Origin of the sequence: Kitasatospora sp. CB02891 (assembly GCF_002803145.1) — a bacterium.
GTDB classification, from domain to species: Bacteria; Actinomycetota; Actinomycetes; order Streptomycetales; family Streptomycetaceae; genus Kitasatospora; species Kitasatospora griseola.
The window spans coordinates 170,314-227,984 of sequence record NZ_NNBO01000013.1 but is presented as its reverse complement, the minus strand read 5'-3'; the positions used below and the strand labels follow the sequence as shown (position 1 = coordinate 227,984).

Below are 57,671 nucleotides of genomic sequence, written 5' to 3'. Positions count from 1 at the left end.
AGATCTGTGAGAGCTGGTTGACCGGGGCGAAGAACAGGTCGATGTACAGCAGGTACGCGACCAGGGCGCCGATGGTCAGGGTGCCGTGGTCGACCCGGGAGGCGCCGACGATCAGGACGAGGGTGGCGGCGACGCTGGACAGGAACTGCACGAACGGGAAGTACAGCGAGATGTACAGCTGGGCCTTGACCCGGGCGTGCCGGTAGGCGAGGCCGCGCTCGACGAACCGGTCGATGTTGGCGTCCTGGCGGCGGAAGGCCTGGACGATCCGCATGCCCGCGACGTTCTCCTGCAGATCGGCGTTGACGGTGCTGATCAGGTCGCGGGAGATCTGGTACTGCTGGGCGGACTTCTTGCGGAACACCAGGGTGGCGACGATCAGCGGCGGCAGCACCGCGAGGACCACCAGGGCGAGACCCGGGTCGATCACGACGAGGGCCACGAAGATCCCGACGAAGGTGAACAGGCTGACGACGGCGGTGACCACGCCGGTCTGCAGGAACGAAGATATGGAGTCCACATCGGTCGTCATGCGGGTCATGATCCGGCCGGCCAGCTCGCGCTCGTAGTAGTCGAGGCCGAGCCGGTTGAGGTGGGCGAAGATCTTCAGCCGCAGGGTGTAGAGGACGCGTTCGCCGGTGCGCCCGGAGACCTTGCTCTCGGTGGCCTGCACCAGCCAGTCGAGCAGGACCACGACGAGTGCCAGCAGGGCAGCAATCGCAACGCCCCCGATGGCGGCCTTGCTGACGCCGTCGTCGATGCCGTGCCGGATCAGCACCGGCAAGGTCAGACCGGCGGCGGTGTCCAGCGCGACCAGCAGCAGTGCGAGCAGCAGCGAGCGGCGGAACGGGGCGAGCAGTCGGGCCAGGTTGAACTTGGCGTCGGCGGTCTCGGCCAGCTCCACGGGGACGTCGGGGGTGTCGTTCGCCGGCGGCAGGGCGGCGACCTGGGCCAGCAACTCGGTGTCGGCGGCGGGCTTCTCCGCGACCGGTGCGGCCTTCTCGGTCTCCGCGGGTTCCTCGTCCTGCTGGGGCTCGGCGGCGGGAGCAGCCAGGGCGTCCGGGTCGGTGATCAGCGACCGGTAGCGCGGACATCGGGCGGTGAGTTCCTCGTGGGTGCCGATGTCGATCAGCCGACCGGCGTCGAGGACTGCGATGCGGTCGGCGAGCTGCAGGGTGGAACGGCGGTGTGCGATCAGCAGGGTGGTACGCCCGGCCATCACGCTGTGCAACGCGTCGTGGATCTCGGCCTCGACCTGCGGGTCGACCGCGGAGGTGGCGTCGTCGAGCAACAGGATGCGCGGGTCGGTGAGGACCGCACGGGCCAGGGCGATGCGCTGGCGCTGGCCGCCGGAGAGGGTGAGGCCCTGCTCGCCGACCTTGGTGTCGTAGCCGCCGGGGAGCTCGCGGATGAAACCGTCGGCCTGGGCGATCCGGGCGGCGGCGAGGATCTGCTCCTCGGTGGCCTCGGGGTGGCCGTAGGAGATATTGGTGCGGACCGTGTCGGAGAACAGGAAGCTCTCCTCCGGCACGATGCCGATGGCGGCGCGCACCGAATCGACAGTGGCTTCGCGGAGGTCCTGTCCGAACAGTCGGACGGCGCCGGAGGTGGGGTCGTAGAAGCGAGGCACCAGCTGGGCGACGGTCGACTTGCCGGAGCCGGAGGCACCGACCAGGGCCAGGGTCTCCCCCGGCGCGATCCGCAGGCTGAGACCGTCGAGCACCGGGACGCCGTCGGGAACGCTGCCCGGCTCGGGGTGCTCCTCGGCCCGGTAGTGGAAGGCGACCCGGTCGAGCTCCAGCGCGGGCGTGCCGGCCGGGGCCGCATCCGGGTTGAGGGGCCGGGCGTCCGGGGTCTCGGCGACCAGCGGGCGCTGGTCGATCAGCTGCATGACGCGTTCCACGCCGGCGCGGGTCTGCTGGGCGACGGTGACCACCACGGCGAGCATCCGGACCGGGCCCGTCATCTGCGCGAGGTAAGTGGAGAAGGCGACGAAGGTGCCGAGGGTGACATCGCCCCGGACGGCCAGCCAGCCGCCGAGGGCGAGCACTGCGACCTGCCCGAGCGCGGGAACGGCCTGCATCGCGGGGGTGTAGCGGGCATTCAATCGGATCGAACGGAGCCGAGCGGCGAACAGCCCTCGCGAGACCCGCTCCAGCTTGCCGCGTTCCTGGGCCTCCTGACCGAAGCCCTTGACCACCCGGACGCCACCGACTGCAGCGTCCACCACACCGGCGACCTCCGCGGCCTGCTGCTGGGCTGCCCAGGTCGCCGGGAAGAGGCGCTTGCGGCTGAGGGTGGAAATCCACCACAGGGCCGGGGCCATCACCAGCGCGATCAGGGTGAGCGGCAGCGACAGCCAGAACATGACCACCAACGACATGCCGAACATCAGGGCATAGCCCGTCATCATCGGCAGCATCGAGAGCAACCCGTTGACCAGTTGCAGGTCCGAGGTGGCGCGCCCGACCACCTGACCGACGTCCAACCGGTCCTGGCGGTGCCCGTCGAGCCTGGTCAGCGAGCGGAACAGGTCGGCGCGCATGTCGTGCTGGACGTCGAGCGCGAGCTGCCCGCCGTAGTAGCGGCGGATCTGTGTGCACAGGAACACCGCGGCGGCCGCGACCAGCAGCAGCACTGCCCAGGGGGTGAGCGGGCGGCGATGCGTGGTGATCACGTCATCGATGATCAGCTTGGTGATGAGCGGGACGATCGCGGTGATCGCCATGCCGACCAGCGACGACCCGAAGGACAGCGACAGGTTGCGACGGTAGCGCCAGCAGTAGCCACCGAGCCGGCGGAGCCAGCCTTGCTCTGGGAAACCATGAGTCTCGGGCATATTTAGTGATGCTAACCATTCGGCCGATAGGGCGTCCATCGGGTTCGACGGGCGCATAGGAGGCTGAACGACCCGAGGTCGAGCTTCCTTCCCGTCTACAGCCTGCCCGCGGCACGCGGGGGTGCGCCTCCAACGGTCGGCTACACCTGGATCAGCCGATCGTCCTAGGCGGGGGTGCAGCAGACTTCAGGGCGGAGCCTGAGCCTGCCTGGAAACCTGCAGGTCAGGCAGCCGGGCTCGGCTCCACGACCGCAGCGGCCGCCGCCACGAACGCGCCCTGGGCCAACGCGCGCAGCAGGGCTGCCATCGCTTCGCGGCTCAGGCCGGCCCGCTCAGCGGCGAGCTCCGCCGGGGCGGCCTGCGGCGCAGCGCTGTGCGGGGTGGAGTTGAGCAGGCCGAAGACCGCGTGCACGGCGGCGCGGGCGACCGGTTCGGCTTCGGCGGCAGCCAGTGCGGTGAAGGCCTCGCGTACCACCGCGACCCACAGTTCGACGTAACCGCGCTGCAGTCGACGGACCCGGTGGCGGTCCTCCTCCTTGAGGTGGAGCAGCTCGCGGTCGTGCAGGATGATCAGGTCCCGGTCGTCCAGGGCGAAGTCGATGTGGCCGTCGATCAGGGAGTCCAGTGCGGCCTGCGGCCCGTCGGCCGCTCCGGCCCGTCGGCGGCCCTCTTCCAGCAGGCGCTCGCTGATGCCGACCAGGAGGTCGGCGAGCATCGCGTCCTTGCCCGCGAAATGCCGGTACAGGCCGGGTCCGCTGATGCCGACCGCCTTACCGATCTCGTCCACGCCGACGCCGAGGAAACCGCGGGCGGCGAACAGCCTGGCGGCCTCCTTCCGGATCTGGTCACGGCGTGGGAGCACGGGGGCGGCAGAGCGGTTGGGCATGCTGCCCATCGTAGACAGTCGGGTTATCGCTGGTTAACCTGGCGGCAGAGTTAACGCTCATTAACACGGGCTGGCCGGCTCGCCCTTCGGCCTGCCCCGATCCGAATCCGAGGGCAAGGGAGCTCTTGGGATGGTCCCCTCTTCTTCGGCACCGACCTCATCGTGGTCTCCGGCTTCGTCGCGGAACGCTTCCGCGTCGAGGCAGCCGGTATCGCTGTTCGACGCGGCCGCCGCACCGGCACCGCGTTTGGAGAGCACGGTCGACCCGGCGTCACCCGCCGGACTCGCCAACGCCCAGGCCCACCGGGCACTGGTCTCCGAGCTGCGCGAGAAGCTCGCTGCAGCGGCACTCGGCGGCGGCGAGAAGGCGCGCGCCAAGCACACCGCCCGCGGCAAGCTCCTGCCCCGCGACCGGGTGGACACCCTGCTCGATCCGGGCTCGCCCTTCCTGGAGCTGGCCCCCCTGGCGGCCGACGGCCTGTACGACGGGGCCGCCCCTGCCGCAGGTGTGATCGCCGGCATCGGGCGGGTCGCCGGGCGCGAGGTCCTGGTGGTGGCGAACGACGCCACAGTCAAGGGCGGCACCTACTACCCGATGACGGTGAAGAAGCACCTGCGCGCGCAGGAGGTGGCCCTGGAGAACCGGCTGCCCTGCATCTATCTGGTGGACTCGGGCGGCGCGTTCCTGCCGATGCAGGACGAGGTGTTCCCCGACCGCGACCACTTCGGCCGGATCTTCTACAACCAGGCGCGCCTGTCCGCCGCCGGGATCCCGCAGATCGCGGCGGTGCTCGGCTCGTGCACCGCGGGCGGCGCCTACGTCCCGGCGATGAGCGACCAGGCGGTGATCGTCCGCAACCAGGGCACCATCTTCCTGGGTGGTCCGCCGCTGGTGAAGGCCGCCACCGGAGAGGTGGTGACCGCCGAGGAACTCGGCGGCGGCGACCTCCACTCGCGGACCTCCGGCGTGACGGACCACCTGGCAGAGGACGACGCCCACGCGCTGTCCATCGTCCGCACCATCGTGGTCGGACTCGGCCCGCGCGCCGCGAAGCCCTGGCCGCTCGCCCCGGTCGAGCCGCCCGCGGTCGACCCGGCCGGCCTCTACGGCGTGGTGCCGGTGGACCCGCGCACCCCCTATGACGTGCACGAGGTGATCGCCCGCCTGGTCGACGGCAGCCGCTTCGCCGAGTTCAAGGCGGAGTACGGCACCACCCTGGTGACCGGGTTCGCCCGCATTCACGGACATCCGGTCGGCATCGTCGCCAACAACGGCGTCCTGTTCGCCGAGTCCGCGCTCAAGGGCGCGCACTTCATCGAGTTGTGCGACCAGCGGGGCATCCCCCTCCTCTTCCTGCAGAACATCACCGGTTTCATGGTGGGTCGCCAGTACGAGGCCGGCGGCATCGCCAAGCACGGCGCCAAGATGGTCACCGCGGTGGCCTGCACCCGGGTGCCGAAGCTGACGGTGGTGATCGGCGGTTCGTACGGCGCGGGCAACTACTCGATGTGCGGCCGGGCCTACTCACCTCGCTTCCTGTGGATGTGGCCGAACGCGAAGATCTCCGTGATGGGTGGCGAACAGGCCGCCTCCGTGCTTGCCACGGTCCGACGCGACCAGTTCGAGGCCCGGGGCGAGGACTGGCCGGTCGAGGCCGAGGACGAGTTCAAGCGCCCGGTCCGCGAGCAGTACGAGCGGCAGGGCAACGCCTACTACGCCTCCGCGCGACTGTGGGACGACGGCGTGATCGACCCCATGCAGACCCGGACCGCGCTCGGCCTGGCGCTCACTGCGTGCGCCAACGCTCCGCTCCCCGAACCCCGCCCGTTCGGCGTCTTCCGTATGTGACGCCCGGCCGGGGGGCCGAGCCACGGACCGGTCACCGCTTCTGATGCATCGTCAATTCGCTCACCCGTTCTCCTCGCAACGGAGGCACACCTCCATGTTCGACACCGTGCTCGTCGCCAACCGCGGCGAGATCGCGCTGCGGGTGATCCGCACCCTGCGACGGCTGGGCGTGCGCTCGGTCGCCGTGCACAGCGACGCGGACGCGGACGCCCCGCACGTCCGGGCCGCCGACCTCGCGGTCCGACTCGGGCCCGCCGACCGGAGCGACAGCTCGGCCGCCGAGACCTACCTGCGCACCGACCTGATCCTCGACGCCGCCCGCCGGACCGGCGCGCAGGCCGTCCACCCCGGCTACGGGTTCCTCGCCGAGAACTCCGCCTTCGCGGAGGCCTGCACACAGGCCGGGCTGGTCTTCATCGGCCCACCGCCGGCTGCGGTGGAGCTGATGGGCGACAAGATCAACGCCAAGGAGGCCGTCCGGGCCGCCGGGGTGCCCGTCGTCCCCGGCAGCGAGGACGGCGCGCCCACCGACGAACAGCTGATCAAGGCGGCGGCCCGAATCGGCTACCCGGTGCTGCTCAAGCCCTCGGCCGGTGGCGGCGGCAAGGGCATGCGGCTGGTCCGCGACCCGGCCGACCTGCCCGCCGAGCTCGCCGCCGCCCGCCGGGTGGCCCGCACCGCGTTCGGCGACGACACCCTGCTGCTCGAGCGCTGGGTGGACCAACCGCGCCACATCGAGGTGCAGGTCCTGGCCGACACCCACGGCCGGACTGTTCACCTCGGCGAGCGCGAGTGCAGTCTCCAGCGCCGCCATCAGAAACTCATCGAAGAGGCCCCTTCCGTCCTGTTGAACGCTCGGACCCGGGCCGCGATGGGCGCGGCCGCGGTGCGTGCTGCCGAAGCCTGCGGGTACACCGGCGCCGGCACGGTCGAGTTCATCGTTCCCGGTGGTGACCCCGCGGGGTCCGACGCGGACGACGTCCTCGACTTCTTCTTCATGGAGATGAACACCCGCCTCCAGGTGGAACACCCCGTCACTGAGCTGGCCGTCTCTGTCGACGGCCCCGAGGGCCCGCAGCGGCTCGACCTGGTCGAGTGGCAGCTGCGCGTCGCCGCGGGCGAGACGCTGTCGTTCACACAGTCCGACATCTCCTTCCTGGGCCACGCGATCGAGGCCCGCATCTGCGCCGAGGACCCGGAACGGGACTTCCTGCCCACCGGCGGCGAGGTACTGCTGTTGGACGAACCCTCGGGCGAGGGCATCCGGGTGGACTCCGGAATCGCACCCGGCGACCGGATCGGCAGCCTGTACGACCCGATGCTCGCCAAGGTGATCGCGTACGGGCCCGACCGTCCGACCGCGATCCGTCGGCTGCGGGCCGCACTCGCCGAGACCCGCATCCTGGGCGTCACCACCAACACCGGCTACCTGCGCCGGCTGCTGGCTCAGCCCGAGGTGACGGCAGGTCGGCTCGACACCGGCCTGGTGGAACGCAGCGCCCAGCAGGACCCCTCCCTGCTCAGCTCTCCGTACACCCGGCCCGAAACGATCGACCTGCTCTACTTCGCCGCCGCGCTGGTGCGGCAGCTCGAACTCGGCCGCGCCGACGCCTCCGACGGCTGGACCGATCCCTTCTCCCTCCCTTCCGGGTGGCGACTCGGTGGCGAAGCCGCATGGACCACGCACCGGCTCCGGCTCGCCGGCCGCGAACCGGTCGCCGTGAGTTGCCGAATGACTACCAGCGGTGAATTCGAGAGCGCTATCGGTTTTTCCGCCGTGAAGACTCCCGAGTGGGACATCCGACTCGGCGACGGCCCCGTCCGGAAGGCTCGCGCCACCCGGGACGGAAGCCTGCTCCGCCTTGCGGTTGACGGCCTGCAGGCCACTTTCACGGTCGCCGAGGAACGTACGACGGAGGGCATTGCGCACTGGCTCGGCGCCGACGGAGATGCGTGGCTCGTTCACCCGTTCGACGCAATCGCCGAGCGTGCTGCTGCCGGAACCGTGCACCACGGAACGCTGACTGCCCCGATGCCCGGCACCGTCACCGTGGTGAAGGTCCAGGCCGGCGAACAGGTCAGCCGCGGACAGGCGCTGCTCGTCCTGGAGGCCATGAAGATGGAGCACGTCATCTCCGCGCCGCACGACGGCGTCGTCGAGGACCTGAGGGTCACTGCCGGTGCGACCGTCGCCATGGATGAGCCCCTGGTCGCAGTCGCCCCCGCCGACGAGGAAGCCACCACCGCCGAGGCGGAAGCCGATGTCCGCACCGACGCGGAAGCCGACGCCACCGCGAAGCTGCAGGAGGCCGCAGGATGACCACCGCTCCCGATCGGGCCGCGGTCGAACCGACCGTGCTGGAACTCGGCCTTCCGGCCCCCGTGCGTGACCCCGATCTGCCCGCCCGAGTGCGCATCCACGAGGTCGGCGCCCGTGACGGGCTGCAGAACGAGAACAGTCTCGTCCCCGTCGAGGTCAAGGCGGAGTTCATCGCCCGACTCGCCGATGCCGGGCTGCGCACCGTGGAGGCCACCAGCTTCGTCCGCCCCAAGTGGGTGCCGCAGCTGGCCGACGCCGAGGAACTGATGCCCCGGCTGGCCGAGCTGCCCGCGCAGTACCCGGGGCTCCGTCTGCCCGTCCTGGTGCCGAACGAGCGTGGACTGGACCGGGCACTGGCCCACCATGCCGGCGAGGTCGCGGTGTTCGCCAGCGCCACCGACACGTTCGCCCGACGCAACCTCAACCGCTCGGCGGACGAGGCGATGGCCATGTTCCGGCCCGTGGTCGAACGTGCCACGGCAGCGGGAGTCCCGGTTCGCGGCTACCTGTCGATGTGCTTCGGCGACCCGTGGGAGGGCCCCGTACCGATCGCCCAGGTGGTCCGGCACGGCTTGACGCTGCTGGAAATGGGCTGCACCGAGCTGAGCCTCGGCGACACCATCGGCGTCGCAACGCCCGGCCAGGTCAAGGCGCTGATCGACGAATTCACTCGTTCCGGCGTTCCGGTCGACCAGCTCGCGGTGCACTTCCACGACACTTACGGGCAGGCGCTGGCCAACACGCTGGCCGCGCTCCGGTCCGGTGTGACGGTGGTGGACGCCTCCGCCGGCGGCCTCGGCGGCTGCCCGTACGCCAAGAGTGCGACCGGCAACCTGGCGACCGAGGACCTGGTCTGGATGCTGCACGGCCTGGGCATCGAGACCGGCGTCGACCTGGCATCCCTCACCGAAACCAGCGGCTGGATGGCGCGCCAGCTCGGCCGCCCCAGCCCCTCGCGGACCGTCCGCGCCCTGCTCGGGCCCACGGCCTGACCACTGACTCCAAACCCCCCACCCGGCCCACCAGGCCTCGATCCCGGGAGGATCACCCGTGCTCGACCACCGGCTGAGCAGTGACTACGAGGAACTCCGGCGCACCGTCGCGGAGTTTGCCAACGATGTAGTTGCGCCGAAGATCGGCGAATACTACGAGCAGAATGAATTCCCGTACGAAATCATTCGGGAAATGGGTCGGATGGGCCTGTTCGGCCTGCCCTTCCCCGAGGAGTACGGCGGCATGGGCGGCGACTATTTCGCGCTCTGCCTGGCCCTGGAGGAACTGGCCCGGGTCGATTCCTCGGTGGCGATCACGCTGGAGGCCGCGGTCTCGCTCGGCGCCATGCCGATCCACCTCTTCGGCACCGAGGAGCAGAAGCGCGAGTGGCTGCCGAAGTTGACGTCCGGCCAGATGCTCGGCGCGTTCGGCCTGACCGAGCCCGAGGGCGGCACGGACGCCGGCGGGACTCGCACCACCGCGCGCTACGACGCGGCCACCGACGAGTGGGTGATCAACGGAAGCAAGTGCTTCATCACCAATTCCGGCACCGATATCACCGGGCTGGTGACCGTCACCGCACTGACCGAACCGATCGCACATTCGAGTGACGAGGGCGTAAATCACTCGCCCACGAGGGAAATCTCCTCCATTATCGTCCCCACTGGAACTCCCGGGTTCCAGGTGTCGAAGAAGTACTCGAAGGTCGGGTGGAACGCCTCCGACACCCGCGAACTGTCCTTCACCGACTGCCGAGTCCCCGCGGCCAACCTGCTTGGTCGCCAGGGCCGCGGCTACGCCCAGTTCCTTCGCATCCTCGACGAGGGCCGCATCGCCATCGCGGCCCTGGCCACCGGCCTGGCCCAGGGGTGCGTCGACCAGTCCCTGTCCTACGCCGCCACTCGTCGCGCCTTCGGCCGACCGATCGGCGCCAACCAGGTCATCCAGTTCAAGCTCGCCGACATGGAGATGCGCGCACACACCTCCCGCCTGGCCTGGCGGGACGCCGCCTCCCGGCTGCTGCACTCCGAGCCCTTCAAGAAGGAGGCAGCCATCGCCAAGCTGTTCGCCTCCGAGGCCGCGGTCGACAACGCGCGCGAAGCGACCCAGATCCACGGTGGCTACGGCTTCATGAACGAGTACCCGGTCGCCAGGTTCTGGCGCGACTGCAAGATTCTGGAGATCGGCGAGGGCACCTCCGAGGTCCAGCGGATGCTGATCGCGCGCGAACTCGGCGTCAACTCCTGAACCACGCGCTGACACAGCCCTGCTGACGGATCACTGCCTGCCGGAGTGTCGGGACCGCCGCGTCCCGGACCACCCGCAGGTCAGTGCGTCGGCCAAGGCTGGAACGGCGGCAGTGCCGGCGTCCTGGCGTCGGTGTCGATCTGGTCGTAGCGCTCCAACGCCAGTTGGAACGCAGTCGGTTCGATCCGCACCGCGCCGGAGAACGGCCCGCTCATCACCGCCACCATGCTCACCCCGAACGCCACGGAGGCGCCCACGAAGCACATCAACATCAGATTCCGTGTGTTGGCCATCAGGCCGATCACCGACGGCGTGGCGAGGACGAACACCGCGCCCACGAGCAGGCCGCCGATCGCCACCACCGGCACGGACGCACGAATATCACCCAGCCGCGCGTTCCGTTTGGCGTTGACGTCGGACAGGCTGTGCAGCACATCGGTCCGTGCGCTGGTCTCCGCCGGAGTCTGCACCGCGGCGTGATCGACCGCGGCCCGCACCTCGTCGACCGCCTGCCAGGCGGCCTGGCTGCCGGTGTCGTGCTGCATCGTCGCCCACTCGTCGTCGATCACCACCCTGGTGTAGTTCCGCAGCCGATCCCGCACCAGTGACCGGTCGGCGGCTGGCAGACCGCCCGCGTTCCAATAGGCCTCCGCGAGAGCCCGCGACTCCTCGTAGGTGTGCTGACGCGCGGAGTTCAACTGCTGCCAGGTGCCGGCGATGCTGAATCCCAGGAAGAGCGCGAAGAAGCCGAGGATCGCCGCCCCGGCAAAGGACAGCGCTTGCGGTGTCGTGGACCCCTCCCGCGCCCGACTGGTCCGCCCGAGCAGCAGAGCGATCACCAGCGCGAGCGCCGCACCCGAGACGGCGGCGATCGCGACGATCAGCATCGGCACCACCTGTTCCCGCCGCCACGGAGGCCCGCCCTCGCACCGGGCCTCGCACCGGGCCTCGCACCGGGCCTCGCGCTCGACCGCGTCACCGGCCTCACACCGGGCCTGCCGTCGGCCGGCACTGGCAGCCGCAGTCCTCGCGCTCCCGCCTGCGGTGCATCGTTCCTTGACTCGACAACAGTTGCGCCATCGACAACCCCGGACACCATCAGGTCGGTTACAGGCCCATCGCCAGCTGGTCGGATCATCTCTTCGCACGCGCTCACTGCTTCCACCGACCCCGAACGGAGAACGCCGCCGCCAGCACGCACAGCACAGGAAGGAGGATCGCCAACAGCAGCATCATCACCTCGGTGATGTCCCACTGGTTGTCCTCCCCCTCCTCGGGCGTCCAGTCCTCCGCCCCGGGCTGGGCCTGCGCCTGTCCACCTGGTGACGACCCACCGCCGGACGCCCCCGCTCCCGAGCCCGGCCCCTCACTCCGTCCGGCAGCCGCGCTCGAAGTCGACGCGAGCACTGCCGTCCCACTGCTCGCCAGTCCCCCGCCCGGGCTGGCTGTCCCGACCCCAATCAGGCTGCCGCCAGGCCCGGTTGAAGTGCCGATCACCCCCGGCGCCGCAAAGGGCGAGCCCGGCAGCGCGAAGGCCGTCCCACCGGGGACCAACGCCGGTGCTGCCCCCGGCAGGAAGGGCGTCAACAGCAAACCTGCGGGAGCCGCTGCTGCGGCCTGCCCTGGAGCCGGGACACCGGGCAGCAGCCCTGGTGCGGCCGCGACACCCCCGCCGGCTGGGACGGGTACGGGGAGCAGCCCCGCCACGGCTGCCGCTCCAACGGCCGCGCCCACGCCCTCGACGCCAGGGGCGGCAACTCCAGGGGCGGCACCGGGGGCAGCGACTCCAGGGGCCGCAGCTCCGGGAGCGGCAGCACCAGGAGCCCCGACTGCGCCCGCACCGACTCCTGCCACCGTCCCGGTGCCGCCTCCGGCACCGGCGCCGGTAGCCGTGCCCGCGCCGGTCCCGGTGCCCGCACCGGCACCGCTGCCTGGGGCCGCGCCGGGGGCGGCTCCTCCGCCCGTTGTACCGGGCGGGGGCGGTGCCGCGGCGGGAGGAGTCGGACTGAGTCCGTCATAGGCTCCGGGCACGTCGGCGAACACGTGGCGCGGCGCTTGGCGGCTGCCGTCCGGTCCGACGGTCGCATCGTCCGCCAAGCCGTCGGCGTGCACCGTACCGGTCTGGTGGCCCGCGAGGGCGGTCCCGACGGCCTGGCAGTCGATGCCCTGTCCAGGGGCGAGGGTGCGACCGGCATCAGGGCCGGAGCAGGTCACTGCGCCCACATCGGGCAACCCTTCGACCACCGAGATGTCGGTGATCGGGACATCACCGAACGCCTCCAGGTGGTACCGGAGTTCAAGGGTCCCCGCGACTGCTGTCAGCGCTCTCGGCGCGGTGCGACGGGTCCCGGCGGGCGGCACCGCCTCCGGGATGGTCCTTCGGGATCGGGACACGCCCGTACCGGTGGGCGATCCCACCCGGGTGAGGCGAAGGCCTGCAGTGATGCCCCAGTAGCCGACGGGTGCATCCGCGTGGGCCTGCGGCAGTCGGTTCGGGGCATCGGCGGTCGCAGTGGCCTGGGCGGCCTGCGATCCGCCCAGGGCGGTGAAGGAGGCTGTGCAGTCGAGGATGCCACCCGGCGGGATGCTTCGACCGGCATCACATTGGGCCTGCCCGCCCGGAAGTTGAGGGTCGTTCAGCACGAGATCAGTGAGCTGATAGTCGGCGTGGTTGACGAGGTGGTAGGTCCGGCTGGCCACCTCGTCGGCGCGGAGCCGCACGTTGAGGTCGGTGCTGGTGTTGGTGCTGACGCTCAGGGTCAGCACCTCGCCCACTTCCCCACCCCGAGTGGCCCCAGGTTCCGAGGCCCAGGTCGCGAGGACGGCCGGCACCAGCAGGGCAGCTCCGAGTAAGGGCGGCATGGGGCGACGAGCGGCGGTCACCGCGCCCGAACACCATCTGGCCGCCAGTAGGCCGATATGACGATGGATCACCTACGAATGGTTCACCATGCTCCGGTTCGGCAGCTGATATGACTCACGCCGCAGCGTTTGAACGACTCGTTCGGCCGTATCCGAGCGCCGAACGGCCCGCCCCCGCACGTTTCCCCGGGCCGCGGGTGGCCGGTTCCTCCCGCCCGCATCCGGCCATGATCCGACTGCTGTGCGAGGACGTCAGGCGAGGGCACAGGGGCGGAGGAGGCGGGGAAGTAGGCCCGGGAATAGGCCCGGGGAAACGGAAACAACGGAGCGGAACCGGGAGATGGCATCGGGACAGCACAAAGCCGCGGCGAGCACAGGCGCAAAGGGCCGGTCGGCCCGGTCGGCCCGGTCAGGGGATGACGATGACCGGACGGTTCGCGCGGCGGGCGAGGCGGCCGGAGACCGAGCCGAAGATCTTCCCGAGCAGCCCGTGGGTGCTGCCGACCACGATGGCGTCCGCGGCGTACTCGCGGCCGACCTCTTCGATCTCGTGACAGATGTCCCCGCCGCGTTCGACCAGGATCCAGGGGACGCCGGAAAGGAAGTCTGCGCAGGCGAGTTCGAGGCCGAGGATCTCGGTGCGCTGGTCGGGGAGGTCCACGAAGACGGGCGGTTCGCAGCCGGCCCAGACCGTGGCGGGGAGCCGGTTGGCGACGTGGACGATCACCAGTCCGCACTGGGAGCGGCGGGCCATGCCGACGGCGTAGGCCAGGGCGCGTTCGCTGGAGAGCGAGCCGTCGAAGCCGACCACTACACCGTGCTGGAACTGCGGGTCGCAGGCGCGGGAGCCGTGCTCCTGGAGCTGCGGTTCGCCATCGTCGCGGCGGCCGACGGTCGGACGGGAGCTGTCGGTCATCGCGTCCTCCGCAGTGCCGGGTTGTGGGGCGACGGCAGGATCCGCCGCCGCGCCTGGAGTGGCAGGGGTCGAGTGTCTCGGGTCGTCGGGCCCGGGCCGGTCCGAACCTCGGGGGCGGGCGGGACGTCCGAACATGCCGACGCGCCCGGTTGGAGCCGCCCGACCCGCCCAGGACGTCCAACTCGCCCAACCAGAACGGCTCGAGTCACCCGTCCGATCGGAGTGGCCCGTCCGATCGGAGCGTTCCATGCGGACGGAACAGTCGGGCGCATCCTCAACGCCATGGCGTCCACCGTCGGGGCCGTCTCCGGAGTCGCACCCGCGCGCGTCCCCACGGTCGCCGCCACGCCCATCTTCACGGCACCCTCCGCCGCCTCCACGGACATCTCCGTCCCCGGTGGCGTCGGCGTCGGGGCGGCGTGCCGAATCCGCTCCCGGCGGGGCGCCGAGGAGCTCGGCAGGGGAACTGTCGTCCCGCGAACTGCCGTGGGCAGAACCGGAAGGATCTCGACCAGCCATGGCTCAAAACTCTTCAACCGGGAGAGGAATGCACAGGGGGACACGGCGGCGGACCGCCCTGGCCCGGGGAAAGGCACGACCGAGGCGGCGGACCGTTCGGAAACGACTACCACCGTTGGCGACCTGTGCCTTTCAGAGTACGGCGCGGAATGGGCCGCACCCAGCGGCGAAGCCCTCGGTACGACAAGGTTCCCGCTTGTGGGGGAATCACACGCCGGCGTGTGCGCCCCTTCTGCGGCGGGTTCCATGGAGCTTGACCGACGACCCGCGGTACGCGCAACAGGGCAGGCACACAACGTGATCCGACTGTCATCGCCAGAGATCGTCGCTGCCCGAGGACGGTGCGGGTGAACGGTCGAGCCGACCCGCTAAGGGAAGTTGGCGGGGCGCGAGGGGCGCATTCGGGCGATCATGACCCGAGATGGGTGCGTAGCAGATGGATTCGGCCAATTCGTGGGAATTCGATTCGCCTTTGGCAATTGCCACATGCATACGAGCCGCCCACTGGCAGCATGCTCGACATGCCGCTGCTCCTGCTCGACCTCGACAACACCTTGCTGCCCAGGGATGCCGCGTTCAGAGCCTGGGCGGAAAACTTCCTCGCCGAGAACGGCCTGCCCGCGAGCGACCTCGACTGGTTGGTCATGCTCGACGGCAGCGGCTACGTGCCGCGCAGCACCGTACTGGGCGCGGCGAAGCGCCGCTACGGCATCGATCGGTCGATCGATTCGATGCTCGAGCACTACCGCCGCAGCATCAACTCCCATATCGCTTGCCCGGATTCACATGCGAGCGCGTTACGCGCGGCCCGCGAGGAGGGGTGGACGCTGGGGATCGTCAGCAACGGGGGGACGCTGCCCCAGCTGGAGAAGATCCGACTCACCGGGCTGGCCGCCATGGTGGACGGCTGGGTCATCTCCGAGGAGGCCCGCTGCATCAAGCCGGATCCGTTGATCTTCGAAATCGCCGCCCGCCGCTGCGGGTTCCGCCCGGCGGGAGACTGGACCGCGCAGACCTGGATGGTCGGCGACTACGGTCCGTCCGACATCGCGGGAGCGGAGGCAACGGGGCTCCGCAGTGTCTGGCTGCACCATGGTCGCCCCTGGGCCGAACGGGGCTACCGTCCGACGGTCAGCGCGCCGAGCCTTCCGGACGCGGTGCGCCTCGTCCTCGGCGCGGCCGAACGCCCCAACGCCGCCCGGCACTTCGCTGCCGCGACGGCGTCCGGTCGCAAGCGCCCGCCTCGCACTCGCATCGCCGTGCCGGCCTCCAGGCTGGCCCCCTCGCCCACCACAAGCGCGCCGAGGCCGCCCTTCGCCCAGTCCGCATCGTTCACCCGGGCTGTGCCGCTCACCCGCCTCGGACCGGTCACCGCTCCCGCCGTCCAGCCCGCCGCAACGGTCGGCGCACCGGTCGGCGCACCAGTCGGCACATCGCCTGCCGCCCAGCCCGTTCGGCCGCCGGCCCTGCCCCCCGTCGCTTAGGTCCGCCGGATCGGCACCCACAGGCCGCCTCGGAGACACCCGAACTTTCGGCAGAGAACGCCGAGTTGTCACCGCCGCCAGGCCGCGCCGGCGACGATCCGCACGCGAGAACGGCGGCGCATTCGTCCGGCGCCACGCTCCCACGCGTACTCAACACAGCTCTCCTCCATCGGAGTTGGACACCGCCCCGCCCACACCGCCCACACGGCCCTCCCCCACCCCCGGTCGGCGAGGACGGGGCGGGCGGCAAGGGCCCGGCGGCGAGGGCGTGAGCGGCACATCCGGCAGGGGCCGGATTCGGACGAATGTGCGGCAGTGTGGGGCTCCGGACGGGGCGACTGGCCGATGGTGACCATGGGGCGGATGGGGCTACTGGGGCTGATGTGACAGGAGGTACGCAAGGGGTGCGAAGTGACGGATTGTGAGGTGGGAGGCGTTCGGAGATGGCCAGTTCGGGTTGGGCCAAGGGGCTGACGAGGCGCGGGAGTCTTGGCTCAGGTGTGCGCTGTGGCGCGCAGAAGGTATGTTCACGCCCCTGATTTGAACCGCATGTTTTCAGCCAACTTGCGAGCCCGACCCACCCTTCGGACAAAGCCGCAGCACACAGCGGCCGGCGGGTGCGCCGCTGGTGGGTGAATCATGAGCAGGTCGTGCGACAACCAGCCACGGTTGTCCGCGCCCCCTTCACAGCGGGGTCGACGGGTGCCACGCTTCGTGATCGAATGCTTCACGCCAAATTGCCATGTCGACATAGCGTCGGATGGTGAACTTGTCACAACGGCAACGGTCCACCAAGTAGATTCGATCTTGGCTCGCAGAGCGGCAGCCGAGACCACCACACCACCGAGGGGGCTGGAGCGCCTTGAGCAGGGTGAGTAGGAGCGACGCGGGTCCTGAAGGCGGCCGTCAGCCGTCGGGCCTTCCCGGTGGCGGCTCAAGACTCGGCAAGTTCGGTGGCACGCCCGCCGGTTCACTCGGTTCAGGATCGACGGCCAGTCAATTTCACGGCGGCAACGCAGCATTGACGTCGGGTCAGTACACCACGACTCCGGCCCCGCAGCCCCCGTCCTCCGTCGCCGGTCACGGCAACCTCGCCAACGGCCCTTCCAACTCCTCCGCCATGGGTGCCGGAGCCGGCTCCGACACCCTCACCGCCGCCGGCCCGGGTCTGCTGGGCGCGCCGCGCAAGCTGGCGGGGCGTCGGCGGCGCGAAACGGTGGCGGTGCTGTTGTTCAGTGGGGCGCCGATCTTCGAGAGTTCGATCCCGCTGTCGGTGTTCGGCGTGGACCGCCAGGACGCCGGGGTCCCCCGTTACCGTCTGCTGGTGTGCGCCGGCGAGGAGGGACCGCTGACCACCACCGGCGGCCTCACCCTCACCGCACCCTACGGGCTGGAGGCGCTGTCCCGGGCCGGCACCATCGTGGTGCCCGCCTGGCGGTCGATCTCGCAGCCGCCGCCGGTCGAGGCCATCGCCGCCCTGCGCAAGGCCCACCACGAGGGGGCCCGGATCATCGGCCTCTGCACCGGTGCCTTCGTCCTGGCCGCAGCCGGGCTGCTCGACGGGCGCCCGGCGACCACGCACTGGATGTACGCGCCGACGCTGGCCAAGCGGTACCCGCGGGTCCACGTCGATCCGCGCGAACTGTTCGTGGACGACGGCGACGTGCTGACCTCCGCCGGCACCGCGGCCGGCATCGACCTCTGCCTGCACGTGGTCCGCAGCGACCACGGCGCGGAGGCCGCCAACGCGCTCGCCCGAAGGCTGGTGGTGCCCAACCGGCGCGGTGGCGGAGGTCAGGCCCAGTACATCGATCAGTCTTTACCTGAAGAGATCGGCAACGACCCGCTGGCCGAGGTGGTCACCTGGGCGTTGGAGAACCTCAACCAGCAGTTCGACGTCGAGGTCCTGGCGGCCCGCGCCTACATGTCGCGGCGCACCTTCGACCGCCGGTTCCGCACGCTCACCGGCAGTGCCCCGCTGCAGTGGCTGATCACTCAGCGGGTGCTGCAGGCGCAGCGGCTGCTGGAGACCTCCGACCTGTCGGTGGACGACGTGGCCCGCCGCTGCGGCTTCCGTTCCCCGGTGGCGCTGCGCGGTCACTTCCGCCGCCAGCTCGGTGTCTCCCCGGCCGCGTACCGGACCACCTTCCGGGCCCGCCGTCCGGCGGTCGGGAACTCGGCGATGCCTTCGCCGGGCGTTCCGGCCGAGCGGATCGCCGGTGCGCCGGGCGGTCCGGCGACGGGTCAGGGCGGGCACGGGCAGCAGGCCCAGGGCCCGTCCGGGAACGTCGGGGTGACGCACGGCCAGACCGCGGCGAACGGCCCCGGTGCGAGTGGTGCGGCGGGGCGTCCGCGGCAGCGTCCGCTGGTGCCGCCGCAGGCCGGTCCGCCGGCGGGGGCGTTCGGCTCGCGGGTGCCGGAACGTCCGGGCGACCCCCGGTACGGCGTCCGCCCCACCGGTGGCGGCGCGGGTGCGGCGCAGCCGGGCCACCCGGGTGGTGTCCCGAACGGGCAGTCCGGCGTCCCGTACCCGAGTGCCCACCAGGGCCCTCCGCCCGCGCATGCGCACGCGCAGCCGTCGCCCGGCCAGCCGGTGCGGCCCAGTGCGGTGTACCCGGGCGGTCGCGGCTCGACCCCGGCCGACCGGCCCGACCGTGCCAACGGTCCGGAGCGTGCCGACCGTCCGGTGGAGCACGCGATCGCGGAGGACCCGGACAGCCAGCAGCCGAGCGCGCGCGGTCGGCAGTCGGTACGTCCGGAGACCGAGCCGGAGCGCAGGGCGCGCGGGACGGCGGACTTCGGCCCGGACGGGGCGCGTGCGGTGTCGGGGGCGCGTGATCGCGCCGTAGGGTGAGGGGCGTGAATGACCGTTTGGTATGGATCGACTGTGAGATGACCGGCCTCGACCTCGATCGGGACGCCCTGATCGAGGTCGCCGCCCTGGTGACCGACTCCGAGCTGAACGTGCTCGGCGAAGGCGTGGATGTGATCATCCGCCCGCCCGCCGAGGCGCTGGAGAACATGCCTGAGGTGGTGCGGGAGATGCACACCGCCTCGGGTCTGCTCGATGAGCTCGCGGACGGCCTGACCATGGCCGAGGCACAGGAGCAGGTGCTGGCGTACATCCGCAAGCACGTGCCGGAGGCCGGCAAGACGCCGCTGTGCGGCAACTCGGTGGCCACCGACCGCGGCTTCCTGTCCCGGGACATGCCGGAGCTGGAGGGCCACCTGCACTACCGGATCGTGGACGTCTCCTCGATCAAGGAGCTCGCCCGCCGCTGGTACCCGCGCGCCTACTACAACAGCCCGCAGAAGGGCGGCAGCCACCGCGCGCTGGCGGACATCCGCGAATCGATCGCCGAACTCCGGTACTACCGCGAGACGGTGTTCGTTCCGCAGCCCGGTCCGGACACCGACACCGCCCGGGAGATCGCCGCCCGCCACCAGGTGCCCACCACCTGATCAGGGCTCGGGTCCGGACCGCCGGGAAAACCCTGGCACGAGCACCCCTCAGCATCCTGTAGAGTTCTTTCTGTCGGAGCGGGAACGCGAAAGCGGGAAAGCGCCGGACAGATGGTGGGCGTAGCTCAGTTGGTAGAGCACCTGGTTGTGGTCCAGGTGGCCGCGGGTTCGAGTCCCGTCGCTCACCCCATCGAAGAAGGGCCCTGGCCAAGGGAATTGGCCAGGGCCCTTCTTGCGTCTCCGCACACACCTGCCGCCGCGTCCGCCCCCGGCCGGAGCCCCGATTCGAAACCGGCCCGCACGCGGAACGCAGAGCCACGCACGCGGAGCCACGCACGCGGAGCCGCGTGCGCAAAGCCTCGTGCGCCGAGCCATGAGTACCGAGCCGCGAGCACCGAGCCCGAAGCGTCCACCCGCCCACCTGACGGGAGATCAGCGCGAGCGGCGACCCGTTCCGCCATGGACGTCGAAGCTACCTGTCAGTAACATCGGCCCCATGACCACTACTGCGATCGGCCAGCTGCTCACCGACACCGTCCCGATGGTGAAGACCCTGCAGCTGGAGTACCTGGAGACCACTCCGGAGCGGGCCGTGCTGCGGCTGCCCGACCTGCCGGAGTACCGCAACCACGTGGGCGGACCGCACGCGGGGGCGATGTTCACGCTGGCCGAGTCGGCGAGCGGCGCGATCGTGCTGGCCGCGTTCGGCGACCAGCTGGGCCGCGCGGTGCCGCTGCCCACGGTCGGCGAGATCTCGTTCAAGAAGCTCGCCCGCGGCGTGGTGACGGCCACGGCCACCCTGGGCCGCCCGGTCGCCGAGGTGCTCGCCGAGCTGGACGAGGGCAAGCGCCCCGAGTTCCCGATCACCGTGGAGATCACCCGCGAGGACGGCGCCATCACCGGCGTGCTGGAGATCGTCTGGACGCTCCGCCCCAACTCCTGACCCACGCCGGAATCTCGGGCCCGGAACCAGCAACACCGAGCACGGGCCCGAGCCCAGCACCCCGCGCACCGCACCGGCCCCACCCACGCGGCACCCCGCACCCCGCACCGACCCCACCCGCGCGGCACCCCGCACCCCGCACCGGACCCGCCCGCGCGCAGCGACGCAGCACCTCGGCGACCCTCAAGCCGAGTCCCGAACGATCAGCTCGGTCGCCAGCACCACCTGTCGCCGCGCCCGGCCGCGTTCGGCGATCTCGTCCAGCAGCAGCCGGACCATCGTGCGCCCCATCTCCTCGATCGGCTGGCGCACGCTGGTCATCGGCGGATCGGTGTGCCGGGCCACGATCGAGTCGTCGAAGCCGATCACCGCGACGTCGTCGGGGATCCGTCGGCCGGCGGCCCGCAGCACCTGCATGGCGCCGGCCGCCATCACGTCGGACGCGCAGAAGACGCCGTCCAGGTCGGGCCGCCGCTCCAGGAGCTCGCGCATCGCGTTCCGGCCGCCCTCCTCGGTGAAGTCCGCCAGGCCGACCAGCTCCTCGTCGTAGGGGTGCCCGGCCTCCTCCAGGGCCCGACGGTAGCCGCCGAGGCGGGCCTGGGCGACCTCCATGTCCAGCGGGCCGGTGAGGGTGGCGACCTGGCGGCAGCCGCGGCGCAGCAGGTGCCGGACGGCCATCCGGGCGCCGCCGGCGTTGTCGGCGTGGACGTAGCTGAGCGGTTCGAGGTCGCCGCGCCGGCCGGCCAGCACGGACGGGATCTCCAGGCTCTCCAGCAGGGCGGGCAGCGGGTCGTCGCGGTGCACCGACACCACCAGGACGCCGTCGACCCGCTGGGCGGTCAGGTAGGCCGAGAGGCGTTCGCGCTCGCGCTGGTTGCGGACCAGGATCAGCAGCAACTGCAGGTCGGTCTCGGCGAGTTCGGCCGAGACGCCGCTGATGATGTCGGAGAAGTACGGCTCCGAGAACAGCCGGGTCTCAGCCTCGGGGACGACCAGCGCGATGGAGTCGGTGCGCGAGGTGACCAGCGTGCGGGCGGCCCGGTTGGGGACGTAGCCGAGTTCGGCGATGGCGTTCTGGACGGCCTCGCGGGCCTTGGCGCTGACCCGGGGCGAGCCGTTGACGACCCGGGAGACGGTGCCGCGGCCGACGCCGGCCAGCGCGGCCACCTCCTCCAGGGTGGGGCGCGCGGCGGCTCTGCCCCCGGCACCCGGGTGGGGTGCCTCGGGGCGCTGTGCAGTCGGGCTCATCGCTGCACCTCTCGGTCTCTGTGACGGATGGGACGGGGCGGACGAAACGAACGGGGCAGGGCGGGACGGTCGGCACCGGTTCCGGCCGGGCCTCCCACCCCAGTGCGGAAGGTTCATTGTGGCCGGTCCCGAGCCGCCCACAAGCATCCGGGGCGGACCGCACCCCGACCCCCCGGGCAACCCGCGCCCGCCCCTGGGCAACTCGCGCCAAACCTTCGGGGCAACCCGCGCCCGCCGCCCGCGCAGCCCGAATCCCGGCATCGTCCCGCCGTCGAGAAACCCGCGGCCACCGCCGCAGCCCCGACGCCGGCACCCTCACCGCCGCGCCGCCCGACGGAGCCCCGGCGCCGGAAACGCTCCGGCAACGTTTGCGTCACCACGTCTTGACACTCACCCCCGCGACCCAGCAACCTTCCGGCATGCCAATTGTGGGAGCGCTCCCACACTGTAGCCAACATTCGGCGCACAGAGAACATCCCTGAACCTCTCCGCTCCACCCCGGAAGACCCGGATCACCACCCGGACAAAGGAGTTCGCCCCCATGCGCACCACCTCCCGCCCCCGCAGAGCCGTCGTCCTCGCCACCGCGGCGGCGGCCACCTCCGCCCTGCTGCTCACGGGCTGCTCGTCCGGCTCGGACAGCGGCGGCAGCGGTTCGAGCGACGCCAACGCGAAGATCACCCTGACCGTCGGCGACTTCGGCACCTTCGGCTACAAGGAGGCCGGCTTGTACGACGAGTACATGGCCGCGCACCCGAACGTCACGATCAAGTACGACACCGTCCAGGACGGCCAGAAGTACTGGGACGCGCTGACCACCCACCTGGCGTCCGGCAGCGGCCTGTCCGACGTCCAGGCGGTCGAGGTCGGCTACATCGCGCAGGCCACCAACACTCTCGGCGACAAGTTCGTGGACCTCGGCAAGGCCGAAGGCGTCAACCCGGGCAACTGGCTGGACTGGAAGGCGAAGCAGGCCACCACCGCCAAGGGTGCGCTGATCGGCCTGGGCACCGACATCGGCCCGATGGCGATCTGCTACCGCTCCGACCTGTTCCAGCAGGCCGGTCTGCCCACCGACCGCGCCGAGGTCGGCAAGCTGTGGGCGGGCGACTGGTCGAAGTTCGTCGAGGCGGGCAAGACCTACCAGTCGAAGGCCCCGACGGGCACGTTCTTCACCGACTCCGCCTCCGGCCTGTTCAACGCCGCGCTGTCGGCCGAGCCGCTCCAGTACTCGGACGCCGGCGGCAAGTTGGTCTACAAGGACAGCCCGGGCGTCAAGAAGGCCTGGGACCTGGCGGTCTCCGCCTCGCAGGCCAAGATCAGCGCCGGTCTGCGCCAGTTCCAGGACCCGTGGAATGCCGCCTTCGCGAACGCCAAGTTCGCCACCGTGGTCTGCCCGTCCTGGATGACCGGCATCATCGGCAAGTACTCCGGCGACTCCGGCAAGGGCAAGTGGGACGTCGCGGCCCCGCCGGTCGCCGGCAACTGGGGCGGCGCGTTCCTGACCGTCCCGAAGGCCGGCAAGCACACCAAGGAGGCCGCCGCGCTGGCCGCCTGGCTGACCGCCCCGGAGCAGCAGGCGAAGGTCTTCACCAAGGTCGGCAACCTGCCGTCCACCGTGGGCGGCCTGCAGCAGTCCGCCGTCCAGGGCGCCAAGGCGGAGTACCTGAACAACGCCCCGACCGGCCAGATCTTCGCCGCGTCCGCGCAGTCCATCAAGCCGGCGCCGATCGGCGAGCAGGACGGCAACGTGAAGACGATCATCACCGACAACGGCGTCCTCGACATCGAGGAGCACGGCACCGACCCGGCCAAGGCCTGGAGCAACGTCACCAAGCTGGTCGACGACAAGGTCGGCCACTGACCGGAGCCGGCACCCCCGCTGTCAGCCACTGACCGGGGCCCGACACCCCGCCGCCGACCGCACCCTGCGGCCGACAGCGCCCCGCCGTCCGCCGGTGACCAGGGCGGACGCCCCCGTCGTCGGAAACCGACCGAGGCGCCGGCGGCCCGCCGTCCGCCGGTGACCGATCCCAACTGCCCGGCCGGGTCCGCCCACCCGGCCGGGCGCCGTTCCGCCGCCCCCTCGCCACCTCCGGGAAGGAAACCCCAAGTGGCCACCAACGTCCGCGCCGAGGCCTCGCCCGTCGCCCCGGCGCGCCCCGCCTGGCGCTCCCGCCTGTACCGGTTCGACCTGAAGGCCTCCCCATACGCCTTCATCGCCCCGTTCTTCCTCTGCTTCGCCGCCTTCGGCCTGTTCCCGCTGATCTGGACGGGCTGGCTGTCGCTGCACTACGTCGACCTGCTCAAGCCCGACGTGATGGAGTGGAAGGGCCTCGGCAACTACACCCGGCTGTGGTCCAACGACCAGTTCTGGACGGCGCTGCGCAACACCTTCACGATCGGGGTGATCTCCACCGTCCCGCAGCTGCTGATGGCGCTGGGGCTCGCCCACCTGCTGAACTACCGGATGCGGGCCCGCGGTTTCTTCCGGGTCGCGATCCTCGCCCCGTACGCCACCTCGATCGCCGCCGCGACCCTGGTGTTCGTCCAACTGTTCAACCCGGACTACGGGTTCATCAACTGGGCGCTGGACGCGGTCGGCATCCACCACACCAACTGGTACGCCGACACCTGGCCCTCGCAGATCGCCATCTCCGCCATCGTGACCTGGCGCTGGACCGGCTACAACGCGCTGATCTACCTGGCTGCGATGCAGGCGGTGCCGAAGGACCTGTACGAGGCGGCCGCTCTGGACGGGGCCAACCGCTGGCAGCAGTTCACCCGGATCACCGTCCCGTCGATCCGGCCGACCATCCTGTTCACGATCATCGTCTCCAGCATCGGCGCGACCCAGCTGTTCGGCGAGCCGCTGTTGTTCGGCGGCGGGGTGGGGGTCTCCGGCGGCTCCGCGCACCAGTTCCAGACGCTCAGCCTGTACATGTACGAACTGGGCTGGCCGTCGCGCCAGTTGGGTCGCGCCTCGGCGGTGGCCTGGACGATGCTGCTGCTCCTGCTGCTGGCCGGCCTGGTGCAGTTCCTGATCACCCGTTACCGCAAGCGCCACGAGCTGGGAGGCTGACATGGCCGCCACCCTGTCCACCCCCACCGCCGGCAGCGCCCGGCCCACCGAGCGGGAACGTCCGCGCGGCCTGTTCCGCCGCCGGGCCGGCGAGCACGACAAGGCCGGCCCGGTCGCCTACCTGCTGCTGGCCGTCGCCGCGGCGATCTCACTGTTCCCGCTGTACTGGACCTTCGTCGCGGCCTCGAACACCGGCGAGCGGGTGGCCCAGTCACCGCCGCCGATGGTGCCCGGAGGCCAGCTGTGGACCAACGTCTCCACCGCCTGGGCGCAGGCCGAGATGGGCACCGCGCTGCTGAACTCCACCGTGGTGGCGGGCTGTGTGGCGCTGTCCACGGTGCTGTTCTCCACGCTGGCCGGCTTCGCCTTCGCCAAGCTGCGCTTCCGCGGCCGGAACGCGCTGCTCACCCTGGTGGTCGCCACCATGACCGTCCCGCCGCAGCTCAGCGTGATCCCGCTGTACCGGATCATCACCGAGCTGGACTGGGGCAACCACCTGCAGTCGGTGATCCTGCCCTCGCTGGTGGCCGCGTTCGGCGTCTTCTTCATGCGTCAATTCCTGTCCGAGGCACTGCCGTTCGAGCTGATCGAGGCGGCCCGGGTGGACGGCGCGAACAGCCTGCGGATCATCTGGCACGTGGTGTTCCCGGTGGCCCGGCCCGCGATGGCGGTGCTCGGCATGCTGGTGTTCGTCCAGTCCTGGAACGACTTCTTCTGGCCCTTCGTGGTCCTCACTCAGCAGAACCCGACCGTGCAGGTCGCGCTCTCGGCGATCGGCGGCGGCTCGGGCCACGACATCAACCAGGCCGTGATCATGACCGGCGCGTTGGTCGGCACCCTGCCGCTGCTACTGATATTCGCCGTTCTGGGGAAGCACATTGTCGGCGGGATCACGTCCGGCGCCGTCAAGAGCTGACCCTCCGGAAGACCCCGCCCTGTCCACTCCTCAGCCATGGGAGCGCTCCCGTATGACCATGACCGATCCGACCACCGCCTCCCACGCCGCCGCCGCGGCCCCCCGGGTCGCCTTCCCGTCCGGCTTCGCCTTTGGCGCCGCCACCGCGGCCTACCAGATCGAGGGCGCCGTCGCCGAGGACGGCCGCACCCCCTCCATCTGGGACACCTTCAGCCGCACCCCCGGGAAGGTCGCGAACGGCGACACCGGCGACATCGCGGTGGACCACTACCACCGCTTCCGCGAGGACGTCCGGCTGATGGCCGACCTCGGCCTCACCTCGTACCGGTTCTCGCTCTCCTGGCCGCGGATCCAGCCGACCGGCCGCGGCCCCGCCGTGGAACGCGGACTCGACTTCTACCGGGCCCTGGTGGACACCCTGCTGGAGCACGGCATCTCCCCCGTCGCCACCCTCTACCACTGGGACCTCCCGGAGGACCTGGAGCAGGCCGGCGGCTGGCCGATCCGCGAAACCGCCCACCGCTTCGCCGAGTACGCGTCGATCGCCGCCCGTGCGCTCGGCGACCGGGTCCCGCTCTGGACCACCCTCAACGAGCCCTGGTGCAGCGCCTTCCTGGGCTACGGCTCCGGCGTGCACGCGCCCGGCCGCACCAACCCGGCGGACGCCCTCAGGGCCGCCCACCACCTCAACCTCGGCCACGGCCTGGCCGTCGGCGCGCTGCGCGAACTGCTGCCCGCCGCCGCGCAGATCGGCGTCTCGCTCAACCTGCACCTGGTCCGCCCGCTCACCGACCGCCCCGAGGACCGGGAGGCGGCCCGCCGGATCGAGGCCGTCGGCAACCGGATCTGGACCGGCCCCCTGTTCGGCGGCGGCTACCCGGCGGACCTGATCGCCGACACCGCCTCGATCGTCGACTGGGACGAACTGGTCCGCCCCGGCGACGAGGCCGAGATCGGCCGGCCGATCGACCTGCTCGGCCTCAACTACTACAACCCGACGGTCGTCTCGGCCCCGCAGAAGGCTCCCGTCGAGAACCCCGAGGACACCGGTGGGCCCGCCCGCTTCGACGGCCACGGCGACAGCGCGCACAGCCCCTGGCCCGGCGCCGAGGACGTGGTCTTCCACCTCGCCAACGACGACGTCACCGCGATGGGTTGGCCGATCGACGCCACCGGCCTGTCCGAGTCGCTGATCGGCATGCACCGCGACTTCGGCCTGCCGCTGATGGTCACCGAGAACGGCGCCGCCTTCGAGGACGTGGTCGGCCCGGACGGCCGGGTCGACGACCCGGAGCGGATCCGCTACCTCCGGCTGCACCTGTCGGCGGTGGCCGACGCGATCGCCGCCGGGGCGGACGTCCGCGGTTACTACCTCTGGTCGCTGATGGACAACTTCGAGTGGGCGTACGGCTACGACAAGCGCTTCGGCATCGTGCACGTCGACTACGAGACCCAGCGGCGCACCCCCAAGTCCAGCGCCCACTGGTACACGGGGGTGATCCGGCGCGGGGGGCTCGACTGACCTGCACTCCACTCGATGTGACGGAGTGTGAGCGACGGGCGTGACTGCCGGGGGCCCGGCTCGTTCTCCCCTGGTGTGCGAACCAACCACGCGAAACGGCTGCGACGTTCGGACACCCCTCGGCACCGGTGGGGCCGGCCCGGGGCGCTGGCGGCGAGCGGGATACTCGCCGTCCAGCTGCTCGGCCTGGCCCTCGGCACCTCCGACGCCCAGGCCGCCGAGAGCGGCCGGGCCGGCCCCACCACCCGCGCCCGCACCCTCGGGCCGGGCTCCCCCGCCGACGGGAGCGGGCTGCTCGGCAGCACCGGGCCCGCCCTGGACGGTGCGGTCGGCGAACTCGGCACCGTGATCCAGCAGCACCTCGGCACCGGTGAACTCCCGCTCCCCGGCCAGCACGCCGACGGCCCCGACGCCTTCGCCATCGCCGCCCGCCTGCTCTCCGCCATCCCCTCGCAGGACCGCACCGAGGACCGCGCCTCCCGCTCCGGCCCCACCGAAGGCCGTCCCGGCAAACCCGCAGCCCGGACCTCGGCCCCCAGCACCCCCGCCGACCCGGCGCCCGACCCGGCCACCCCGCTCCCGTCCCGCCGGCACGTCGACAACCTCACCACCACCACGCCCGACCGGGTCCCCCCGCCCTCCACCCCCACCCCCGAGGGCGACGCCCCCCTCGCCCTCACGGCGGCCGACCCCGCCGACCCCGATGACGGCGACTCCACCGCCGCCGTCCTGCTCCCCATCGCCGCCGGCCTCCTCCTCACCGCCGCCGCCACCTACAAGCACCGCGGCCTCCCGGGCGGACACTGACCCCATGCACCCGGCGCTCCGCGCCCACCCAGGCCCGTGGACGGTCGAAGACCTGCTTCGCCCTGCCCGAGGACACCCACCGGCGCATCGAACTGGTCGGCGGATCCCCGCTGTTGACCCCGCATCCCGACGTCCCGCACCAGCGGGCCGCCACCCGCCGCTGCGCGCTGCTGGCCTCCGCCCTCACCACCGCCGACGCACCGTTCGAGGCACTGTCGGCGGTCAACGTCCTCGTCCCGGACGGCCTGCTGATCCCGACCTGGTCGTCGTCGACGCCGCCGCAGCCGCCGAAGCCGGCTCCATCCTGCACGCGGACGACGTCGTCGTGGCCGTCGAGATCGCCTCCCCACCCACCCGGGTCATCGACCGCAGGACGAAGCCCGGCCGCTACACGGCGGCGGGCATCCCGCACTACTGGCGTCTCGACCTCGCCCCCGCGCCGCGCCTCCACCTCGGGCGGCTGGAACACGGCGACTACCTCGACCGCACCGTCCAGCCCGGCGAGACCACCGCACTCACCGAACCGTTCCGGCTCGAACTCGACCCGGCCGTGCTGCTGCGCTGACCGCTCGTCCCGCAGGTCAGCCGAAGGCCTTCGGGGGCGGAGGCGGGGACTGGACGGCCTGACTGTCGGGGACGGGGGTTGCCCCGGCGAGGAAGTCCGTGAGGTCGCGGGCGTGGAGCAGGCGGGCCTGGGCGGGGTCGGCGGCCAGGCGACGGGTGAGGTCGGTGAGCGGGAGGGGGGTGTGGGCGGCGGCCAGGACGAGGTTGCCGAAGCGCTTGCCGCGCAGGACGGCGGGGTCGGCGATCAGGCAGACCTCGGGGAAGACGGCCAGCAGGGTCGCGGCCTGGGCGCGGGCGAAGGCGAGTTGGCCGCCGTCGGTGATGTTGGCGGTGTAGCGGCCGGTGGCCGTGAGGGCCCGCGCGGCGAGCTGGGCGAACTCGACGGTGGCGCAGTGGGCCGGGACCCGGGCTCCGGCGAAGACGTCGGCGATCACCAGGTCGGTGGAGCCCTCGGGGGTGCGTTCCAGGACGGCGCGGGCGTCGCCGCCGCGGACCCGGATCTGCCAGCCGCGGTCGAGCGGCAGTTCGGTGCGGACGAGCTCGGTGAGCGCGGTGTCGATCTCGGCGACCTGCTGCCGGGAGCGCGGCCGGGTGACAGCCGTGTAGCGGGCCAGGGTGAGCGCGCCGCCGCCGAGGTGGAGCACCGAGATCGGCTGGCGCGCGGGGGCGGCGAGGTCGATCAGGTGACCGATCCGCCGCTGGTACTCGAACCCGAGGTGGGTCGGGTCGGCGAGGTCGACCAGCGACTGCGGGGCGCCGTCGAGGACGAGCTGCCAGGCGTGCGGCCGGTCGCGGTCGGGGCGCAGTTCGGCGGCGCCGGAGGCGACCGTCGCGGTCAGCGGGCCCTCGGTGTGCGTGCGGCCGGGGACGGCGGGGGCGGGGGTGGTACGTGAGCGGCCCATGCGCCCATTATCCGATGATCACCCGAACCCTGCCCGCAGCGACCGCACCCCGCGACCGTACCCAGCCCACCACTCGCAGACCGCGGCCCGCAGCGCATCAAGCGCCACCTACCAAGCGCCGCGTACCAAGCACAGCCCACCGCCCACCGCCCAGGCAGAACCCTCAGGCCCCCGACGCCATCCCGATGATCCGATTGGCCAGCTCGACCACCCCGGGTCCCAGGCTGCGCGCCGTCTCGGCGACCCGCCGCGCGGTCTCCAGCGCCCGGTTCAGCCGCGCCCCGCGCTGGTCCGCGGTCTCCCCGGCCGGGGCGCTCGCCGGGTCGAGGTCGGTGAGCGTCTGGTCCAGCTGCTGTCCTTCCGGCCCCGGGACGTGCTGCCGCAGGTCGGCGACCAGAGTGCGGAGCAGGGCGAGCTGCTCGGGCCCCGGCTGCGCGGTGCCGCCGAAGTTGACCGAGCCGATGTTCCCGCTGCCGCTGACGTTGGTGACGTTGCCGAGGTAGAAGTGCTGCTCGCCGCTCACGTGTTGATCCTTCCGACGTTGCCGGTGCCGTGGACGTTGACGGTGTCGCCGAAGTAGTAGTGCGCCGGGTTGATCGACAGGGTGTCGACGTGGAGGGCGAGGGTGGCGGCCCCCGGGTTGTCGATGGCCGCGGCGAGCTGCACGGTCAGGGCCAGCCGGCGCTGGGCGTCGGGTGCCGTGACCAGGGCGACCGAGGTGCCGTTGGTCTCGATGGCGACCGCGTGCTGCGGCTTCTGCAGCACCACCTGGAGCAGGTTGATGACGTGGACGGCCAGGACGATCAGCGAGAACGTCACCACGGTCCCGGTGAGCGAGGAGGAGCTGTCCTGCCTCGACGAGGACGACCCGGTCAGCTGGATGGACAGGTTCCCCATGGCAGCCAGCACGAACGCCACGGTCACGGTGATGGCGACCCGTCGGCCGAAGCGGGCGAAGGCCTCCCCGTACCGGGGGTTCAGGACCACGGGGAACACCCGGGCGATGTTGTCCAGCGGATAGGCGGCCTGGCCGATCCACAGCGTCCGCCGGTCGATCCGGAGCTCGATCTGCCCCGGTCGGAAGGCCGGCACCGGAGGTACCGACGGCGGTGCCGGTGGTGTCGGTGGTGGTGTCGGCGGCACTTGCCCGGGAACGTTCTGAGACACTCGCATCATCCCCCAAGTCGCGCGTGCCGCACACTATATGAGCGCCCGTCAAGCCTGGCCAGCCATTTGCACGGACCTGCTCAGAGCGGGCCGAGCCCGCCCGCGGTGAGGGTGGTGGCGGCTTCACAGAGGGCCGAGCGGAGCACCCAGGCGTCCGTGGGGCGGACGCAGTGCTGGGGGCCGCCGGGCGGGATGATCCAGCACGGGTCGGTGGGCGGGAGCAGGTCGGCCCCCGGGGTACAGGTCGAACCGGGCAGGTGCCAGCGCAGCGCGGTGCCGGCCGGGACCAGGAAGGCGATGGCCGAACCGCCGGAGCTCTGCTGGACGGCCCCGCAGGCGCGCCGCAGGCGGAGGATGTCGACCGCTTCGAGCCCGTGCCGGACCTGCACCGTCACGGTGTCGTACTGGACGACCCGCCCGACCACGCCACCGCCCGGACCGGCACAGGCGGAGACGGCCGACGGGACGGGCGGCACGGCGGAGGTGGGCAGCACGGCCGGGGCAGCCGGGCGGCGGTACTGGGGAACTCCGGTGGCCATGGGGGACCTCCTGTCGCCTGGGGTCGCGCGGACACCGGAGGGTGCTCCGCCGCCCGGTTCGGCGACGGGGGCCGGCACGGGAGGGGGCCCGTACCGCCGGTGTCCATGTATCAGGACAACGCGCGACCGGGCCTCCAGGCCACGGCCTTCGATACGGCAAGCCATGGCATTTCATGGCGGAACACGGCAACTGCGTCCGTATTGTCCGTAATTGCCCCACCCCCACCAGGCAACTCACTGTGTACGCCGAGTAACTACGGGTACTGTCGTGCCGACGCGACGGCCCCACCGGAGACCGGCGCGACCTCGCCGGCACGATCTCGGAGTGCAGCATGGCAGCCACGCGGACCGGCGAGCCCCGTCCGGCTCCCGTCCCCAACCGGGCGATGCGGGAACTGCGCGGCGACCTCTCACCGAGGGAGTTCGCCACGCTGGTCCGCCGGGCCGCCCGGGAGATCGGCGAGCACGTGTCGTGCGACGCGCGCTACGTCGGGCGGGTGGAGGCCGGCGAGATCCGCTGCCCCAACTACGCCTACCAGCGGGTGTTCCGGCACATGTGGCCGGAGAAGTCGCTGGCGGACCTCGGGTTCGCCCCGCGCAAGACGGTCCGCCGCCAGCTGCCGAACGCCGAACCCGACGCCGGCACCGACACCGACACCGGCACCGCCGAACCCGGCGCCGCCGAACCCCACACCGGCGGGGCCGCCCACCCGGTGCCCGCACCGCCCGCCCGACCTGCCACGCAACCACTCCCCGACCCGGCCACCCCGGCGGGCCCGCCGGACCTGTCGCACCGCTCTGACGAGGAGGACGACGTGCTTCGCCGAACGTTCCTGAACGGCGGCTCCGCCGCGATGGCGACCGCGCTCGGCATGGGCGGATCGCCGCAGCCCGCGGCCCCGCCACCACCCGCCGCCCCGCCCCCACCGCCGGAGCGCCACCGGGTGGGCGCGGCCGAGGTGCGCGGCGTCGAGCAGGCGGTCCGCGACATCCGGCTGCTCGACGACGTGCACGGCGCGGACACCCTGTTCGAGCTGGCCGGCCAGTCGCTGCGCAGTGCCTACGTGCTGCTCAACGACGGCGAGTACAGCACCGAGACCGAGCGCCGCCTGCAGTGCGCCGCCGGCGAACTCGCCATCTCGGTGGGCTGGTTGGCGCACGACTCGAGCCGGCCGATGGACGCCCGTTCGTTCTACTCGGAGGCGCTGGCGACCGCCCGGATGGCCCAGGACCCGCACCTGGAGGCACACGTGTTCAGCAACATCGCCTTCCTGGCCCGGGAGACCGGCCAGGCCCGGGAGTCGCTGCGGGCCGCCCAGGCCGGGCAGGCCGCGGCCCTCGGCCTGGGCTCGGACCGGCTGCGTTCGCTGCTGGCGCTGCGCGAGGCCTGCAGCTGGGCACTGCTCGGCGACCGGGGCGCCTACCAGCGGGCGCTGTCCCGGGCATACACGCTGTTCGACCGCGGGCCGCAGGACGCCGACCCGGAGTGGATGTCGTTCTTCGGGGAGGCGGAGCTGGCCGGCCAGGAGGCGCAGTGCTGGTCGTTGCTCGGCGACTGGAAGCGGGCGATCGTCCAGGCCGAGCAGGCGGTCGGGCTGCAGCACCCGCACTTCGTCCGCAACCGGGCGCTGTACACCGCCGAGTTGGCGCACGACCGGCTGGGCCGGGGCGATCTGGCGGGCGCGGCCGTGCAGGGGTCGGAGGTGGTGGCGCTGCTCGGCCAGGTCCGTTCGGCGCGGATCCGCGGCATGCTGGCGCACACCGCGGACCGTCTGCGCGAGCACTCCACCGTGGCGGAGGTGCGGGAGTTCCTGGCGGGCTACGACGACGCCGCGGCCGCCTGACCACGGCCGTCCGGAGCGCCGGGGCCCGGCCGGTCGGTCCGAACGGTCCGGTCGGTCCGGTCGGTCCGGTCGGATCAGTGCGACGGGACCGGCTCCCGGACCGTCAGGCCTTTTCGAGGTGGCTCTGGTCGTTCCAGGTCTCGACCGCGGGCAGCCCGTACTCCCAGGACAGTACGGAGAGCGAGGCGGTGCCGAGCTTGAAGCGCTGCGCGTACTCGGGGGCGAGGCCGAGCCAGCGGGCGGTGAGGATGCGCAGCAGGTGGCCGTGGGCGAACAGCACGACCTCGCAGTCGGCGCAGTGCATGGTGGTGGTGTCGGCGTCGGGGACGCCGTGCCGTCCGTTGAGCTCGGCGAGGAAGGAGTCGACCCGGGCGGCCACCTCGGAGAGCTTCTCGCCGCCGGGGACGCCGTCGCGCCAGATCAGCCAGCCGGGCCGGTCGGTGGCGCGGATGTCGGCGCCGGTGCGGCCCTCGTACTGGCCGTAGTCCCATTCCAGCAGTTCGGGGCGGTCGACGGCGCGGTCGCCGAAGCCGGCGAGTTCGGCGGTCTCGCGGGCCCGGGAGAGCGGGCTGGTGTAGACGGCCGCGGTGGGCAGGCCGTGCCAGGGGGCGCGGCGGAGGCGCTCGCCGAGGGCGCGGGCCATGGCGCGGCCCTCGTCGGTGAGCGGGATGTCGGTGCGGCCGGTGTGCTGGCCGGTGACCGACCAGGCGGTCTCGCCGTGGCGGACCAGCACGATGCGGGCGGGCATGGGGGCTACCTCATTCGAAGTGGGTGCGCGGGGAGCGCGAAGGGCTTCGAGGACTGCGGGGCGCGGCCGCGCCGTTGCGGACCACCGGGCCCATGATCCCCCACCGGACCGGCCGGATCGAGTGACCGGCTCCGCTTTGTCGGCGGCGGGTGCGAGACTGGGCCGCACCATGAACGTCTCGCACTTGGGGCAGGCTTCCCCGTCGCTCCGGCGGCTCTCCGAGCTGCGCGGCTCCGCGCCGCAGCGCAGTCTCGACGCCCGGGCCCTCGCCGCTCTCGCCGCCAATCCCGGATGCCGCCGCCGCGCGCTGCTGGATGCCGCGGGGGTGGACAAGACCGCGCTGGCGGACCGCCTGGGCCGGCCCGCGCCGTTCGGCCAGTCGCCGTTCGCGATCCGCCGGGGCCTGCAGTTCGAGTCCCGGCTGAAGCGGGACGGCTACGCGGTGCTGTTGGAGCCGCTGCGCCGGATGCTGGGGGTGCCGGAGGAGGAGGTGGCCTCGCCGGCGGTGCCGGACCTACTGCCGTCGCAGTCCCCCGCGGTGCGTACGGAGCGGACGTTGGCGGCGCTGGCGGAGGCGGCCGCCGACCCGGCGTCCTGGACGCTGCTGGACCATCCGATGCTGCGTCTGCAGGTGGCCGGCAGCCCGGCGTACCTGGAGCCGGACGCGGTGGTGGTGCACGGCGGCCGGTGCACCGTGGTGGAGATCAAGTCCTTCCCGGTGCTGGACGGTTCGGCCGATCCGGCGAAGGTCGGCGCGGCGGCCCGGCAGGCCGCGGTGTACGTGCTGGCCCTGCAGGAGGCGGCGGCCCGGCTGGCCGGTGGTGCGCCGTCCGCGGATCCTTACGCGGTGCAGGAGCTGCCGGGCGCGCCGGAGTTGACGGTGCTGCTGGTCTGCCCGAAGGACTTCTCCAACCGCCCGGTCGCGGTGCCGGTCGACGTGCGGCGCGAACTGTCCACCACCCGGCGGCAGTTGTCCCGGATGACCAGGGTGGAGCAGCTGCTGGCGGCGCTGCCGGAGGGGGTGACCTTCGACCTGGCGCGGGACGACTCGGGGGCGCCGACCCGTCCGGTCGAGGAGTTGGCGGAGGCGGTGTCGACGGTGCCGGCCGCGTACGGTCCGGAGTGCATCTCGACCTGCGAGTTGGGTTTCCACTGCCGGTCGCAGGCCAGGTGTGCGGGCGCCGTGGAGCAGTTGGGCCGCGGGGTGCGCGGGGAGCTGGGTTCGCTGCGCACCGTGGAGGCGGCGCTGGCGGCGGCCGAGCGGGGTGTGGAGCAGGGCCTGGAGCCCGCGCTGCTGGCGGAGTTGGGGCTGGACGAGGCGTCCGAGCGGTTGGCGTACGCGGCGCGGCTGCGGGCGGAGGCGTTGGCGGTCGGGGGCGCGCGGCTCGGGGGCGTCCGGTGAGTCTGCTGTCCACGCTGGCGCGGTTGGAGGCGGTGCGCGGTCAGCGGGCGGAGCCGTTGGCTACGGTGCGGCACCGGCATCTGTCGGAGCGTCCGATGGTGCTGGTGCCGTTGGCGGCGGCCGGTGAGGCGGGTGCGCCGCTGGCGGTGCTGCTGGGCACGGACCGGGACGCGCCGCGGCTGCATCTGGTGCCGCAGCCGCTGAACCGCACGCAGCGTTCGGAGTTCCTGGCGGCGATGGCGGCGGACGTGGTGCCGTACCTGGAGTCGTTCAACGAGCAGGTGGAGCTGCTGGAGGGTTCCGAGAAGGACCCGGTGAGCGGCGAGAAGCTGCCGGTGGTGCGGGAGTTGTGCGCGGACGCGCCGCAGCTGATCGTGCCGAACGCGGCGGGCGTGGCGCATCTGGCGCTGCTGGGCCGTTCCACCCGGTTCCGTCGTACGGCGGAGGATCCGGATCCGGGCGAGTACCCGGCGCCAACCCGGGTTCCGTTGCTGGGCCGGTGGTTGACGCATCTGACGGACCGGGCGCAGGTGCCGGGCTCGTCGATGCTGCTGGCGATGACGGGCCTGCTGTCGCGACACTGGGCGACGGGTCAGTCGAACCTGGAGGACCAGCACCTGGCGGCCCGGCTGGCCTGGCACCTGCCGCCGGAGGGCATGGAGTCGGCGGTGACGGGTGCGGTCGCCGCGGAGTGGGTGGAGTCGGCGCGCGACGCGGACGGTCTGCTGCGGTGTCCGCCGGCCGGTCCGGCGACGGATCCGAAGTTCGACGAGCGGGTGCTGGCCCCGGCGATCCTGCGGCACGACGCGGCGGTGGCGGTGTGGGAGCAGGCCGACGCCTCGCGGGACGCGGTGCAGGAGCGCCGGGCGGCGGGGCTGGTCGAGCGGGCCCGGGCGGAGCTGGCCCGGGTGCTGCTGGCGGCGACGCTGCCGACCTGGCACGACGTGTGGCGCGGGGTGGATCTGCTGCGCGGGCTGCCGCCGGCCGGTCATCTGCCGGACCGCTGGGAGGGCGACCGCTGGTCGTTCACCATGCACCGGGACCGGGTGGCGGCGGGCGAGCCGCCGCAGCCGCGCCGGGACGACGCGGTGACGGCGGCCCGCAAGCTGGCGCAGCGCGAGCGGGAGCAGGCGAAGCTGGAGATCCAGGAGGCGCTGGACGATCCGCTGGCGATGGCAGAGCGCCGGCTGGCGGGCGAGGCGTTCGCCGGCGAGGTGGTGGACGTGGTGCCGGATTGGACGCAGGGCAAGTCGCCGAAGCCGCGTCCGCTGCTGGTGGTGCGGACGGGGGACCGTCCGCACGCCGATCCGGGCCGGGAGGTGTACCGGGCGCACGCGGAGCCGGCGCAGCGGGCGGAGATCGTCTCGGCGGAGCCGGGCGAGGTGGTGGTGCGGCTGCTGTCGGGCATGGGTCGGCGGAAGGATCCGGAGCCGGGCAGTGTGCCGGCGGTGGGCGACCAGGTGGTGTTCACGCTGTTCGAGCTGTCGCCGCGCCAGTCGGCGCCGTTGCCGGAGCCTGCGGACACTCCGTGGACGCACGGTGGTCCGCCGGTGGTCGGCGAGGATTCACCGGCCGGTGCGGACGAGTGGGAATGACGTGCGGATGAGCTTCTCTGGAGACCTGGTGATCGACCCTCGGGATGCTGCGGCGACGGGCGCGTTGTCGCCGGGCGAGGCCGCGGACCGGGCCGTGGCGGGGATTCTGGACGCGGTGGTGCGGCCGCGGCCGGGCGCCCCGCGCGGGGTGGTGGTGGATTCCCCGCCGGGTGCGGGCAAGTCGACGCTGGTGGTGCGGGCGGCCCGGGAGCTGGTGGGTGCGGGCGAGCGGCTGATGATCGTCGCGCAGACCAACAGCCAGGTGGACGACCTGGTGGACCGGTTGGCGTCGAAGGCGCCGGAGATGTCGATCGGCCGGTTGCACGCGAGCGATTCCAAGCCGGCCCCGGAGGCGTTGCGGCATGTGAACGTCACCGCGAAGGACAAGGTCGCGGATCTGCTGGAGCAGGACGTGGTGATCTCCACGGCGGCGAAGTGGCAGTGGGTGAAGACCGAGCAGCCGTGGCGGCAGGCGATCGTGGACGAGGCGTACCAGATGCGTTCGGACGCGCTGCTGGCGGTGGCCCGGCTGTTCGAGCGGGCGCTGTTCGTGGGTGATCCGGGCCAGTTGGACCCGTTCACGGTGGTGGGCACCGACCAGTGGGCGGGTCTGTCGTACGACCCGTCCAGTTCGGCGGTGGTGACGCTGCTGGCGCACAATCCGGCGATCCGGCCGCACCGGCTGCCGGTGTCGTGGCGGCTGCCGGCCTCGGCGGCGCCGTTGATCTCGTCGGCGTTCTACCCGTACACGCCGTTCCGTTCGGGCACCGGCCCGGGTGAGCGGACGCTGCATCCGGGGGTGCGGGCGGACGGTTCGGCGGTGGACGCGGCGATCGACGAGGCGGCCGACAGCGGCTGGGCGCTGCTGGAGCTGCCGGCCCGGCACACGGTGCGCACCGACGCGCAGGCGGTGGCGGCGGTGGCGCGGACGGTGCAGCGGCTGCTGGAGCGGGAGTTGACGGCGGTCTCGGAGCAGGGTTCGGCGCGGTTGACGGCGGGCCGGGTGGCGGTGGGGACGGCGCACCGGGACCAGGCGGCGGCGGTGCGGGCAGAGCTGGCGCGGCTGGGGGTGCCGGTGGATCCGGCGCTGGGCGAGGCGGTGACGGTGGACACCGCGAACCGGCTGCAGGGCCGGGAGTACGACGTCACGGTGGTGCTGCATCCGCTGTCGGGCCGCCCGGACGCGACGGCGTTCCACCTGGAGACGGGTCGGTTGTGCGTGCTGGCGTCGCGGCACCGGCACGCGTGCATCGTGGTGGCCCGGGCGGGCATCGCGGAGCTGTTGGACGAGCATCCGTCGACGGAGCCGGTGCAGCTGGGGGTGGCGGTGAAGTTCCCGGACGGCTGGGAGGCGAACCACGCGGTGCTGGCGCGACTGTCGGAGCACCGGGTGCGCCTGTCCTGATGCGCCCCGGCGCGCGGTGGGTGGCGTGCGCCGGTGGTGGGGAATAGCAACCGGGGGCGCACCGTTCCGCTACCTGCGGTCCGCGCGCGACAATGGACGACGGCCGTCATCCCTTCACCACCCCGGAGGTGCCCCGCCATGCCCGACTCGCACCCGCAGGCGTCCGACCAGAGCGGTACGCCGGTTCCGGCTGCCGTACCGGCCGTGCCGGGGCCTGGCGATCGGGGGCGTCGGATCCGCCCGGCCCAGTTGATCTTCGAACCGGAGGGCAGGGAGCCCGAGCCGGAGCGTTTCTTCGACCTGGAGTCGATCGCCGATCCGGCCGAACTGCTCTCCCGCTCCACCGAGTTGACGCTGGCGTTCCGCGCCGCGGCGGAGCGCGCCACGGATTTCCAGGCGATCGCCGCGGCCCAGCTCGCCGATCCGCGTCGCTTCGACGCGCTCTCCGCGGAGCAGATCGCCGAGCGCGCCGAGTGGACGCCCGACTACGCGCTGAAGATGGTCGAGTACGGCCGCACCCTGCAGCGCCGCACCCCGGAGGGCTGACGTCCCCGCCAGGCCACTGGCATATGCGGCGGGCGATGGTACGCCTTCGCCGCTACCGATGTCCGGTGAACGCGGTTTTCGCCGCGATCCCGGGAGTGTCGGGTCCACGCTGGGCGGGTGGACATCTGGACCTATCAGGCCGTCGAGTACGTCAGCGTCGCCGGAGAGGCGTGGCTGGCCTCCGCCAGCGAGTACCCGAGCAGCATGCGCGCACTGTGGGAGGCCCGCCCGTGGGCGCCGGCCGTCCTGCCGTGCGGCCGGGTCTTCGACGTGATCAGCATGCCCTCGGTGTTCGGCCGCCGGGTGCTCGACGAGCTGTGGGCGTCCGGCCCGGGCTGCGGCCCGGTGGCCGCCTTCCGCGGTCGCACCCTGCTGTTCGCGCAGCCGGGCGCCGCGGCCCGGCTGCGCACCCTGCTGGCCTGGGAGGAGTGGGCCCGGGACGTCCCGCCGCTGCTCTGCCACGGCATCGGCGACGCGGTGACCGTCCCCCCGGTCCAGCGCGCGGCGGATTCCACCGACACCGCCGGCGGACGCTGGATCGTCGCCCCCGACACCCGCGAGCCCTGGCTGCCGGGCGCTCCCGTCCTCCTCTGGGCCTGCGTCCGCGCCGCCCGCGCCCGCACCCCGCGCGAGGCGGGCGACCTGCTGCCGAACACCCGCTGAACCCCGGGTGCCCGGGACGCGGCGCTCCGGCCGGAAACGGATTTGGGCTCCGGCCCCGGCCGCTGCTAAAGTCTTCCACGTCAGCAAGCGCCGCTAGCTCAGTTGGTTAGAGCAGCTGACTCTTAATCAGCGGGTCCGGGGTTCGAGTCCCTGGCGGCGCACAGACGGTCGAAGGCCCCTCGCGAAAGCGGGGGGCCTTCGGCGTTCCCGGCCGCGGGCGGACCGGGTCCGTCGCCTCGGCCGGGTGCGCGTAAAGGGCTGCTAATGTCCCGGTCATGGCGTCCGACGACCTGTACTCCGACTGGGCCGCCTGGCTCGACGCCGAGCTCGCCGAGGCCGAGGCGGCGGCGTTGCGCGCCCATCGGCGCGAGGGGCTGCAGCGGCGGTTGCGGCAGGTGTCCGTGTGGACGGGGGCGGTGACGCTGGTGGCCGGCCTGGGGTTCGGGCTGGTGTACACGGCGCAGCACGGTCCGGCGCCGCGTCCGGCGGGGCCGACGATCTCCGCGGCGCCGACCCCCGAGGGCTGATCTCAGGGCAGCAGGACCACCGCCAGTCGGCGCGGTCCGTGGACGCCCTTGACCCGGATCATCTCGATGTCGGCGGTGGCGGACGGCCCGCTGATGAAGGTGAGCGGGCGCCGCGGGTCGAGGACGGCGAGCGCGCCGGGCAGCGCGGAGTGCACCTGGGACGCGCGGACCACGCAGACGTGCAGGTCGGGCAGCAGGGTGGCGGCGCGCCGGCCCTGGCCGGGTCCGCCGTCGAGGATCAGGGTGCCGGATTCGGCGACGGCGGCGGTGCAGGCCGTCAGGACGGCGTCGGCGGCGTCGAGTCGGGCGGTCTCCAACAGCGGCCGGTCGACGAGCACCTCGCCGCTCCAGTCGGCGGTCCACTCGTCGGGCAGCCCGACGGGTGCCACCACGCTGCGTGCGCCGTCGAGGGCCTGCGCCACGGCGGCAGCGGCGGCGTCGGCCCGCAGCACGGTGGCCCCGTACTCGGTCAGCCGTTCGGCGAACAGGGCGAGCACGGCCGGGCGGTCGGTCTCGTCGAGCCCTGGGGCGTGCCGCAGGTAGTGCCGGGGCGGAGCCACCGCGGGCGGGACGGCGGCGGCGCGGATCCGGCGGAGGATCTCGGTGCGGGCGTCGGTCACTTGGCGTCTCCTTCGGTCCGCTTCCACCAGGTGCGGAAGGACTCCCGGGGGATGGCGGGGACGGTGCGGCTGTCGGTCCAGCCGCCGAGCGGGCCGGGCAGGCGGATCTTCCGGGGCAGCAGCAGCGGGCCGACCAGTCCGATGCTCTTCACGGCGGCCTTCCAGGCGGCCTGGTGTTCCATCACACCGCCGACGGCGCCGAGTGCGGCGCGTTCGACGGGGTGCTTCCCGCCGTCGGCGACCTGGGCGCGCAGGTCGAGCAGCACGTCGGTGAAGCGGATCCGCACCGGGCAGACCTCGTTGCAGGCGCCGCACAGGGTGGAGGCGTACGGCAGGGACGCGGTCTGCGGGTCGTCGAGGCCCTTGAGCAGCGGGTTGAGGATCGCGCCGATCGGCCCGGGGTAGACCGAGCCGTAGGCGTGGCCGCCGGTGCGCTCGTACACGGGGCAGATGTTCATGCAGGCGCCGCAGCGGATGCAGCGCAGCGCCTGCCGGCCGGTCGGGTCGGCGAGGGCGCGGGTGCGGCCGTTGTCGACCAGGACCAGGTGGAAGGTCTGCGGGCCGTCGCCGTCGGTGGTGCCGGTCCAGGTGCTGGTGTAGGGGGCCATCCGTTCGCCGGTGGCGTTGCGGGCGAGCAGTTGCAGGAAGACCTCCAGGTCCTGCCAGCTCGGGACGGTCTTCTCGATGCCGACGACGGAGATCAGGGTGTCGGCGAGGGTGAGGCACATCCGGCCGTTGCCCTCGGATTCGACGACCACCAGGGTGCCGGTCTCGGCGACCAGGAAGTTGGCGCCGGAGACGGCGACCTTCGCGCCGAGGAACTTCTCCCGCAGGTGCAGCCGGGCCGCTTCGGCGAGTTCGGCGGGCTCGTCGGTGAGCCCTTCGGGCGCGGGGCGGCCGTGCCGGCCCATCTCGCGCACGAAGATGTCGCGGATCTCGGTGCGGTTGCGGTGCAGCGCGGGCACCACCACGTGCGAGGGCAGGTCGTCGCCGAGCTGGACGATGGTGGCGGCGAGGTCGGTCTCCCGGGCGTTGATCCCGGCGGCCTCGAGGGCGGCGTCGAGGCCGATCTCCTCGGTCAGCATCGACTTGACCTTGACGATCTCGCGTTCGCCGGTGGCCCGGACCAGGTCGGTGACGATCCGGTTGGCCTCGGCGGCGTCCCGCGCCCAGTGCACGGTGCCGCCGGCGGCGGTGACCTTCTCCTCGACCTGGAGCAGGTGGCTCTCCAGGTTCGCCAGCACCTGGTCCTTGATTCCGGCGGCGGCGTCCCGCAGCGCCTCCCAGTCGGGGCGTTCGGCGGCCAGCACCGCCCGCTTGCCGCGGATGGTGTGGGTGGCGCGGCGCACGTTCTCCCGCAGCTGCCGGTTGCCGACCTCGCGTTCGGCGGCCTCCGGGAACGCGGGCCAGCCCAGGAACGACCTCGTCATCGTGCACCCTCCACCACGGGGAGGCCGGGCAGCGGCCCGTCCTGTTCGGTTCGGGCGAGGATCTCCACCAGGTGCAGGGTGCGCACCGGGTGGCCGTCCCGGTTCAGTCGGCCGCCGATGTTCATCAGGCAGGAGTTGTCGACGGCGGCCAGCACGGACGCCCCGGTCTCCAGCACGTGCCGGGCCTTGTCGCCGTTCATCGCGCCGGAGACCGCCGGGTTCTTCACCGAGAAGGTGCCGCCGAAGCCGCAGCACTCGTCCTGCGCGGGCAGCTCCACGAAGTCGATGCCGCTGACGGCACGCAGCAGCCGGTAGGGCCGGTCCCCCAGCCGGGTGGCGCGCAGGCTGTGGCAGGTCGGGTGGTAGGTGACCCGGTGCGGGAAGTACGCGCCGACCTCCACGACGCCCAGCCGGTCGGTCAGGTACTCCGTCAACTCGACGACGCGGGGCGCGAGTTCGGCGACCTCCCGGGCCAGCCCGGGATCGCCGACCACGGCCGACGGGTACGCCTCGGCGGGCATGCCGGCGCAGGACGCCGAGGGCACCACGATCTGCTCGTAGCCGCCGAAGGTGTCCACGAAGTGCCGGGCCAGCTTGGCGGTCTCCTTGCGGTAGCCGGTGTTGAAGTGCATCTGTCCGCAGCAGCTCTGGGCCGGCGGGAAGTCCACCTCGACGCCGAGGCGGCGCAGCAGGGTGACGGTGGCGCGACCGGTGCCGGGGAACAGGGTGTCGTTCAGGCAGGTCACGAACAGGGCGGTGCGTGGGCCGGGGTCGTTCGGAGGCATGCCAGCATCATAGATGCAAGCATGGATGCAAGGTGGGATTGCGTGGCAGAATGGCGGAGTGACCGACGCGCAGACCGACCCGACCGCCGCGACCGCCGCCGATCCGCAGTCCACCGCGGAGCGGGCCTACCAGCACGTCCGCACCCGGCTGCTCGACGGCTCCTGGCCGGGCGGCACGCTGCTCTCCGAGGGCGTGGTCGCGATCGAGCTGGGCCTGTCCCGCACCCCGGTCCGGGAGGCGTTCCTGCGCCTCCAGTCGGAGGGCTTCCTGCGCCTGTACCCCAAGCGCGGCGCACAGGTCGTCCCGATCGCCCCGGGCGAGGCCCGGAACGTGCTGGCCGCCCGGGTGCTGTTCGAGCGCGCCGCCGTCGACACCCTGGCCGAGCGCGGCCCGGCCGCGCTGACGGCCGCCGCCGCCGAGCTGCGCGCCGCCTGCGAGCGCCGCGACCCGCACCCGGTCGAGGCCGGCCGGCACTTCCACCTGACCCTGCTGCGGGCAGCCGGCAACCCCGTCCTGACCTCCCTGTACGAGACCCTGTGGGACCGTCAGATACGCATCTCGGCCGCCGCCACCGCGACCAGCGAGCACGCCGCCGAGGACCACGCCGAGCACCTGGCGCTCGCCGACGCCCTCGCCGTCCCCGACCCGGAGCTGGCCCGCGCCCTCATCTCGGCGCACGCGGACTCCCTGCTGGCGCGCATCGTCTGACGCCGCGTACGACGAGGGCCCCGGGGATCGCCCCGGGGCCCTCGTCGTACGGATCGGACTACTTGCGGCCGCGCAGCTCGCGGTAGCGGCCGACCAGGGAGGCGGTGGAGGCGTCCAGCGCCCCGCCGCCCTCGCCGGTCAGCAGCACCGGCTCGATCTTCTTGGCCAGCACCTTGCCGAGCTCCACGCCCCACTGGTCGAAGGAGTCGATGTTCCAGACGGCGCCCTGGACGAACACCTTGTGCTCGTAGAGGGCGATCAGCTGGCCGAGCACGTGCGGGGTGAGCTCGTCGGCCAGGATGGTGGTGGTCGGGTGGTTGCCGCGGAAGGTCTTGTGCGGGACCAGCTCGGCGGGCACGCCCTCGGCCGCGACCTCCTCGGCGGTCTTGCCGAACGCCAGCGCCTGGGTCTGCGCGAAGAAGTTGGCCATCAGCAGGTCGTGCTGGGCGACCAGGCCGGCCTGCAGGTCGTCGACCGGGCGGGCGAAGCCCAGGAAGTCGGCCGGGATGACCTTCGTGCCCTGGTGCAGCAGCTGGTAGTAGGCGTGCTGCCCGTTGGTGCCGGGGGTGCCCCACACCACGGGGCCGGTCTGCCAGTCGACGGGGCGGCCCTCGCGGTCCACCGACTTGCCGTTGGACTCCATGTCGAGCTGCTGCAGGTACGCGGTGAACTTCGACAGGTAGTGCGAGTACGGCAGCACCGCGTGCGCCTGGGCGTCGAAGAACGCGCCGTACCAGACCCCGAGCAGGCCCAGCAGCAGCGGGGCGTTCTGCTCCGCGGGCGCGGTGCGGAAGTGCTCGTCGACCAGCCGGAAGCCGACCAGCATCTCCTGGAAGCGCTCCGAGCCGATCGCGATCATCAGCGACAGGCCGATCGCCGAGTCGTACGAGTAGCGGCCGCCCACCCAGTCCCAGAACTCGAACATGTTGGCGGTGTCGATGCCGAAGTCGGCGACGCCCTGGGCGTTGGTGGACAGCGCCACGAAGTGCCTGGCGACGGCCTCCTCGCCCGCGCCGAGCTGCTCCAGCAGCCAACTGCGGGCGGCGACCGCGTTGGTGACGGTCTCGATGGTGGTGAAGGTCTTCGAGGCGACGATGAACAGCGTCTCGGCGGCGTCCAGGTCGCGCACCGCCTCGTGCAGGTCGGCGCCGTCCACGTTGGAGACGAAACGGACCGTCAGGTCGCGGTCGGTGTAGGAGCGCAGCACCTCGTAGGCCATCGCCGGGCCGAGGTCGGAGCCGCCGATGCCGATGTTGACGACGTTGCGGATCCGCTTGCCGGTGTGGCCGGTCCAGACGCCGGAGCGCACCCGCTCGGAGAAGTCGGCCATCTTGTCCAGCACGGCGTGCACGGCCGGGACGACGTTCTCCCCGTCGACCTCGACGACCGCCCCGCGCGGGGCGCGCAGCGCGGTGTGCAGGACGGCGCGGTCCTCGGTGGTGTTGATCTTCTCGCCGCGGAACATCGCGTCGCGCAGCTCGGCGACGCCGGTGGCGGCGGCCAACTGGCGCAGCAGGTCCAGGGTGCGGTCGGTGACCAGGTGCTTCGAGTAGTCGATGAAGAGGTCGCCGACCTGGAGGGTGTAGCGGCTGCCCCGGTCGGGGTCGGCGGCGAACAGCTCGCGCAGGTGCTGGTCGCCGAGCTCGGCCCGGTGCTTGCCCAGCGCGGCCCACTGCGGAGTGCGGTCCAGCGGGGTCCGGCCGTTGGCGGGGGTGTCCGACATCGGTTGCTCCTTGCGTCATGCGGGTGCCGATACCGGCAGGTCCGGCGGGAGGGGTGCGCTGGGGCCGGCCGGTACGGTGCGTCTGCCTCATCCGTCGTCAGCCTTGCCCGCCCCAACCCTATTCCCTGCGGAGCACGCCGCCGGGACATCCGCGGACCTGCACACCGGGCGGTCGACGGACCCTCACTTCCTGGCCGACTGGAGGTCGAGCGTCCGCAGCACGTGGTCCGCGATCTCGGGGTCGGCGCCGGCCTCGCCGCGGGCGATCAGCACCTCGCGGCGGGACGCGGCGATCATCTCCTGCTCGACCGTGAACGCCTGCCGCCACTTCTTGCCGCGGCGCTTCGCCTCCAGCGCCTCCTCCTCCTCGTACCGGTCCGGGCAGAGCCGGGCCAGCCGGTCGTGCTGGCGCTCGCGCAGCCGCTCGGTGATCTCCGGCGGCAGCTGGTCCTGCTCCTCCAGCTCGGTCAGCCGGTGCAGCCCGGCCTTGGCGGCCCGCCACCACAGGTCCCGGACTGCCTGCTCGTGCGCGTCGTGGTCGCTGTCCAGGCCGAGCAGCTTCACCACGTAGGGCAGCGTCAGGCCCTGCACCACCAGGGTGAACAGGACGACGCTGAACGCGATGAAGATGATCTCGCTGCGGGCCGGGAACTCCAGCCCGTTGTGCAGGGACAGCGGAATGGCGAGGGCCAGCGCGACGGTGGCGACGCCGCGCATCCCGGACCACCACAGCACCACGGTCTCCCGCCAGCTGATCGGGGTGTCCTCGTCGCCGTGGCTGAGCCGCTTGGACAGCCACGCGGCGGGCAGCAGCCACAGCAGCCGGACCAGGACCACCACGGCGATCACGATCGCGGTGTCGCCGAGCATGGTGTGCCAGGTGTCCTTGACGTCCCGCAGGACGGTGGACAGCTCCAGGCCGATCAGGCCGAACGCGACGCCGGTGATCAGCGTCTCGACGATCTCCCAGAACGCGTTGCCGACCAGCCGGAACGACACGTCGTCGGCGTCGGACGCCCGGTCGGCCAGGTACAGCGCGCAGACCACCACGGCGAGCACGCCGGAGCCGTGCGCCTCCTCGGCCAGGGTGTACGCGGCGAACGGCACCAGCAGGTTCAGCGCCACCTGCTGCGTCGGGTCCTGCAGCCGGCCCGCCAGCTTGGCGTTGGCCCAGCCCAGTCCGACGCCGACCAGCACCGCGACCACCGCCGACAGCAGGAACCGCAGCAGCGCGTGCCCGACCGACAGGTCGCCGTCGACCACCGCCTCGATCGCCAGCGAGTACACGACGATCGCGGTGACGTCGTTGAACAGGCCCTCGCTCTCCAGCACCGAGACCAGTCGGCGCGGCAGCCCGACCTCGCCCGCCACCGCGACGGCCGCCACCGGGTCGGGCGGCGAGACCAGCGCGCCCAGCGCGACCGCCGCCGCGAGCGGCGCGGCCGGCACCAGCCAGGAGAAGACGCCCGCGACGGCCGTGGTCGTGACGATCACCAGCGCGACGGCCAGCAGCAGGATCGACCGGACGTTGGCCTTGAAGTACCGCACCGAGGAACGCCGCGCCACCGCGAAGATCAGCGGCGGCAGCACCAGCGGCAGGATGAACTCCGGGTCGATCTCCACGTTGGGAATCTGCGGCACCACGGCGAACACCAGGCCCACCATGGTCATCAGCACCGGTTGCGGGATTCTGCTCTTCCGCGCCAGCGGCATCGTCACCACGGAGGCGAGCAGCACCAGGAAGAGCAGGGTCAGCTGGCCCACGACGGTTCCTCTCGCAGAAAGCGGACGGCCGCGTTCAGCATACGTTCCCGCCCCAACCGGACCGATTGTGTGTTTCCGGCGCTGACCAGGTAATGTTCTCTCCGTCAGCAAGCGCCGCTAGCTCAGTTGGTTAGAGCAGCTGACTCTTAATCAGCGGGTCCGGGGTTCGAGTCCCTGGCGGCGCACAGACAGCAGAAGGCCCCTCGCGGAAGCGAGGGGCCTTCTGCGTTTCTCGCCCCCCTCACGCCGCACGCCGCTCGTTCACGCACAGCACGTTGCCGTCCAGGTCCTTGAACCACGCGGCCCGCATGCCGTCGGCCTCGGCGACACCGTTCAGGGTCTTCAGGCCCGGCAGGTCGTACTCCTCGAACACCACGCCACGACCGCGCAGTTCGGTCATCTCGGCGTCCAGATCGGCGACCTTCCAACTGGCCAGCGTGTGACCGGCCTGCCCCCCGTAGGGCGTCTCGTACAGCGAGAACTCACAGCCCCCGGACCGGAACGTGACGTCCTCCGCCCCCTCCGTCACCACCTCCAGCCCGAGCGTCTCCCGGTAGTACTGCTTCGCCCGCCCCATGTCGGTCACCGGAATCACCGCACACAACGGCGCATCGCCCAGCATCACCACCACCTCCTCCCCTCAGGCTAGGCACGCCGTCCCCACCCCGCACCCGCCTGCGGCGGGCAGGCGCCCTGGTCCGGACTGCTGCCGGTCGTCAGGCGTCGGTGCCGCACATGAGCCGGGCGGCCTCGCGTCCGCTCTCACCGGCGGGCTCGGCGCAGTCCACCGTGCCCGCCAGGGGGAAGTCCGCCTGGAAGCTGGTGACGGAGCCGACGGCGTCCAGGCGCCCCGCGCCCGTCCCCGCGCAGTGGCGGACGAAGGAACTCGTGATCACCCAGTTGAACGCGTATCCGAGGAACCGGCCCGGCTTGCCGACGCCCACGGTCGGGTTCGAATACGGCTTCAGCGGCTTGCCGAACTCCGGCAGCCCCGGGGTGCGCGACTGGCGGACGAACGCGTCGTACGCGTTGCGGGCGTCCGCGTCGCCCGCGCTCGACACCGCCGTCGCGGTGAGCGGCCGGACGGCCAGCGCGTGGGAGAAGTCCACCGGGCCGCCGTCCGGCGCCGTGAGGGTGACGGCCGGGGTGACGTACGTCAGCGTCTCCGTCCTCACGTCCGGGGTGAACTCGTAGCGCGGGTACGCGCAGTCGGCCGCCGCGGTGGCGGTCGGCGCGGAGGCGGTCGGCGCGGAGGCGGTCGGCGCGGGCAGCGCCCGGTCCCGGTGCGGCGTCGTGCAGCCGACCACCGCCGACACCAGCGCGACGACTCCCGCCCACCGCACGGATCGTGCTCGTTGCATCTCTCCCCCTCGCCCCTCGGATCATGGCGCGACACCGGGACAGCGAACCGTCCCCGTGACCGGACCGGTACCGGATGCGAACCGACCTGTCACGAACGACCGCGGCGGCCGAGATCGGGGGCTCCCCGCCTGCCGCGGGCTGCCACCCGCCCGAACCCGCCGCCGACGAACACACCGGCGCACGCAGGGGGCCGGCCGCCTTCCCGGCAGCCGGCCCCGTGCGTGCGGCCCGGTCAGCCGAAGTAGCTGTGGAAGTTCTTCGAGAACTCGTTCCCGTTGTAGTTGTCCCAGTTGATCGACCAGGTCATCAGCCCGCGGAGGTTCGGCTGCTTGCCGGCGCGCGGGGTGTAGGAGCCGCAGCCGGTGCCCTTGGTGAGGCAGTCCAGGGCCTGGTTGACCACGGCCGGGGCGACGTAGCCGTTGCCCGCGTAGGTGTTGGCGGGCATGCCGATCGCGACCTGGGAGGGCTTGAGGGGCGGGAACATGTTGGCGGTGTTGCCGGCCACCGGGAAGCCGGCGAGGAGCATGTCGGTCATGGCGATGTGGAAGTCCGCGCCGCCCATGTTGTGGTACTGGCCGTCGAGGCCCATGATCGAGCCCGAGTTGTAGTCCTGGACGTGAAGCAGCGTCAGGTCGTCGCGCAGCGCGTAGATGACCGGCAGGAACGCTCCGGCGCGCGGGTCCTGGCCGCCCCAGGGGCCCGAGCCGTAGTACTGGTAGCCGAGCTGGACGAAGAAGGTCTCCGGCGCCATGGTCAGCTGGAACTTCGCGCCGTACTTGGCCTTCAGGGTCTTCACAGCCGAGATCAGGTTGGTGATCACCGGCGTGGTCGGGTTCTTGAAGTCGTTGTCGCCGGTGTTGAGCGACAGCGAGTGCCCTTCGAAGTCGATGTCGAGGCCGTCGAGGCCCCACTTGTCGATGATCGAGGAGACCGAGGAGACGAAGGCGTCCCGTGCGGCGGTGGTGGTGAGCTGCACTTCGCCGTTCTGGCCGCCGATCGACAGCAGCACCTTCTTGCCCTTGGCCTGCTTCGCGGCGATCGCCGCCTTGAAGTCGGCGTCGGACTCGACGCCCGGGCACTGGGCGACGGGGCAGCGGTTGAAGTGGATGTTGCCGGAGGTGATGGAGTCCGGCTCGCCGAAGGCCAGGTCGATGATGTCCCAGCTGTCGGGCACGTCCGCCATCTTCAGGTACCCGGCGCCGTTGGCGAAGCTCGCGTGCAGGTACCCGACCAGCGCGTGGCTCCCGGCCGGCGGCGGCGAGGTCGCCGAGCCCGACGGACTGGCGCTGGCCGAAGCGGAAGCAGAGGCCGAGGCGGACGCGGAAGCCGAGGCAGAGGCGGAGGCCGAGGCCGAGGCCGAGGCCGAGGCGGACGGGCTCGGCGAGCTGGGCACCGAGGGCGAGGAGCTCGGTGCGCCCGGCCCGTCCAGCGAGATGTCGTCCGCGTAGTAGGTGCCCTGCCCGTACCAGCCGTGGGTGAAGACGGTGGCGGAGGTCTGGGTGGCGGCGGTGGTGAAGCTGACGGACAGCTTCTGGTAAGCGCCGCCGGTGCTGGGCGTCCAGGTCGAGCTGCCGCCGTTGACGCCGAGGTAGACGTACGCGCCGTTGACGTACGCGCTGAGCGTGTACGTGGTGTTGGGGGCGACGGCGACGGTCTGGGTGCACTGGGCGGTGTCGGTGGAACTGGCCGCGCCGGCGAGTGCGTAGCTGCCGCTGTGCGCGTGGCCGGTGACGACGCTGCCGGTGGTGCCGCTGCAGGTCCAGGGGGCCAGGGCGCCGGACTCCAGGCCGCCGTTGACCAGGAATTCGCCGGCCGAGGCCGACCCGGCCAGTCCGAAGCTGATGGCGACGGCTCCTGCGGCCGCCACCGCCCAGGCCGTTCCGGCGGCGAGCAGCCGCTTCTTCCGGGAAGTGCGCATGTGGGGATGCTCCTGCCTGATGTGTGGGGGACGTCCGTCTCCCGCCCGCCGGACTGTGGGGTTCCCGGCCCGGGGCGTGCCGCCGCACCGGCACGCACCCTGGGAGTTGGACTAGACCACTGAACCGGCTCGGCCCGCCCCTGTCAATGGACCGACGACCGGCGTTCCCTGACGGTGACTCAGCCCGGGGGAACGCGCCCGGACCCGCCCGCGTTGCGGCCCCCGGCGCGGGGTCGAACCATGGAGTGGTGCCCGGATACCTGCGTTTCCCCCATGTACGCGACGGTCTGCTCGCCTTCACCGCCGAGGACGACGTCTGGGTCGCGCCGCTCGCCTCGGACGGCCGCGTCGGACGGGCCTGGCGGGCCAGTGCCGACCGGACCAGGGTGAGCCACCCCAGGCTGTCGCCGGACGGCGCCTCGCTGGCCTGGACGAGCTGGTTCGCACTGACCCCGGAGGTGTTCACCGCCCCGGTGGCGGGCGGCCCGGCGACCCGGTTGACGTACTGGGGCAGCCAGGACACCCGGGTGCGGGGGTGGCTGCCGAACGGGGACGTGCTGGCGGTCAGCTCGTACCACGAGCCGTTCGCCCACTACACCTGGGCGTGGGAGCTGCCGCCGGACGGCTCGCCGGGCCGCCGGATGCCGTGGGGGCCGGTCGCGGACGCCCAGATGGGCGAGGGGCACACGGTGCTGCTGACCGACGCCGCCCCGCACGAGCCGGCCTCCTGGAAGCGGTACCGGGGCGGCGCGAAGGGCCGGCTGTGGGTGGACCACGACCTGCTGCTGCCCGACCTGCCGGGGCACCTGGCCGCGCCGATGCCGGTGGCGACCCCCGCGGGGACCAGGGTGGCGTTCCTGTCCGACCACGAGGGCGTCGGCAACGTGTACTCGGTGCGCCCGGACGGCAGCGACCTGCGCCGGCACACCGACCACGCCACGTACTACGCGCGGGAGGCCGCCACCGACGGGACCCGGATCGTCTACCAGCACGCCGGCGACCTGTGGCTGCTGGACGGCCTCGACGCGCCCGCCCCGCACCGTCTGGAGGTGCCGCTCGGCGGCGCCCGGTCCGGCCGTCGCCCCTACCAGGTGAGCGCCGCGAACAACGTCAAGGACCTGGCCTGCGACGCCACCGGCCGGGCCGGGGTGATCAACGTGCGCGGCTCGCTGTACTGGCTGACCCACCGGGAGGGCCCGGCCCGGGTGCTGGCCGACACCCCGGGGGTGCGCTGCCGGCTGCCGCTGGTGCTCGGCTGGGGCGGGCAGGCCGCCTGGGTCACCGACGCGGAGGGCGAGGACGCGATCGAGCTGGCGCCGCTGCCCGGCAAGGACGGCCCGGCGGACGGGCGGGCCGCGCACCGGCGGATCGCCGCGGGCCGGATCGGCCGGGTCCAGGAGCTGTCCGCCGCCCCCGACGGCAGTCTGCTGGCGGTGGCCTGCTCGGACGGCCGACTGCTGCTGGTGGACACCGCCGAGGGCGGCGTCACCGAGGTCGCCGCGTCCCGGTTCGGACCGGTCTCCAGCCCGTCGTTCTCCCCGGACTCGCAGTGGCTGACCTGGTCCCAGCCGGTCGCGGGCCGCTCGCTGCGCGCCGTCCGGCTGGCCCGGGTGGACCGGCCGGAGCGCACCGTCGACGTCACCGGCGGCCGGTTCGAGGACGAGCATCCGGTGTTCACCCGGGACGGCCGGTTCCTGGTGTTCCTGTCCTGGCGGGGCTTCGACCCGGTGCACGACGTGCACACCGGCGACCTGTCGTTCCCGCTCGGCTGCCGCCCGTACCTGGTGCCGCTGGCCGCCGACACCCCGTCGCCGTTCGCCTCCCCGGCCGAGGGCCGCCCGCCGGTCGGCCTGGACCCGGAGGAGGCCACCGGCGACGGCACCGTGCGGGTGGACGAGGAGGGGCTGAGCAAGCGCCTGGTGCCGTTCCCGGTGATCGCCTCCAAGTACTCGGCGACGGCGGCGGTGCGCGGCGGGGTGATCTGGCTGCGCTGGCCGATCTCCGGCGCGCTCGGCCAGACCTTCGCCAACCCGGAGGACACCTCCGGCCGCCCCGCGCTGGAGTTCTTCGACCTGGCCCGGGGCCGCCGCAGCACGCTGGTGGAGCAGCTGGACGGCTTCGCGGTGTCCGCCGACGGCTCCGCGGTCTCGGTGTTCTCGGGCGGCGCGCTCAAGCTGTACCCGATGGCCGCGCCCACCGCCCCGCTCGCCGTCGACCTGCGCCGGATCACCCACACCGTGCACCCGGCCGCCGAGTGGCGGCAGTCCTACTTCGAGGCCGCCCGGATCGTCGCCGACCAGTTCTGGGACGCCGGCATGTGCGGCCTCGACTGGCCCGAACTCACCGACCAGTACGCCCCGTTGCTGGACCGGGTGGCCTCCCCCGACGACTTCGCCGACCTGCTGCGCGAACTGCTCGGCGAACTCGGCACCTCGCACGCCTACGTCACCCCGTCCCGGCGCGGCGAGGGCCCGGCGATCGCCCAGCTGCCGCTCGGCCTGCTCGGCGCCAACGCGCACCGCGACCCGGACGGCCGCTGGCTGGTCGACCGGATCCTGCCCGGCGAGTCCTCCGACCCCAAGGCCCGTGCGCCGCTCGCCGGTTACGGCGTGCAGGACGGCGACGAGCTGGTCGCCGTGGACGGCCGTCCGCCCGACCCGGTGCGCGGCCCCGCGCCGCTGCTGGCCGGCACCGGCGGCACCACGGTGGAGCTGACGGTCCGCCACAGCGAGCGGCTGCGCCGGATCGCCGTCACCCCGCTCACCGACGAGCGGCCCATCCGCTACCAGGACTGGGTGGCCAAACGCCGCCACCTGGTGCGGGAGTTCAGCAACGGCGTGTGCGGCTACCTGCACATCCCGGACCTCGGCGGCTCCGGCTGGGCCCAGTTCAACCGCGACCTGCGCTCCGAACTCGCCCACCCCGCGCTGGTGTTGGACGTCCGCGGGAACGCCGGCGGGAACGTCTCCGAGCTGGTCCTGGAGAAGCTCCGCCGCCGTGTCCTCGCCTGGGACTTCACCCGCGGCCGGCAGCCCGTCCGCTGGCCCCGGGACGCGCCGCGCGGCCCCGTGGTCGCGCTCGCCGACCACGCCACCAGCTCCGACGGCGACGTCATCATCGCCGCCATCAAGGCCCTCGACCTCGGCCCGGTGGTCGGCACCCGCACCTGGGGCGGCGTGGTCGGCATGACCGGCCGGCACGCGCTCGGCGACGGCACCCAGATCTCCGTCCCGAAGAACGCCTCCTGGTTCACCGGCGGCATCGGCTTCGCCATCGAGAACCACGGCGTCGCCCCCGACATCGAAGTCGTCCGCACCCCGCGCGACTGGGCCCGCGGCGAACACACCGACCTCGCCGCCGCCGTCACCCTCGCCCTCGACCTCCTCACCACCACCCCCGCCGCCGCACCCCCGCCCCCGACCGCCGCCCGGCCCGACCTGCGCCGCCCGCCGCTGCCACCGCGGGAGCCCTGAGGACGGGGCGGGGCCCAGAACGCCGGATGGCCGGCCCCCGGAAGGGGCCGGCCACGCGGGGGAAGGACGCTGTTACTTGGTGCCGCGGGAACGACGGCGGGTGTTGAGGAAGAACACGCCGCCCGCGGCGGTGAGGGCGAGGGCCCCGGCGGCCAGCGGCGCGGACTTGTCGCTGCTGTTGCCGGCGGCGGCGACCTGCTCGGTGTTCACGTTGGTGGGAAGCGACGCGGACAGCACCTTGGTGCCGGTGCCCGAGGAGCCCGAGGAGGGCGACACCCACGAGGAGGGCGACACCCACGGGGAGGGCGACGTCCAGGGGGTCTGCGACGGCGACGCGGACGGCGACGTCCAGGAGGACGGCGAGGCCGACGGGGACGTCCACGAGGACGGGGAGGCGGACGGGGACGGCGACGTCCACGGCGACGTGGAGACCGACGGGGAGGGCGACACCGGCGGCGCCGGCGGGACCTTCAGCCAACCGAGGGGGGACTCCAGGCTGCGGTCGCCGTCCGCCGCACCGCGGACGTTCAGCAGGATCTCGTCGGCCTGCGCCGCGACCTCCTTCGACGTGGTGACCGTCACCACGTAGCGGGAGATCTGGCCGTTCGCCATCGGCTGGTCCAGCGCGCCGGAGGCACCCCAGATCGACGGGTCGCAGCCCATCCGGGTGGGCAGTTCGACCGTGCTGTTGTCATCGCGTTCCCAGCGCAGCGTGGTGTTGCCGGTGTTCAGAACGTTGGGGTGGGCGGAGATCACCGGCACCACGGTGACGTGCTGGTACGCGGCCCCGGTGTTGTTCGTCAACCAGATGTACCCCCGGTAGGTCACCGTGTCGCCGTTGACGACCGGGTACATGTCGCGCATGAGGTCGATCGCCACGTGCCCGTTGTGGGCGGGGGCGTTCTCGACGGCGTTCTCGCCCGGCAGGTGGACCGAGCCGTCGGCGCACGGCACCACCGGCGTGTTGTCGTCCGCCCAGGCGGTGCCGCCGGCCACACCGGTGGCGGCGAGCATGATCGCGGCGACCGCGGTGGCCTTCTTTACGGAAGCGATGGACGGTGCGAACCGACGAGCGGTCATGGTGGTCCCCCCCAAGGGATCGAATCTGGCTGAGCTGCTGGAGAAAGCGCTCCTGCCAGGCCATCTTCCCCTTGGCCCGGTCCGTCGCGCAAGAACAATCTATCCCTCCCAACGTCCTTGGGGCGTATGCCTCCTGTCACTGAACTGTCACAGGATCCTCACCCGGGCCACCGGCCCCGGACAGCCGGACGCCGGCGCCGTTCGGCGCCGGCGTTCACGGGTGGGTCTCAGCCCCAGGGATCGCCCTCGGCCGTCATGTTCTCGGCGGCCTCGCGGTCCTCGCGTTCCTGCTGGACGCGGCGCTCCGCCTCGTCGCGGGTGCGTTCCACGGTGTCGCCGAAGGCGTCGGCGGCCTCGTCGTGGGCGAGGGCGGCCCGCTCGGCGGAGTCCTCGGCCGGGGCAGCGGGCTGGGCGGGCTGATGGCGGAACCTGTCGAAGATGCCCATGTCTCCTCCTCGGGTGGGCGTCCCCCCTGCTTCGGTGCCTCTCCTGTCACGGTACGCCGCCCGGGATCGGTCACACGTACCCGTGCGGGCTCCGCCCACCCTCGCACCGGCCTCCGGGCGTCGCACCCCGGCGACCTGCGGCTCACCCGCCCGGCGGACACCGGCGCCGCGCCGGGGGCGGCCCGAACTCCCGTACGGCGCAACGGAGAAGGCCGATGGTCCCGGGTGGATCGCGCCCATCGGCCGTAGCCGCGGCAGGGTCCGCCGCCCGACGCTGAGGGGGTCAACCGGTCCCGGCAGTGCCGCCGGGGCGCCCCGCAGCCGCACCCCGAGAGGTGAGCCGCGCCATGTCCGGTCAGAACTCCCCCACCGTGAACGCCGAGCACGTCGAGCACGTCGAGATCACCGAGCACGTCGACGCCCTGGTCCGCAACGGGCACAAGGCCCTCCAGGAGTACGCGGGTCTCACCCAGGAACGGGTGGACCGGATCGTCAAGAAGGCCTCGCTGGCCGCGCTGGCCGCGCACACCCGGCTGGCGGTGCTGGCCGTGGAGGAGACCGGGCGCGGGGTGTTCGAGGACAAGGCGGTGAAGAACGTCTTCGCCTGCGAGCACGTCACGCACTCGATGGCCGGGATGCGGACGGTCGGGGTGATCGCCCGGGACGACCTCGACGGGATCGTGGAGATCGCCGAGCCGGTGGGCGTGGTCGCCGCCCTCACTCCGGTGACCAATCCGACGTCCACCACGGTGTTCAAGGCGCTGATCGCGTTGAAGACCCGCAACCCGATCGTGTTCGCCTTCCATCCTTCGGCGCAGCGCTGTTCGGCGGAGGCGGCCCGGATCGTCCGGGACGCGGCGGTCGCGGCGGGCGCCCCGGCGCACTGCGTGCAGTGGGTCGACCGTCCGTCGATGGCGGCGACGGACGCGCTGATGCGGCACGAAGGGGTGGCGACGATCCTCGCCACCGGCGGCAACTCGATGGTGCGGGCGGCCTATTCGTGCGGGAAGCCGGCGCTGGGCGTGGGCGCGGGGAACGTCCCGGCGTACGTGGAGCGGAGCGCGGACCTGAAGCGGGCGGTGAACGACATCGTGCTGTCGAAGTCCTTCGACAACGGGATGATCTGCGCCTCCGAGCAGGCGGTGATCCTGGACGAGGAGGTGTACGAGCCGGCGTTGGCGGAGTTCCGGACGCTGAAGGCGCACCTGGCGGGCCCGGAGGAGAAGGCCCTGCTGGAGCGCCATCTGTTCGACGGAAAGGGGAAGTTGAACCCGGCGGTGGTCGGGCAGTCGGCGCAGGCGGTCGCGCAGGGGGCGGGCTTCGAGGTGCCGGAGGACACCTCGGTGATCCTGGCGGAGGTCGCCGGGGTGGGCGCGGAGGAGCCGTTGACCCGGGAGAAGCTCTGCCCGGTGCTGGCGGTGCTGCGCGCCCGGTCGCGTGCGCATGGCGTCCAACTCGCCGCCCGCATGGTGGAGTTCAACGGCCTGGGGCACTCGGCGGCGGTGCACACCGAGGACGCGGCGTTCGCCGAGGAGTTCGGCGCCGGGGTGCAGGCGTGCCGGATCATCTGGAACGCGCCGAGTTCGCAGGGCGGCATCGGCGACGTGTACAACGCGTTCCTGCCCTCGCTGACGCTGGGCTGCGGCTCCTGGGGGCACACCTCGGTGTCGGGGAACGTCTCGGCCCTGCACCTGATCAACGTCAAGCGGATCGGGCGGCGCAACACCAACATGCAGTGGTTCAAGGTCCCGCCGAAGATCTTCTTCGAGCGCAACTCGCTCGGCTACCTGGCGGACATGTGCGGCGCGCACCGGGTGGTGGTGGTCACCGACCGGACGATGGTGGAGATCGGCCACCTGGAGCGGGTCCGGGAGGTGCTGCGGCGGCGCCCGGAGCCGGTGGAGGTGCGGGTGGTGGACTTCGTGGAGCCGAACCCGAGCATCGCGACGGTGGAGCGGGGCGCGGAGCTGATGCGCGACTTCCGGCCGGACACCATCGTGGCGCTGGGCGGCGGCTCGCCGATGGACGCGGCCAAGGTGATGTGGCTGATGTACGAGCACCCGGAGGTGGAGTTCGCGGACCTGAAGGAGAAGTTCTTCGACATCCGCAAGCGCGCCTTCACCTTCCCCGACCTGGGCGAGAAGGCGAAGCTGGTGTGCGTCCCGACCACCTCGGGCACCGGCAGCGAGGTCACTCCGTTCGCAGTGATCACCGACCCGGAGACCGGCCAGAAGTACCCGCTGGCGGACTACGCGCTCACCCCGACGGTGGCGATCGTGGACCCGGCGCTGACGACCGACCTGCCGGCGGCGGTGACGGCCGACTCCGGGTTCGACGCGCTGACGCACTGCATCGAGGCGTACGTGTCGGTGTACGCCAACGACTTCACCGACGGCCTGGCGCTGCAGGGCGTCCGGCTGGTCTTCGAGAACCTGGCGGCGGCGGTCCACGACGGCCCGAACGACCCGGCGGCGCGGGAGCGGATGCACAACGCCGGGACGATCGCGGGCATGGCGTTCGGCTCGGCGTTCCTGGGCGCGGTGCACGCGATGGCGCACACCCT

At 72.4% G+C, this 57,671-nt stretch carries 42 protein-coding genes, 3 tRNA genes and 2 pseudogenes (2 of these 47 only partly in view); 27 read left to right on the top strand and 20 right to left on the bottom strand.

The window, feature by feature from the left end; genetic code table 11:
- Both CG736_RS26700 and CG736_RS26695 read right to left on the bottom strand, forming a co-directional pair.
- On the bottom strand, positions 1-2,839 hold the 5' portion of the coding sequence (locus tag CG736_RS26700; protein ID WP_100588703.1) for an ABC transporter ATP-binding protein. The gene continues 872 nt to the left of window position 1, outside the view; the window shows 2,839 of its 3,711 coding nt (coding positions 1-2,839); the start codon lies at positions 2,837-2,839; its stop codon lies off the left edge, out of view.
- 223 nt (positions 2,840-3,062) lie between these two features.
- On the bottom strand, positions 3,063-3,725 hold the full coding sequence (locus CG736_RS26695) for a TetR/AcrR family transcriptional regulator (RefSeq protein ID WP_100588738.1): 663 nt from the start codon (positions 3,723-3,725) through the stop codon (positions 3,063-3,065).
- A gap of 130 nt (positions 3,726-3,855) precedes the next feature.
- Here CG736_RS26695 and CG736_RS26690 point away from each other — a divergent pair, with 130 nt between their 5' ends.
- The 4 genes from CG736_RS26690 to CG736_RS26675 all read left to right on the top strand — a co-directional run bounded on the left by CG736_RS26690 (position 3,856) and on the right by CG736_RS26675 (position 10,135).
- Positions 3,856-5,574 (top strand): carboxyl transferase domain-containing protein, encoded by a 1,719-nt coding sequence (locus tag CG736_RS26690; protein WP_369880524.1) that lies wholly within the window; start codon positions 3,856-3,858, stop codon positions 5,572-5,574.
- Positions 5,575-5,668: 94 nt separating this feature from the next.
- Entirely contained in the window at positions 5,669-7,894 is a 2,226-nt protein-coding gene (locus CG736_RS26685) for a biotin carboxylase N-terminal domain-containing protein (protein ID WP_232734194.1), read from the top strand.
- Positions 7,891-8,886, top strand: a complete 996-nt coding sequence (locus CG736_RS26680) for a hydroxymethylglutaryl-CoA lyase (protein WP_100588702.1) — start codon at positions 7,891-7,893, stop codon at positions 8,884-8,886. Before CG736_RS26685 ends, CG736_RS26680 begins: the two co-directional genes overlap by 4 nt.
- 58 nt (positions 8,887-8,944) lie before the next feature.
- On the top strand, positions 8,945-10,135 hold the full coding sequence (locus CG736_RS26675; RefSeq protein ID WP_043914037.1) for an acyl-CoA dehydrogenase family protein: 1,191 nt from the start codon (positions 8,945-8,947) through the stop codon (positions 10,133-10,135).
- Positions 10,136-10,215: 80 nt separating this feature from the next.
- Here CG736_RS26675 and CG736_RS26670 read toward each other — a convergent pair whose 3' ends face one another.
- Together CG736_RS26670 and CG736_RS26650 are read right to left on the bottom strand one after the other, a co-directional pair.
- A complete protein-coding gene (locus tag CG736_RS26670) occupies positions 10,216-11,022 on the bottom strand; it encodes a DUF4239 domain-containing protein (protein ID WP_100588701.1) in 807 nt (268 codons plus the stop codon).
- A gap of 2,384 nt (positions 11,023-13,406) precedes the next feature.
- Positions 13,407-13,844 (bottom strand): annotated as a pseudogene (locus CG736_RS26650) (universal stress protein); the annotation flags it as partial.
- A gap of 1,100 nt (positions 13,845-14,944) precedes the next feature.
- On the opposite strand from CG736_RS26650, the gene CG736_RS26645 reads away from it, so the two are divergent.
- The 5 genes and pseudogenes from CG736_RS26645 (at position 14,945) to CG736_RS26625 (ending at position 20,321) form a co-directional block, all read left to right on the top strand.
- On the top strand, positions 14,945-15,916 hold the full coding sequence (locus CG736_RS26645) for an HAD family hydrolase (protein ID WP_100588696.1): 972 nt from the start codon (positions 14,945-14,947) through the stop codon (positions 15,914-15,916).
- A 1,120-nt stretch (positions 15,917-17,036) separates the two neighbouring features.
- Positions 17,037-18,153 (top strand): annotated as a pseudogene (locus CG736_RS38025) (helix-turn-helix domain-containing protein); the annotation flags it as partial.
- Between the two features lie 622 nt (positions 18,154-18,775).
- Positions 18,776-19,378, top strand: coding sequence for an oligoribonuclease (orn, locus tag CG736_RS26635; protein WP_043914045.1), 603 nt, complete (start codon positions 18,776-18,778; stop codon positions 19,376-19,378).
- A 114-nt stretch (positions 19,379-19,492) separates the two neighbouring features.
- Positions 19,493-19,568 (top strand) — tRNA-His (locus tag CG736_RS26630).
- 306 nt (positions 19,569-19,874) lie between these two features.
- Positions 19,875-20,321, top strand: coding sequence for a DUF4442 domain-containing protein (locus CG736_RS26625; RefSeq protein WP_100588694.1), 447 nt, complete (start codon positions 19,875-19,877; stop codon positions 20,319-20,321).
- A 183-nt stretch (positions 20,322-20,504) separates the two neighbouring features.
- Here the strand turns inward: CG736_RS26625 and CG736_RS26615 are convergent, their stop codons facing one another.
- Positions 20,505-21,569 (bottom strand): LacI family DNA-binding transcriptional regulator, encoded by a 1,065-nt coding sequence (locus CG736_RS26615; RefSeq protein WP_100588692.1) that lies wholly within the window; start codon positions 21,567-21,569, stop codon positions 20,505-20,507.
- A 541-nt stretch (positions 21,570-22,110) separates the two neighbouring features.
- On the opposite strand from CG736_RS26615, the gene CG736_RS26610 reads away from it, so the two are divergent.
- The 6 genes from CG736_RS26610 to CG736_RS26585 all read left to right on the top strand — a co-directional run bounded on the left by CG736_RS26610 (position 22,111) and on the right by CG736_RS26585 (position 28,461).
- Positions 22,111-23,433 carry an extracellular solute-binding protein gene (locus CG736_RS26610; protein ID WP_100588691.1) on the top strand — a complete coding sequence of 441 codons (1,323 nt, stop codon included), beginning with the start codon at positions 22,111-22,113 and terminating at the stop codon, positions 23,431-23,433.
- A gap of 249 nt (positions 23,434-23,682) precedes the next feature.
- Complete coding sequence (locus CG736_RS26605) at positions 23,683-24,651, top strand: carbohydrate ABC transporter permease (protein ID WP_100588690.1); 969 nt, start codon at positions 23,683-23,685, stop codon at positions 24,649-24,651.
- Between the two features lies 1 nt (position 24,652).
- On the top strand, positions 24,653-25,567 hold the full coding sequence (locus CG736_RS26600; RefSeq protein WP_100588689.1) for a carbohydrate ABC transporter permease: 915 nt from the start codon (positions 24,653-24,655) through the stop codon (positions 25,565-25,567).
- A 52-nt stretch (positions 25,568-25,619) separates the two neighbouring features.
- Positions 25,620-27,089, top strand: coding sequence for a glycoside hydrolase family 1 protein (locus tag CG736_RS26595; RefSeq protein ID WP_369880520.1), 1,470 nt, complete (start codon positions 25,620-25,622; stop codon positions 27,087-27,089).
- Positions 27,090-27,164: 75 nt separating this feature from the next.
- Complete coding sequence (locus CG736_RS26590; RefSeq protein WP_100588688.1) at positions 27,165-27,896, top strand: hypothetical protein; 732 nt, start codon at positions 27,165-27,167, stop codon at positions 27,894-27,896.
- Positions 27,793-28,461 (top strand): Uma2 family endonuclease, encoded by a 669-nt coding sequence (locus CG736_RS26585; protein ID WP_369880518.1) that lies wholly within the window; start codon positions 27,793-27,795, stop codon positions 28,459-28,461. The genes CG736_RS26590 and CG736_RS26585 overlap by 104 nt, the downstream gene beginning before the upstream one ends.
- Before the next feature lie 16 nt (positions 28,462-28,477).
- On the opposite strand, the gene CG736_RS26580 is transcribed toward CG736_RS26585, so the two are convergent.
- From CG736_RS26580 to CG736_RS26565, 4 genes are all read right to left on the bottom strand, one after another.
- On the bottom strand, positions 28,478-29,362 hold the full coding sequence (locus CG736_RS26580) for a spermidine synthase (protein WP_100588687.1): 885 nt from the start codon (positions 29,360-29,362) through the stop codon (positions 28,478-28,480).
- 163 nt (positions 29,363-29,525) lie between these two features.
- Entirely contained in the window at positions 29,526-29,885 is a 360-nt protein-coding gene (locus CG736_RS26575) for a hypothetical protein (RefSeq protein ID WP_100588686.1), read from the bottom strand.
- Positions 29,882-30,454: a DUF6232 family protein gene (locus CG736_RS26570; RefSeq protein WP_100588685.1), complete on the bottom strand. Its 573-nt coding sequence runs from the start codon at positions 30,452-30,454 to the stop codon at positions 29,882-29,884. Before CG736_RS26570 ends, CG736_RS26575 begins: the two co-directional genes overlap by 4 nt.
- Before the next feature lie 155 nt (positions 30,455-30,609).
- Entirely contained in the window at positions 30,610-31,068 is a 459-nt protein-coding gene (locus tag CG736_RS26565; RefSeq protein ID WP_232734192.1) for a hypothetical protein, read from the bottom strand.
- A 332-nt stretch (positions 31,069-31,400) separates the two neighbouring features.
- Between CG736_RS26565 and CG736_RS26560 the strand changes: the two genes are divergently transcribed.
- Positions 31,401-32,912 carry a transcriptional regulator gene (locus tag CG736_RS26560; protein ID WP_100588684.1) on the top strand — a complete coding sequence of 504 codons (1,512 nt, stop codon included), beginning with the start codon at positions 31,401-31,403 and terminating at the stop codon, positions 32,910-32,912.
- A 103-nt stretch (positions 32,913-33,015) separates the two neighbouring features.
- Here CG736_RS26560 and CG736_RS26555 read toward each other — a convergent pair whose 3' ends face one another.
- Complete coding sequence (locus CG736_RS26555) at positions 33,016-33,660, bottom strand: histidine phosphatase family protein (protein ID WP_100588683.1); 645 nt, start codon at positions 33,658-33,660, stop codon at positions 33,016-33,018.
- 169 nt (positions 33,661-33,829) lie between these two features.
- On the opposite strand from CG736_RS26555, the gene CG736_RS26550 reads away from it, so the two are divergent.
- The 7 genes from CG736_RS26550 (at position 33,830) to CG736_RS26520 (ending at position 39,798) form a co-directional block, all read left to right on the top strand.
- A complete protein-coding gene (locus tag CG736_RS26550) occupies positions 33,830-35,062 on the top strand; it encodes a hypothetical protein (protein WP_100588682.1) in 1,233 nt (410 codons plus the stop codon).
- A complete protein-coding gene (locus tag CG736_RS26545; protein WP_100588681.1) occupies positions 35,059-36,657 on the top strand; it encodes a hypothetical protein in 1,599 nt (532 codons plus the stop codon). The genes CG736_RS26550 and CG736_RS26545 overlap by 4 nt, the downstream gene beginning before the upstream one ends.
- Before the next feature lie 7 nt (positions 36,658-36,664).
- Complete coding sequence (locus tag CG736_RS26540; RefSeq protein ID WP_232734191.1) at positions 36,665-38,062, top strand: AAA domain-containing protein; 1,398 nt, start codon at positions 36,665-36,667, stop codon at positions 38,060-38,062.
- Positions 38,063-38,200: 138 nt separating this feature from the next.
- The gene (locus tag CG736_RS26535) at positions 38,201-38,608 is read left to right on the top strand and encodes a hypothetical protein (protein WP_232734190.1); all 408 of its coding nucleotides are present in this window, start codon (positions 38,201-38,203) and stop codon (positions 38,606-38,608) included.
- A gap of 117 nt (positions 38,609-38,725) precedes the next feature.
- Positions 38,726-39,271 (top strand): bifunctional DNA primase/polymerase, encoded by a 546-nt coding sequence (locus tag CG736_RS26530; protein WP_043914071.1) that lies wholly within the window; start codon positions 38,726-38,728, stop codon positions 39,269-39,271.
- Between the two features lie 87 nt (positions 39,272-39,358).
- A tRNA-Lys gene (locus tag CG736_RS26525) sits at positions 39,359-39,432 on the top strand.
- Positions 39,433-39,546: 114 nt separating this feature from the next.
- On the top strand, positions 39,547-39,798 hold the full coding sequence (locus tag CG736_RS26520) for a hypothetical protein (RefSeq protein ID WP_100588679.1): 252 nt from the start codon (positions 39,547-39,549) through the stop codon (positions 39,796-39,798).
- 2 nt (positions 39,799-39,800) lie between these two features.
- On the opposite strand, the gene CG736_RS26515 is transcribed toward CG736_RS26520, so the two are convergent.
- From CG736_RS26515 to CG736_RS26505, 3 genes are read right to left on the bottom strand one after another with little or no spacing between them, the layout of a single operon-like run.
- Complete coding sequence (locus CG736_RS26515) at positions 39,801-40,418, bottom strand: LUD domain-containing protein (RefSeq protein WP_100588678.1); 618 nt, start codon at positions 40,416-40,418, stop codon at positions 39,801-39,803.
- Positions 40,415-41,848, bottom strand: coding sequence for a lactate utilization protein B (locus tag CG736_RS26510; RefSeq protein WP_100588677.1), 1,434 nt, complete (start codon positions 41,846-41,848; stop codon positions 40,415-40,417). The genes CG736_RS26515 and CG736_RS26510 overlap by 4 nt, the downstream gene beginning before the upstream one ends.
- Positions 41,845-42,633, bottom strand: coding sequence for a (Fe-S)-binding protein (locus CG736_RS26505; RefSeq protein ID WP_100588676.1), 789 nt, complete (start codon positions 42,631-42,633; stop codon positions 41,845-41,847). The genes CG736_RS26510 and CG736_RS26505 overlap by 4 nt, the downstream gene beginning before the upstream one ends.
- A gap of 58 nt (positions 42,634-42,691) precedes the next feature.
- On the opposite strand from CG736_RS26505, the gene CG736_RS26500 reads away from it, so the two are divergent.
- On the top strand, positions 42,692-43,342 hold the full coding sequence (locus tag CG736_RS26500) for a GntR family transcriptional regulator (RefSeq protein WP_232734189.1): 651 nt from the start codon (positions 42,692-42,694) through the stop codon (positions 43,340-43,342).
- A gap of 58 nt (positions 43,343-43,400) precedes the next feature.
- On the opposite strand, the gene pgi is transcribed toward CG736_RS26500, so the two are convergent.
- Entirely contained in the window at positions 43,401-45,065 is a 1,665-nt protein-coding gene (pgi, locus tag CG736_RS26495; RefSeq protein WP_100588674.1) for a glucose-6-phosphate isomerase, read from the bottom strand.
- Positions 45,066-45,248: 183 nt separating this feature from the next.
- On the bottom strand, positions 45,249-46,829 hold the full coding sequence (locus tag CG736_RS26490; RefSeq protein ID WP_100588673.1) for a Na+/H+ antiporter: 1,581 nt from the start codon (positions 46,827-46,829) through the stop codon (positions 45,249-45,251).
- A 111-nt stretch (positions 46,830-46,940) separates the two neighbouring features.
- On the opposite strand from CG736_RS26490, the gene CG736_RS26485 reads away from it, so the two are divergent.
- Positions 46,941-47,014: transfer RNA gene (locus tag CG736_RS26485), tRNA-Lys, on the top strand.
- A gap of 56 nt (positions 47,015-47,070) precedes the next feature.
- On the opposite strand, the gene CG736_RS26480 is transcribed toward CG736_RS26485, so the two are convergent.
- The 3 genes from CG736_RS26480 to CG736_RS26470 form a co-directional block, all read right to left on the bottom strand.
- Positions 47,071-47,415, bottom strand: a complete 345-nt coding sequence (locus CG736_RS26480) for a VOC family protein (RefSeq protein WP_198520619.1) — start codon at positions 47,413-47,415, stop codon at positions 47,071-47,073.
- Positions 47,416-47,545: 130 nt separating this feature from the next.
- Positions 47,546-48,190 carry a hypothetical protein gene (locus CG736_RS26475; protein ID WP_157815749.1) on the bottom strand — a complete coding sequence of 215 codons (645 nt, stop codon included), beginning with the start codon at positions 48,188-48,190 and terminating at the stop codon, positions 47,546-47,548.
- A 233-nt stretch (positions 48,191-48,423) separates the two neighbouring features.
- The gene (locus CG736_RS26470) at positions 48,424-50,109 is read right to left on the bottom strand and encodes a chitinase (RefSeq protein ID WP_100588671.1); all 1,686 of its coding nucleotides are present in this window, start codon (positions 50,107-50,109) and stop codon (positions 48,424-48,426) included.
- Between the two features lie 245 nt (positions 50,110-50,354).
- Here CG736_RS26470 and CG736_RS26465 point away from each other — a divergent pair, with 245 nt between their 5' ends.
- Positions 50,355-53,582, top strand: a complete 3,228-nt coding sequence (locus CG736_RS26465) for a S41 family peptidase (RefSeq protein ID WP_232734188.1) — start codon at positions 50,355-50,357, stop codon at positions 53,580-53,582.
- 72 nt (positions 53,583-53,654) lie between these two features.
- Here the strand turns inward: CG736_RS26465 and CG736_RS36545 are convergent, their stop codons facing one another.
- The gene (locus tag CG736_RS36545; RefSeq protein ID WP_157815748.1) at positions 53,655-54,662 is read right to left on the bottom strand and encodes a hypothetical protein; all 1,008 of its coding nucleotides are present in this window, start codon (positions 54,660-54,662) and stop codon (positions 53,655-53,657) included.
- A gap of 227 nt (positions 54,663-54,889) precedes the next feature.
- The gene (locus CG736_RS26455) at positions 54,890-55,108 is read right to left on the bottom strand and encodes a hypothetical protein (protein ID WP_043914085.1); all 219 of its coding nucleotides are present in this window, start codon (positions 55,106-55,108) and stop codon (positions 54,890-54,892) included.
- A 347-nt stretch (positions 55,109-55,455) separates the two neighbouring features.
- Here CG736_RS26455 and adhE point away from each other — a divergent pair, with 347 nt between their 5' ends.
- A protein-coding gene (adhE, locus tag CG736_RS26450; protein ID WP_100588669.1) for a bifunctional acetaldehyde-CoA/alcohol dehydrogenase crosses the window boundary here: on the top strand, positions 55,456-57,671 show its 5' portion. It continues 415 nt past the right edge of the window; only the first 2,216 of its 2,631 coding nucleotides appear in the window; its start codon is at positions 55,456-55,458; its stop codon lies beyond the right edge, outside the window.

Excerpts from the sequence above, each read along its gene's own strand:
- CG736_RS26615 (WP_100588692.1), bottom strand. The coding sequence starts at position 21,569 with ATGAGCCCGACTGCACAGCGCCCCGAGGCACCCCACCCGGGTGCCGGG.
- CG736_RS26555 (WP_100588683.1), bottom strand. The coding sequence starts at position 33,660 with ATGCCCGCCCGCATCGTGCTGGTCCGCCACGGCGAGACCGCCTGGTCG.
- CG736_RS26680 (WP_100588702.1), top strand. The coding sequence starts at position 7,891 with ATGACCACCGCTCCCGATCGGGCCGCGGTCGAACCGACCGTGCTGGAA.
- CG736_RS26470 (WP_100588671.1), bottom strand. The coding sequence starts at position 50,109 with ATGCGCACTTCCCGGAAGAAGCGGCTGCTCGCCGCCGGAACGGCCTGG.
- CG736_RS26600 (WP_100588689.1), top strand. The coding sequence starts at position 24,653 with ATGGCCGCCACCCTGTCCACCCCCACCGCCGGCAGCGCCCGGCCCACC.
- CG736_RS26455 (WP_043914085.1), bottom strand. The coding sequence starts at position 55,108 with ATGGGCATCTTCGACAGGTTCCGCCATCAGCCCGCCCAGCCCGCTGCC.
- CG736_RS26475 (WP_157815749.1), bottom strand. The coding sequence starts at position 48,190 with ATGCAACGAGCACGATCCGTGCGGTGGGCGGGAGTCGTCGCGCTGGTG.
- CG736_RS26585 (WP_369880518.1), top strand. The coding sequence starts at position 27,793 with ATGACGGCGACTCCACCGCCGCCGTCCTGCTCCCCATCGCCGCCGGCC.
- CG736_RS26565 (WP_232734192.1), bottom strand. The coding sequence starts at position 31,068 with ATGGCCACCGGAGTTCCCCAGTACCGCCGCCCGGCTGCCCCGGCCGTG.
- CG736_RS26695 (WP_100588738.1), bottom strand. The coding sequence starts at position 3,725 with ATGCCCAACCGCTCTGCCGCCCCCGTGCTCCCACGCCGTGACCAGATC.
- CG736_RS26625 (WP_100588694.1), top strand. The coding sequence starts at position 19,875 with ATGACCACTACTGCGATCGGCCAGCTGCTCACCGACACCGTCCCGATG.
- CG736_RS26540 (WP_232734191.1), top strand. The coding sequence starts at position 36,665 with ATGAGCTTCTCTGGAGACCTGGTGATCGACCCTCGGGATGCTGCGGCG.
- CG736_RS26690 (WP_369880524.1), top strand. The coding sequence starts at position 3,856 with ATGGTCCCCTCTTCTTCGGCACCGACCTCATCGTGGTCTCCGGCTTCG.
- pgi (WP_100588674.1), bottom strand. The coding sequence starts at position 45,065 with ATGTCGGACACCCCCGCCAACGGCCGGACCCCGCTGGACCGCACTCCG.
- CG736_RS26685 (WP_232734194.1), top strand. The coding sequence starts at position 5,669 with ATGTTCGACACCGTGCTCGTCGCCAACCGCGGCGAGATCGCGCTGCGG.
- CG736_RS26505 (WP_100588676.1), bottom strand. The coding sequence starts at position 42,633 with ATGCCTCCGAACGACCCCGGCCCACGCACCGCCCTGTTCGTGACCTGC.
- CG736_RS26550 (WP_100588682.1), top strand. The coding sequence starts at position 33,830 with ATGAACGTCTCGCACTTGGGGCAGGCTTCCCCGTCGCTCCGGCGGCTC.
- CG736_RS26645 (WP_100588696.1), top strand. The coding sequence starts at position 14,945 with ATGCTCGACATGCCGCTGCTCCTGCTCGACCTCGACAACACCTTGCTG.
- CG736_RS26510 (WP_100588677.1), bottom strand. The coding sequence starts at position 41,848 with ATGACGAGGTCGTTCCTGGGCTGGCCCGCGTTCCCGGAGGCCGCCGAA.
- CG736_RS26560 (WP_100588684.1), top strand. The coding sequence starts at position 31,401 with ATGGCAGCCACGCGGACCGGCGAGCCCCGTCCGGCTCCCGTCCCCAAC.
- CG736_RS26670 (WP_100588701.1), bottom strand. The coding sequence starts at position 11,022 with ATGCTGATCGTCGCGATCGCCGCCGTCTCGGGTGCGGCGCTCGCGCTG.
- CG736_RS26520 (WP_100588679.1), top strand. The coding sequence starts at position 39,547 with ATGGCGTCCGACGACCTGTACTCCGACTGGGCCGCCTGGCTCGACGCC.
- CG736_RS36545 (WP_157815748.1), bottom strand. The coding sequence starts at position 54,662 with ATGACCGCTCGTCGGTTCGCACCGTCCATCGCTTCCGTAAAGAAGGCC.
- CG736_RS26610 (WP_100588691.1), top strand. The coding sequence starts at position 22,111 with ATGCGCACCACCTCCCGCCCCCGCAGAGCCGTCGTCCTCGCCACCGCG.
- CG736_RS26535 (WP_232734190.1), top strand. The coding sequence starts at position 38,201 with ATGCCCGACTCGCACCCGCAGGCGTCCGACCAGAGCGGTACGCCGGTT.
- CG736_RS26595 (WP_369880520.1), top strand. The coding sequence starts at position 25,620 with ATGACCATGACCGATCCGACCACCGCCTCCCACGCCGCCGCCGCGGCC.
- CG736_RS26580 (WP_100588687.1), bottom strand. The coding sequence starts at position 29,362 with ATGGGCCGCTCACGTACCACCCCCGCCCCCGCCGTCCCCGGCCGCACG.